The organism is Desulfitobacterium chlororespirans DSM 11544, from assembly GCF_900143285.1.
GTDB lineage: Bacteria > Bacillota > Desulfitobacteriia > Desulfitobacteriales > Desulfitobacteriaceae > Desulfitobacterium > Desulfitobacterium chlororespirans.
On record NZ_FRDN01000011.1, the window covers coordinates 115,343 to 173,013 of the forward strand.

Annotated in this window: 56 protein-coding genes and 1 pseudogene (2 of these 57 running past the window's edge); 54 read left to right on the plus strand and 3 right to left on the minus strand. The window is 49.5% G+C overall.

Annotated features, from left to right (window positions below; translation table 11 throughout):
- The 14 genes from BUA14_RS17720 to mobB form a co-directional block, all read left to right on the plus strand.
- Positions 1-173: the 3' end of a GTP-binding protein gene (locus tag BUA14_RS17720; protein WP_015945027.1), read on the plus strand. 1,624 nt of this gene lie to the left of the window's left edge; the window shows 173 of its 1,797 coding nt (coding positions 1,625-1,797); its start codon lies beyond the left edge, outside the window; it ends in the stop codon at positions 171-173.
- Positions 174-198: 25 nt separating this feature from the next.
- The gene (gene thiS / locus BUA14_RS17725) at positions 199-459 is read left to right on the plus strand and encodes a sulfur carrier protein ThiS (RefSeq protein WP_005816175.1); all 261 of its coding nucleotides are present in this window, start codon (positions 199-201) and stop codon (positions 457-459) included.
- Entirely contained in the window at positions 459-1,268 is an 810-nt protein-coding gene (gene moeB / locus BUA14_RS17730) for a molybdopterin-synthase adenylyltransferase MoeB (protein ID WP_015945025.1), read from the plus strand. Before thiS ends, moeB begins: the two co-directional genes overlap by 1 nt.
- Before the next feature lie 12 nt (positions 1,269-1,280).
- A complete protein-coding gene (locus BUA14_RS17735) occupies positions 1,281-1,697 on the plus strand; it encodes a M67 family metallopeptidase (protein ID WP_005816173.1) in 417 nt (138 codons plus the stop codon).
- Between the two features lie 3 nt (positions 1,698-1,700).
- Complete coding sequence (locus tag BUA14_RS17740) at positions 1,701-2,573, plus strand: 4Fe-4S binding protein (protein ID WP_005816172.1); 873 nt, start codon at positions 1,701-1,703, stop codon at positions 2,571-2,573.
- A complete protein-coding gene (locus BUA14_RS17745; protein WP_005816171.1) occupies positions 2,563-2,805 on the plus strand; it encodes a sulfurtransferase TusA family protein in 243 nt (80 codons plus the stop codon). The genes BUA14_RS17740 and BUA14_RS17745 overlap by 11 nt, the downstream gene beginning before the upstream one ends.
- Positions 2,806-3,060: 255 nt before the next feature.
- Positions 3,061-3,660, plus strand: coding sequence for an HD-GYP domain-containing protein (locus BUA14_RS17750; RefSeq protein ID WP_015945024.1), 600 nt, complete (start codon positions 3,061-3,063; stop codon positions 3,658-3,660).
- Positions 3,661-3,823: 163 nt separating this feature from the next.
- Positions 3,824-4,327, plus strand: a complete 504-nt coding sequence (locus BUA14_RS17755) for a hypothetical protein (RefSeq protein WP_015945023.1) — start codon at positions 3,824-3,826, stop codon at positions 4,325-4,327.
- Positions 4,324-5,427 (plus strand): DUF362 domain-containing protein, encoded by a 1,104-nt coding sequence (locus BUA14_RS17760; RefSeq protein WP_005816168.1) that lies wholly within the window; start codon positions 4,324-4,326, stop codon positions 5,425-5,427. The genes BUA14_RS17755 and BUA14_RS17760 overlap by 4 nt, the downstream gene beginning before the upstream one ends.
- 137 nt (positions 5,428-5,564) lie before the next feature.
- Positions 5,565-6,146: an adaptor protein MecA gene (locus tag BUA14_RS17765; protein ID WP_015945022.1), complete on the plus strand. Its 582-nt coding sequence runs from the start codon at positions 5,565-5,567 to the stop codon at positions 6,144-6,146.
- 577 nt (positions 6,147-6,723) lie between these two features.
- A complete protein-coding gene (locus tag BUA14_RS17775; protein WP_072773826.1) occupies positions 6,724-8,028 on the plus strand; it encodes an LCP family protein in 1,305 nt (434 codons plus the stop codon).
- A 36-nt stretch (positions 8,029-8,064) separates the two neighbouring features.
- Positions 8,065-9,861 carry a flagellar assembly protein A gene (locus BUA14_RS17780; RefSeq protein WP_072773827.1) on the plus strand — a complete coding sequence of 599 codons (1,797 nt, stop codon included), beginning with the start codon at positions 8,065-8,067 and terminating at the stop codon, positions 9,859-9,861.
- A gap of 37 nt (positions 9,862-9,898) precedes the next feature.
- Positions 9,899-11,113, plus strand: coding sequence for a molybdopterin molybdotransferase MoeA (locus tag BUA14_RS17785; RefSeq protein ID WP_005816163.1), 1,215 nt, complete (start codon positions 9,899-9,901; stop codon positions 11,111-11,113).
- Complete coding sequence (mobB, locus tag BUA14_RS17790; RefSeq protein ID WP_015945017.1) at positions 11,114-11,605, plus strand: molybdopterin-guanine dinucleotide biosynthesis protein B; 492 nt, start codon at positions 11,114-11,116, stop codon at positions 11,603-11,605.
- Between the two features lie 901 nt (positions 11,606-12,506).
- Here mobB and BUA14_RS17795 read toward each other — a convergent pair.
- The 3 genes from BUA14_RS17795 to BUA14_RS17810 all read right to left on the minus strand — a co-directional run bounded on the left by BUA14_RS17795 (position 12,507) and on the right by BUA14_RS17810 (position 16,245).
- Entirely contained in the window at positions 12,507-13,733 is a 1,227-nt protein-coding gene (locus BUA14_RS17795; protein WP_005816160.1) for an ATP-binding protein, read from the minus strand.
- A 316-nt stretch (positions 13,734-14,049) separates the two neighbouring features.
- Positions 14,050-14,460 carry a LytR/AlgR family response regulator transcription factor gene (locus tag BUA14_RS17800; RefSeq protein WP_072773828.1) on the minus strand — a complete coding sequence of 137 codons (411 nt, stop codon included), beginning with the start codon at positions 14,458-14,460 and terminating at the stop codon, positions 14,050-14,052.
- Between the two features lie 870 nt (positions 14,461-15,330).
- Positions 15,331-16,245 (minus strand): Na/Pi cotransporter family protein, encoded by a 915-nt coding sequence (locus tag BUA14_RS17810; protein WP_015945015.1) that lies wholly within the window; start codon positions 16,243-16,245, stop codon positions 15,331-15,333.
- A 160-nt stretch (positions 16,246-16,405) separates the two neighbouring features.
- On the opposite strand from BUA14_RS17810, the gene BUA14_RS17815 reads away from it, so the two are divergent.
- The 40 genes and pseudogenes from BUA14_RS17815 to sigG form a co-directional block, all read left to right on the plus strand.
- The gene (locus BUA14_RS17815; protein WP_005809777.1) at positions 16,406-16,879 is read left to right on the plus strand and encodes a GNAT family N-acetyltransferase; all 474 of its coding nucleotides are present in this window, start codon (positions 16,406-16,408) and stop codon (positions 16,877-16,879) included.
- A gap of 290 nt (positions 16,880-17,169) precedes the next feature.
- Positions 17,170-17,352, plus strand: coding sequence for a type II toxin-antitoxin system HicA family toxin (locus BUA14_RS17820; protein ID WP_005809779.1), 183 nt, complete (start codon positions 17,170-17,172; stop codon positions 17,350-17,352).
- A 43-nt stretch (positions 17,353-17,395) separates the two neighbouring features.
- Complete coding sequence (locus BUA14_RS17825; protein WP_072773829.1) at positions 17,396-17,794, plus strand: type II toxin-antitoxin system HicB family antitoxin; 399 nt, start codon at positions 17,396-17,398, stop codon at positions 17,792-17,794.
- Positions 17,795-17,835: 41 nt separating this feature from the next.
- Positions 17,836-18,042, plus strand: a pseudogene (locus tag BUA14_RS17830) (IS4 family transposase); the annotation flags it as partial.
- 397 nt (positions 18,043-18,439) lie between these two features.
- Complete coding sequence (locus tag BUA14_RS17835; RefSeq protein ID WP_072773830.1) at positions 18,440-19,936, plus strand: TldD/PmbA family protein; 1,497 nt, start codon at positions 18,440-18,442, stop codon at positions 19,934-19,936.
- Positions 19,933-21,258, plus strand: coding sequence for a metallopeptidase TldD-related protein (locus BUA14_RS17840; RefSeq protein ID WP_072773831.1), 1,326 nt, complete (start codon positions 19,933-19,935; stop codon positions 21,256-21,258). Before BUA14_RS17835 ends, BUA14_RS17840 begins: the two co-directional genes overlap by 4 nt.
- A gap of 15 nt (positions 21,259-21,273) precedes the next feature.
- Positions 21,274-22,032: a histidinol-phosphatase HisJ family protein gene (locus BUA14_RS17845; protein ID WP_072773832.1), complete on the plus strand. Its 759-nt coding sequence runs from the start codon at positions 21,274-21,276 to the stop codon at positions 22,030-22,032.
- 78 nt (positions 22,033-22,110) lie between these two features.
- Positions 22,111-22,782, plus strand: a complete 672-nt coding sequence (locus BUA14_RS17850; protein WP_072773833.1) for an HD-GYP domain-containing protein — start codon at positions 22,111-22,113, stop codon at positions 22,780-22,782.
- 79 nt (positions 22,783-22,861) lie between these two features.
- The gene (locus tag BUA14_RS17855; protein ID WP_058491084.1) at positions 22,862-23,587 is read left to right on the plus strand and encodes a hypothetical protein; all 726 of its coding nucleotides are present in this window, start codon (positions 22,862-22,864) and stop codon (positions 23,585-23,587) included.
- Positions 23,588-23,706: 119 nt separating this feature from the next.
- Complete coding sequence (locus tag BUA14_RS17860; RefSeq protein WP_015945006.1) at positions 23,707-24,081, plus strand: YlbF/YmcA family competence regulator; 375 nt, start codon at positions 23,707-23,709, stop codon at positions 24,079-24,081.
- Between the two features lie 169 nt (positions 24,082-24,250).
- Entirely contained in the window at positions 24,251-25,135 is an 885-nt protein-coding gene (locus tag BUA14_RS17865; RefSeq protein ID WP_058491082.1) for an AAA family ATPase, read from the plus strand.
- Between the two features lie 14 nt (positions 25,136-25,149).
- Positions 25,150-26,484 carry a vWA domain-containing protein gene (locus tag BUA14_RS17870; RefSeq protein ID WP_072773834.1) on the plus strand — a complete coding sequence of 445 codons (1,335 nt, stop codon included), beginning with the start codon at positions 25,150-25,152 and terminating at the stop codon, positions 26,482-26,484.
- A 74-nt stretch (positions 26,485-26,558) separates the two neighbouring features.
- Positions 26,559-26,714 (plus strand): hypothetical protein, encoded by a 156-nt coding sequence (locus BUA14_RS28030; RefSeq protein ID WP_005809802.1) that lies wholly within the window; start codon positions 26,559-26,561, stop codon positions 26,712-26,714.
- 136 nt (positions 26,715-26,850) lie between these two features.
- Positions 26,851-27,021 (plus strand): DUF362 domain-containing protein, encoded by a 171-nt coding sequence (locus tag BUA14_RS17875; protein WP_005809805.1) that lies wholly within the window; start codon positions 26,851-26,853, stop codon positions 27,019-27,021.
- A gap of 188 nt (positions 27,022-27,209) precedes the next feature.
- Positions 27,210-27,644: a Fur family transcriptional regulator gene (locus tag BUA14_RS17885; protein WP_011460706.1), complete on the plus strand. Its 435-nt coding sequence runs from the start codon at positions 27,210-27,212 to the stop codon at positions 27,642-27,644.
- Between the two features lie 141 nt (positions 27,645-27,785).
- Positions 27,786-29,909 (plus strand): glycoside hydrolase family 2 protein, encoded by a 2,124-nt coding sequence (locus BUA14_RS17890; protein ID WP_072773835.1) that lies wholly within the window; start codon positions 27,786-27,788, stop codon positions 29,907-29,909.
- 343 nt (positions 29,910-30,252) lie between these two features.
- A complete protein-coding gene (locus tag BUA14_RS17895; RefSeq protein WP_005809809.1) occupies positions 30,253-30,450 on the plus strand; it encodes a DUF1858 domain-containing protein in 198 nt (65 codons plus the stop codon).
- 217 nt (positions 30,451-30,667) lie between these two features.
- Complete coding sequence (locus tag BUA14_RS17900) at positions 30,668-31,957, plus strand: methyl-accepting chemotaxis protein (RefSeq protein WP_072773836.1); 1,290 nt, start codon at positions 30,668-30,670, stop codon at positions 31,955-31,957.
- A 13-nt stretch (positions 31,958-31,970) separates the two neighbouring features.
- Entirely contained in the window at positions 31,971-33,356 is a 1,386-nt protein-coding gene (lpdA, locus tag BUA14_RS17905; RefSeq protein ID WP_072773837.1) for a dihydrolipoyl dehydrogenase, read from the plus strand.
- Positions 33,357-33,603: 247 nt separating this feature from the next.
- The gene (locus BUA14_RS17910; RefSeq protein ID WP_207649555.1) at positions 33,604-35,016 is read left to right on the plus strand and encodes an NCS2 family permease; all 1,413 of its coding nucleotides are present in this window, start codon (positions 33,604-33,606) and stop codon (positions 35,014-35,016) included.
- A 455-nt stretch (positions 35,017-35,471) separates the two neighbouring features.
- Positions 35,472-35,903, plus strand: coding sequence for a division/cell wall cluster transcriptional repressor MraZ (mraZ, locus tag BUA14_RS17915; RefSeq protein WP_172625480.1), 432 nt, complete (start codon positions 35,472-35,474; stop codon positions 35,901-35,903).
- Positions 35,904-35,920: 17 nt separating this feature from the next.
- Positions 35,921-36,853 (plus strand): 16S rRNA (cytosine(1402)-N(4))-methyltransferase RsmH, encoded by a 933-nt coding sequence (gene rsmH / locus BUA14_RS17920; RefSeq protein ID WP_072773839.1) that lies wholly within the window; start codon positions 35,921-35,923, stop codon positions 36,851-36,853.
- Between the two features lie 41 nt (positions 36,854-36,894).
- Complete coding sequence (locus tag BUA14_RS17925) at positions 36,895-37,374, plus strand: septum formation initiator family protein (protein ID WP_072773840.1); 480 nt, start codon at positions 36,895-36,897, stop codon at positions 37,372-37,374.
- A 53-nt stretch (positions 37,375-37,427) separates the two neighbouring features.
- Positions 37,428-39,476 (plus strand): stage V sporulation protein D, encoded by a 2,049-nt coding sequence (locus BUA14_RS17930; RefSeq protein WP_072773841.1) that lies wholly within the window; start codon positions 37,428-37,430, stop codon positions 39,474-39,476.
- Between the two features lie 44 nt (positions 39,477-39,520).
- Positions 39,521-41,008 (plus strand): UDP-N-acetylmuramoyl-L-alanyl-D-glutamate--2,6-diaminopimelate ligase, encoded by a 1,488-nt coding sequence (locus BUA14_RS17935; RefSeq protein ID WP_072773842.1) that lies wholly within the window; start codon positions 39,521-39,523, stop codon positions 41,006-41,008.
- Positions 40,998-42,461: a UDP-N-acetylmuramoyl-tripeptide--D-alanyl-D-alanine ligase gene (locus BUA14_RS17940; protein ID WP_072773843.1), complete on the plus strand. Its 1,464-nt coding sequence runs from the start codon at positions 40,998-41,000 to the stop codon at positions 42,459-42,461. Before BUA14_RS17935 ends, BUA14_RS17940 begins: the two co-directional genes overlap by 11 nt.
- A 38-nt stretch (positions 42,462-42,499) precedes the next feature.
- Complete coding sequence (gene mraY / locus BUA14_RS17945) at positions 42,500-43,507, plus strand: phospho-N-acetylmuramoyl-pentapeptide-transferase (protein WP_072773844.1); 1,008 nt, start codon at positions 42,500-42,502, stop codon at positions 43,505-43,507.
- Positions 43,508-43,534: 27 nt separating this feature from the next.
- Positions 43,535-44,899 (plus strand): UDP-N-acetylmuramoyl-L-alanine--D-glutamate ligase, encoded by a 1,365-nt coding sequence (gene murD, locus BUA14_RS17950; protein ID WP_072773845.1) that lies wholly within the window; start codon positions 43,535-43,537, stop codon positions 44,897-44,899.
- 22 nt (positions 44,900-44,921) lie between these two features.
- The gene (gene spoVE, locus BUA14_RS17955; protein WP_072773846.1) at positions 44,922-46,016 is read left to right on the plus strand and encodes a stage V sporulation protein E; all 1,095 of its coding nucleotides are present in this window, start codon (positions 44,922-44,924) and stop codon (positions 46,014-46,016) included.
- Between the two features lie 691 nt (positions 46,017-46,707).
- Positions 46,708-47,817 (plus strand): undecaprenyldiphospho-muramoylpentapeptide beta-N-acetylglucosaminyltransferase, encoded by a 1,110-nt coding sequence (murG, locus tag BUA14_RS17965; RefSeq protein ID WP_072773848.1) that lies wholly within the window; start codon positions 46,708-46,710, stop codon positions 47,815-47,817.
- Positions 47,818-47,888: 71 nt separating this feature from the next.
- Positions 47,889-48,713 carry a hypothetical protein gene (locus BUA14_RS17970; protein WP_072773849.1) on the plus strand — a complete coding sequence of 275 codons (825 nt, stop codon included), beginning with the start codon at positions 47,889-47,891 and terminating at the stop codon, positions 48,711-48,713.
- On the plus strand, positions 48,643-49,509 hold the full coding sequence (murB, locus tag BUA14_RS17975) for a UDP-N-acetylmuramate dehydrogenase (RefSeq protein ID WP_072773908.1): 867 nt from the start codon (positions 48,643-48,645) through the stop codon (positions 49,507-49,509). The genes BUA14_RS17970 and murB overlap by 71 nt, the downstream gene beginning before the upstream one ends.
- A gap of 16 nt (positions 49,510-49,525) precedes the next feature.
- Positions 49,526-50,785, plus strand: a complete 1,260-nt coding sequence (murA, locus tag BUA14_RS17980; protein ID WP_072773850.1) for a UDP-N-acetylglucosamine 1-carboxyvinyltransferase — start codon at positions 49,526-49,528, stop codon at positions 50,783-50,785.
- A 107-nt stretch (positions 50,786-50,892) separates the two neighbouring features.
- Entirely contained in the window at positions 50,893-51,618 is a 726-nt protein-coding gene (locus BUA14_RS17985; protein WP_072773851.1) for a cell division protein FtsQ/DivIB, read from the plus strand.
- A gap of 18 nt (positions 51,619-51,636) precedes the next feature.
- A complete protein-coding gene (locus BUA14_RS17990; RefSeq protein ID WP_005811377.1) occupies positions 51,637-51,966 on the plus strand; it encodes a small basic family protein in 330 nt (109 codons plus the stop codon).
- A 234-nt stretch (positions 51,967-52,200) separates the two neighbouring features.
- Positions 52,201-53,268: a cell division protein FtsZ gene (gene ftsZ / locus BUA14_RS17995; RefSeq protein ID WP_072773852.1), complete on the plus strand. Its 1,068-nt coding sequence runs from the start codon at positions 52,201-52,203 to the stop codon at positions 53,266-53,268.
- Between the two features lie 875 nt (positions 53,269-54,143).
- Entirely contained in the window at positions 54,144-54,917 is a 774-nt protein-coding gene (locus BUA14_RS18000; protein WP_072773853.1) for a type II toxin-antitoxin system Phd/YefM family antitoxin, read from the plus strand.
- A gap of 275 nt (positions 54,918-55,192) precedes the next feature.
- A complete protein-coding gene (locus tag BUA14_RS18005) occupies positions 55,193-56,098 on the plus strand; it encodes a sigma-E processing peptidase SpoIIGA (RefSeq protein WP_072773854.1) in 906 nt (301 codons plus the stop codon).
- Entirely contained in the window at positions 56,098-56,847 is a 750-nt protein-coding gene (sigE, locus tag BUA14_RS18010; RefSeq protein WP_072773855.1) for an RNA polymerase sporulation sigma factor SigE, read from the plus strand. The genes BUA14_RS18005 and sigE overlap by 1 nt, the downstream gene beginning before the upstream one ends.
- 58 nt (positions 56,848-56,905) lie before the next feature.
- Positions 56,906-57,671 carry the 5' portion of an RNA polymerase sporulation sigma factor SigG gene (gene sigG, locus BUA14_RS18015; protein WP_072773856.1) on the plus strand. It continues 8 nt past the right edge of the window, so 766 of the gene's 774 nt are visible here — the first part of the coding sequence; its start codon is at positions 56,906-56,908; the stop codon falls past the right edge of the window.

Genomic DNA, 57,671 nt, shown 5'->3' on the forward strand with positions numbered 1-57,671 from the left:
AAGCGGAAAACTTAAAACTGCTTAACCAGCCCAGTGAGATACTGGTCATCACTATTGGGGAATCGCCATTCTATTCTTTTCAGCCGGATGCCAGCCTTGAGGTTGAGGGGGCTGTGGCGGCTGTGGGCGGCCTTTTGCAGAAGCAGGAGATTATTTTGGATTATTATTTGTAGGGTTTTCATAAATAGAGGAGGTTTCATGATGAAAATTACGGTAAATGGGCAGGATGTGCTTCTGGAGAAAGAGCTGACGGTGCAGGAGCTTCTGGTCGCCCAAAGGGCGGAGATGCCGGAATATGTAACCGTGGGAATCAATGAGGAGCTGATCGAGCGGGAGGATTTTGCCGACCGGAAGGTCAGGGCGGGAGATAGTGTGGAGTTCCTTTATTTTATGGGAGGGGGAAGCTTTGGGAAAGTTAAGGCCGCCAAGGCAGCAACCGGGAAAGAGGGTGCCGCCTGATGGGTTTCAGTGACGAACAGCTGGAGCGGTATTCCCGGCATATCATCCTTAAAGAGGTTGGGGTTAAAGGTCAGAAAAAATTGCTCCAGTCCAGGGTCCTGATTATCGGTACGGGCGGGCTGGGAGCGCCGGCAGCTATGTTCTTGGCGGCCGCGGGTGTCGGTACCATCGGGCTGGTGGACTTTGACGGAGTGGAGCTTTCCAACCTGCAGCGGCAGATCATTCACCTGACCAAGGATGTGGGCAAGCCTAAAGTGATATCGGGCCGGGAGACCATTGGGGAAATGAACCCGGATGTGGAAGTGGTGCCTTATCAGGAATGGGTCAGCTCCGGCAATATCCAGGATATTATCTGGGACCGGGATTATGATTTTATCATCGACGGCACGGATAATTTTCCGGCTAAGTTTCTGATCAACGACGCCTGTGTTCTCAGCGGGAAGCCTTTTTCCCATGCCGGGATCATCCGCTTCCAGGGACAGACCATGACTTATGTGCCCGGGCAGGGGCCATGCTACCGCTGCATTTTCAAGAATCCCCCGCCGACCGACAGCGTACCAACCTGCAAACAGGCAGGGGTGCTGGGGGTTATGGGAGGGATCATCGGCACCATTCAGGCCACGGAAGCCATCAAATATATTCTGGGCCTCGGGGACTTGCTGACCGGCGCCCTGCTGACCTATGACGCCCTTAAAATGGAGTTTCGGAGAGTTAAGCTGCCTCATAATAAAAAATGCCAGGTATGCGGGGAAGAACCCTCGATCACAGAACTGATCGATTACGAGCAGGCTGCCTGCGATCTGAATTGAGGAGGTCCGGCTATGATCACCCTGACTAAAAAGCAAATGGAAGAGATGCTGGCGCATGCCCGCCAAGCTCTGCCCAATGAGGCCTGCGGACTGCTGGGAGGCCGTAGGGATGGAGATGATCGGTGGGTAGAGCGGGTTTACCCCCTGAACAATCTGGATCAGAGTCCGGAGCATTTCAGCATGGACCCCCGGGAACAATTAACGGCGGTCAAAGATATGCGGAAAAACGGCTGGGTAATGCTGGGCAATTTCCACAGTCATCCGGCAACCCCAGCGCGGCCCTCGGCGGAAGATAAAAGGCTGGCCTTCGATCCATCCCTGAGTTACCTGATCATTTCCCTGGCCGAGCCCCAAAAGCCAGTCTGCAAAAGTTTTTTGATCAAAAAGGATGGGGTAGACGAAGAAGAGATTATTCTGAAGGAGGAGTAAACTGTGGCAGAGGTTGATTACAAGGCTTTAAAAAAAGGCGGCTTTATGCAACAGGTGCAAAAGGATCATTTTGCCCTGCGGCTGCGCGTCGCCGGCGGCCAGATCCAAGCCGACCAGCTGCAGAAAGTAACGGAGCTGGCCCGGACCTATGGGCAGGGTTATATTCATATGACCTCAAGGCAGGGTATCGAAATTCCTTTTATCCGGCTGGAGGACGTGGAGGCCGTTTTAAACGAACTGAAAGAGGTCGGGCTGGAGCCCGGTGCCTGCGGCCCCCGGGTCAGAACGATTACAGCCTGCCAGGGGGCGGCGATCTGCCCCAGTGGCCTGATCGACACCACCCGCTTGGCTGGGGAACTGGATAAACGCTATTTTGCCAGGGAGCTTCCCCATAAATTTAAACTGGGCGTTACGGGCTGCGGCAATAATTGCCTGAAAGCGGAAGAAAACGATCTGGGTATCAAAGGGGGCGTCAGGCCCAGCTGGCAGCAGGACCAGTGCATTTATTGCGGTTTATGCCAGGCGGTTTGCCCGGCCAAAGCCATCGAGGTTCACAGACAAGAGGAAACCCTCAGCCTGGACAGTCAGCTGTGCACTTATTGCGGCAAATGCGTTAAATCCTGCCCGACTTCGGCCTGGGAAGGAGAAAGAGGGTTTTTGCTCTCCTTTGGGGGGCTGTTCGGCAACCGGATTGCCATCGGTAAGCGCATCCTGCCTCTGGTCATTACTGAGGCTCACCTTTATCAGGTGATCGATAAAACTTTGGAGTTTTTCCAGAATCACGGCAAACCAAGCGAACGGTTCAGGAACACCCTGGATAGAGTTGGCTGGGAAACCCTTGCTAAAGAATTGGAGGGATTAGATCTTGAACGCTAAAAAAGCGGATCGGGTGGTGGATATCACCAGTGTTGTCTGCCCCATCACCTTCGTGAAAGTTAAAGTTGCTCTGGAGGAACTGGAACCGGGGCAGTTGCTGGAGATTCTGATGAAGGATGGGGAACCCATTCAAAACGTTCCCCGAAGCTTGAAAGACGAAGGCCATAAGCTGGTTCAGGTAGAAAACAATGGGAACGGAACCTATACCGTTTTCGTAGAAAAAGGAAATTAAGATAAATACTGGCTTTGATCCAGAGCTGGCGTATTTTCCAAGGAAGATGCGCCCTTTTTGTGTCCCTTCGGTTACCCATTACCCATGGAGGTGCTGCCGGTTGAAGATAATAGTTCTAATTTCGAAATTAATTTTTTGGATTGTATAAGTCGTTTCTATCACATATAATAATAGTGAAAATAAGAATATTTAATACTTGCGTAGATAAAGATAAGCAAGTTTTTCCTTCAATATCTGTATAAAGGAGGAAAAGGGATGAAAGCAGAGTGGGTTGAATTGAATCAGGAATGGCAGTCTACCCAATGGGTTGTAAATCGATATCTGTCGAAAAACCACAGCCTAAAAAGACATTCGCAAAGGGTCTCCTCTTTGTGCCAAAGTATGGGTGAGGTTTTGGAATTAAGTGAAGAAGAAGCTGCACAATTGGAAAAGGCGGCTTTGCTTCATGATATTGGCAAAGCCTTTATTGATGACCGTATTATTAATAAACCGGACCGGCTTAATGAAGAGGAATGGGTAGAAATCAAAGGCCACCCAGGGAAAGGTTTTGACATACTTTGTGCTTTTGAGAATATGGGGATGACGGCGCGGCTCATTTTAGCACATCATGAGCGATGGGATGGGAAGGGTTATCCCCGGGGATTAAAAGGGGAAGAAATCCCTCGCCTAACCAGGATAATCTCCATCGCGGATACATATGATGCTATGACGAGTTCGCGCAGCTATCGGAAGCCCTTATCAAAACGTAAGGCTATTGAAGAATTGAGACGCAATGCCGGGACGCAATTTGATCCTGATTTGGTACATATCTTTGTTGATAAGGTTATCGTGGGTGAAATAGAGAGAGTTCAATAAGGTATGGGAAACAAGAAGTTTATAGATTTTGCTTAGTGAAAGACCGATCATATACTTTGATCGGTCTTTTGCATAACAACCGGATCACAAGTATTGTTTGACCTTAAATGAAAGAGAATTTATAATAGCTCTAATAGAAGAACTTTCTGCCACAGGGGGAACAATGGGAGAATATTATCAGTATTTATGGAAGACGACGTGGATTGAGGCTTTAGGGATTCTTTTACTGGGCTTATTTATCTTAATCCGCACTATTTGGAAAGTCTATACTAAGGCACAAAAACCCTTAAGGCGCAAGGATAAATTGCTGCTGGCTGGCAAAGGGTTGGTTTGGCTTTTAATCTACGGGACTTATCTGTTGATCTTTAATGCCAGCGAACCGGATTGGTTTGCTAAGCCTGTTCAGGTACAGGGTGAAATACAAGGCAAGAGTATGGCTTCCGACAGCCGTCAGCCTTATAGTGTTGAGATTGAATGGGATTCAGGAAGAGAGACACTCCATTTGGATCCTTATACATATCGCGAGCTTGAAACAGGGCAGAGAGTGAATGTGACTTTTCTCCCCTATCGTTTGCAGGTTATATCTTGTGAAATTCTGCCGCCAGATAAGGATAAGAAAGAAAAAAGCGTTACTGAGCTCAATCAAGAGAATGGAGGGGGATTATGATTCCGGAAGTCTATTTTACCAGTATGAAAATCAATCAGGGGCAAAGCCTGCTGACGAAACTGGAAAAGCTTATCAATCGGTCAGGAATCCTGAAAGGAATCGAGAAGAATGACATGGTTGCCCTTAAAATACACTTTGGGGAACGGGGCAATTTAGCTTATATCAGACCACAATTTGTGCGGAGAGTCGTGGATCAGGTCAAGAAAAGAGGCGGCCGCCCCTTTTTAACCGATGCCAATACCCTTTATGTGGGGTCTCGCTCCAATGCCATTGACCATTTGGAAACAGCCATCGAAAACGGTTTTGATTATTCTGTGGTGGGGGCCCCTCTGGTGATTGCCGATGGCCTAAATGGGAAAGACTATGTATCAGTGCCTGTAAATTTGAAGCATTTTCAAGAAGTTAAGATTGGCAGTGCGGCGGTCCATGCGGATGCCCTGATTGCTGTATCTCACTTTAAAGGCCATGAAGCAACCGGTTTTGGCGGGACATTGAAGAACCTTGGTATGGGGTTAGGCAGCCGGGCCGGCAAGCAGCAGCAACATTCGGATATCCTGCCCCAAGTCAATGAAGAGCGCTGCACGGCTTGCGGGAAGTGTAAAAACTGGTGCCCTGCCTCGGCCATCACGGTGGCAGGCTTTGCCCGGATTGATGAGAAGCTCTGTATCGGGTGCGGAGAATGTGCGGTAACCTGCACCTTCAAAGCCATTGCTGTCAATTGGAAGACCACACCGGACGTGATTCAGGAAAAGATTGTGGAATATACCGTAGGTGCTTTAAAGGGGAAGGAAGGCAAGAGCGGGTTCATTACCTTTGTTAATAATGTCTCACCTCTCTGTGATTGCGTGAGTTGGAATGATGTTCCCATCGTTCAGGACATTGGTATACTTATCTCCCAAGATCCTGTAGCCATCGATCAAGCGGCTGTGGATCTGGTGAATCAGGCCCATGGTAATCCTCATTCCGTTTTGGGCGAGCGTCATCATGAGTCAGACAAGTTCCGCGTGATTCACCCTGAAGTGGACTGGTCTGTTCAGCTGGAGTATGGGGAAAAGATCGGCTTAGGGTCACGCCAATACCAGCTCATTACTATGGATTAGCAGATGGCTGTAGGCAGTACTGCCCAGCATTTGTAAAAACCTACAAAATATTCTCGCGTTTTAGCAACACAGAAGTGTCGTAATATGATATCATAAGAAATAAACTAGTGATATGACTGGAAAGGAGAGGTGGGGTTATGCGCATTCAAAAAGTCAACGAAAATACGATCCGCATCTTCATCTCCTTCGCCGAACTTGCCGACAGAGATATTACCATGGCAGATTTATTTCAACGTTCGCAAAGAAGTGAGCAGGTGTTTTGGGAGTTAATCTCTCAGGCAAGGGAAGAAGTGGAGTTTAACCTAGATCAACCCTTTTGGATACAAGCCACAGCATCATCCAATGAGGAATTTGTGATTACTGTCATCAAGCAAGAAGACACAACAGAGGTCATAACTAAAGAAAAGGAAAGCAAACGGCCAAGCCGGTCCAAGGTTATGGAGTGGGTGTATGCTTTTGCCGATATTGAGGATGTCCTAGCCGTTGTCAAGCGTATACCCGATTTTTCCCGTGTGCGCTCCAGTCTTTTTGAATTTGATGGGGAATATTATCTTGTGGTCAGTCATTTAGGTACGGGTAAGAAAAAACAGGTGGCAGAGGCTTTGCTCGACGAATATGGTGAGCTGGTGGATGTAGCTAAGCTCTTCTTGGAAGAGCACGGAAGAGTTATATTGAAAGAGCGCGCCCTGCAAACTTTGAAAACCCATTTTAAGTTCTAACTTGGAAGTATAAAAGGAAGTCGCAGGACTTCCTTTTTCCGTCTTTCGTAACTTTTCTAAGCGGGAATTATGTGACATAATGAGAGGGGACAGAGAACAATTCAGGAATATGCTGCAAGCACTCGGAACAAACGGTTTTTCCCTTGAAGTTTTGTAAGAGAGAAGTTGTGTTACAAAAAATGCAGTGCTGGGCCTGTTTTTGACGCTTATAGGAGTCAAAGCAGAGGATTTCCCCTTGATTGGAACTGCTTTTTTGTTTCATGGTATTTTGAAGTGGCAAAAAATTGGAATGCATCGACATTCGTACCTCCTGTTTAACGATAGTGCTATAATATGCTATAACGGGTGTCGAAATCCTAAAAAGCCTGCGGGAGGATTATCAGAGATTCAGTCGGGAAATGGATAGTGTTTGTCATGAGGTATGGACAGGAAATAAGAGTACAAAGCCTGGTTAAAACACTTGTCCCATGATTTAGGAACTAAAGGATTCGAAAAAATCAGTCCAATAATGCCGAATAAAAGGTATAATAAGTTGTGAGACGAGATTTTTTTAATTAACTACTTGTGGAGTGATAGTGTGCGAAAAAAATCTGCTTTCAAAAGATTGGGTTTAACCTTACTGGTCATGGTACTTCTTGTGGGAGGAATCGTTCTCGGCTTCAGTGGACTCAGTATGTCCAAATCAAAACCCCTGCCGGGTGAGCAAAGTGGCCCTATGACTGAAGAGGAACTGAAGAACCGCATCAGTGTTCTTTTGATCGGTGCGGATCAGCGGCCTGGGGAACAATCATTCAATACGGATACCATCATCTTAGCGACCATTGATCCTAAAAGCGCCCGGGTCAGCTTATTGTCCATCCCCCGCGATACCCGTGTTTCTATACCCGGACATAAGGATATCAAGATTAATGGAGTAGCTCCTTTGACAGATTTGGATAACCTGGTGGATGTGGTTTCTGATCTGGTGGGCATACCTATCTCCGGCTATATTCAGACGAACTTTAATGGTTTCAAGCAAATCATCGACACGTTAGGCGGAATCACCGTGGATGTGGAGAAGGATATGTATTATGAGACCGGAGATGATGAAGACGGATTTATTAATCTAAAAAAAGGCCTTCAGAAACTGGATGGCTCCAAAGCATTGCAGTATGCGCGTTTTCGCAATGATGGCTTGGGAGATATTTCACGCACTGCCCGGCAGCAGATAGTTCTCAAGGCTGTAGCCGGGGAAATGCTCAAGCTGGGCACTCTGCCTAAGCTGCCTTGGCTGATTCCTCAGTTGAATGAAGCGGTCAATACGAACCTTCAGTTAGGTGATATGTTTAAGATTGCCAAGACCGCTGTTAAATTTAAAGATGTGGAGATTTATACCCAAACCTTGCCGGGAAGTTTCCATGATATGAATGGCCTCAGTTATTGGGATGTGGATCCTGAGCAAGTGAAAGAGGTGGTCAGCAACCTTCTGCGGGGAATCACCACGGATAAGGTTGTCGGGGACACGATTATCGATTTGCTTGAACCGGTAGAGCCCAATAACCCTCTGCCCCAAGTACCGGGAAGCCCCGGTGATCCTAATGGAACGGAATCTCCGGATTACCACATAACCGATCCTGACGATGAAGGCAACCCTGCTGAAGAGGAGAAGCCTGTGGACGACGGGACTGAGAATGAACCCGGTAAGAAGCCGGGCGATGAACCAGGAGATAAACCAGGAGATAAACCAGGAAATAAACCAGGAAAAGAACCGGGAGAAGGTACAGGAGAAGAACCAGGGATACCGGAGGAACCCAGTGCACCTGAGGAACCTAGTGCACCGGAGGAACCCAGTGTACCTGAGGGAGCAGGGGGTGGAGAAGCTGTCAATGATCCCAGTGAGTAAGCACAAAGAAGGTGGAGGGAAATTCCCTCTTAGAGGATGAGTGAGGTGAAGGATATGTCGGAAATGACAGATAATAATTCATCCAATGTCTGCCCGGTAATCTGGAAAGCAGAAGACAATAAATTTCTTATCAAAATGGGGGATTCTGTAAAGTTTGTTGTGCCTTTCCCCATGGCAGGTATACTTTCCTATAAAGGTCAAAGTCAGGAGACCGCCTTTAAAGTGGATGCCGGTGATATTCTTGAGTTTTATCCGGAGTTTTTTCCGGGAGAATTAACCTGGGAAATTGAAGTCCGGGATCAGGGACTAACTGCAGTGGCCAAGGTCAATCATCTGAAACCGGGATTCTATGTTCTTCCTGAAACCCTCGACGATAATATTACCATCCGCTTTCAGGATCTCCTGATTTGGCAGGATACCAAGCCTCAAGGCCCCTACTGGGATCAGAGGAAGTTCCTTGGGGATCTGCAAGCTCACGGGATTGTGTTTGGGGTTTTGCCGGGGGCATGGTATAACATTTCCATGGTACAGGGGAAGAGAGAAGTGGTCATTGCCCAAGGGAAACCGCCTACTTTACCCGTTGCCGCTCAGCTCGTTGATCTGCTGACCAAAAAGGAGACTGCACTCGAAGAAGATCAACGGATTGATCATTTTGCTTCAAAGTTAAAATTAGTCAATGCGGGGCAGGCTTTAGCCCGGAAGATTCCCGGTGTGCCGGGAACTCCCGGGAGAAATGTTAAAGGGCAGGAGATACCGTCACAAAAGCCCCGGGATTTCCAATTTAAACTGAAAAAGAATGTTCAATTATCTGAGGACGGTTTGGAAGTTATGGCCACAGTGGCTGGATTGCCACTGCGCATGGATGAATTGTCCTTTGGGGTGGAGCCCGCTTATATCCTGAATCAGGATTTGGATTTATCTATAGGCAGCATTGAATTTCCGGGAGATGTATTTATTTCCGGAGATGTTCATGATGGTTTACATATTTTCTCGGAGGGAAAGGTGGAGATTCGTGGCTCCTCTTCCCGGGCGGAGATTCGAGCGGAAAAGGGACTGACCATTTATCGTAATGTTTTGGCGGGCAAGCTGGTGGTTGGAGCACGCTATGTGGTCCGCTCCAAGCTTCTCCATGATTTGCAGGCCCTCCATGATGATTTGGTAGCCTGCTTAATGATTACGGAGGATTTCATTAATTCGCCTCATGGCAAGGATCTGAAGCCGGGTCAATGTCTTAAATTGATTATAGAACGAAGGTTTCCCGGCTTGCCCAAGCAGGCCAGCGATCTTGAGAAGTTCCTTCTGGCGACCAAGGACGAATTGATTCAGCAGGACTTAGTCATCTCTGTGCGCAGTGCCAAGCGTTTTTTAGGCGGATTAGGACCACTTGATCCGCAAGCTCTTCCTCTGCTTGGACGGGTAAGTCAGGCTTTTGAGCAAATCATTGGCAATATCACCCTGGATGTTCCGGAAAAGCTTGAATGTCAAGTGGACTATGTTCAAGGTGCTTTAATTGAATGTGCGGGGCATTTTTCCTGCCGGAAAGGGACCTATAATTCGATCATTCAAGCTGCCGGGGACGTTAGGATAGAAGGGGTATGCCGGGGTGGCAGGATTATTTCCGGAGGCAATGTTGTGATCAAGGAACTGGGAGGTTCCGGAATCACGGCGACCACCGTACAATTCCCGGGAACCAAGCGTTTGAAAGTGGGCTATTGTTATGCTAATGTAGTTATTGTTGTAGATAAGGAGATCATAACGATTGATGAGCCCTATAAATCTCTCGAGATTTATCGTGAACATGGCAAGGTGGAAGTTGAGCGATTAAAGGGTTAAAATGTCACGGATGAGATCTCGATAAGAGGTGAAAGCTATGGAAACTATGATTTCTCTTGAACGGGCTTTGGAGGTTATCCTCCATAGGATAGAGCCCCTTGGCGTTGAAGAAGTGGGCCTGGGACAGGCTTATAACCGAGTGCTGGCCAAAGATGTTCAGGCAGCAATTGATATGCCGCCCTTTGATCGTTCCCCATTGGATGGGTACGCTTATTGCGCCCAGCCAACGGATAAAGCTCCTCTGACCCTTGATATGGTCAGTGAGATTCCTGCAGGGACATGGTCTGAGCGGGAAATTCATCTTGGGGAATGTGCGCGGATTTTTACCGGGTCACCACTTCCTAAGGGAGCAAATTGCGTGGTAAGACAGGAAGACACGGAGCGTTCGGCTGGCCAGGTCACGATTAACCAGCCGGTTAAGCCTCAGGCCAATATAGTTTATCAAGGGGAAGAAACAAAATGCGGCGATATCGTCTTAAGAGCGGGAGAGTATCTTTCCCCTGCCGCTGTTGGGTTGTTGGCTTCCTTAGGAGTTGAGACGGTGGAAGTCTATCGCCGTCCCAAGGTGGGGATTTTATCTACAGGTTCTGAGCTTCAGGATGTAGGCAGTCCTTTGTTGCCCGGAAAGATCTATAACAGCAATACATATACCCTCAAAGGCCTCCTTCTGGAGGCAGGGTGTGAGGTGAAGGCCGCCCCCTTTGTGGGAGATGATCTGGAGGAAACCATCGAGGCTTTAAAGGCCTTGGAAGATACGGATCTTGTAGTTACTACCGGAGGAGCTTCGGTGGGTGACTATGATCTGATTCGCGACGCTTTGGTGGGTGCGGGGTGTGAGCTCCTTTTCTGGAAAGTGAATTTTAAACCCGGAACCCCGGTCGCTCTTGGCGTTAAGGGAGAGAGGCTGTATTTCTCCTTGTCGGGAAACCCTGCGGCGGCAGTGGTGAATTATGAACTCCTGGTCCGCCCTGCCTTGCGCAAGCTTAAGGGCAGAACAGCTCAGGAACGGATTTTTCCCGTCTATATGGATGGTGATTTTGGGAAATCCGGCAAGCAAAGAAGGTTCCTGCGGGCCCGGGCTGTCTTTCGTAACGGAGAGATCTGGGCGGATCCCAGCTTTGCCCAAGGCTCCGGTGTTATCCGCTCCATGAGAGGAAGCCATCTTCTGGTGGATGTTCCGGGCGGGCATGGACCGGTTCAGAAGGGCGAGCGCCTGCAAGGCCGCTGGATCAGTTCATGGGAGGAAGATTAAATGGTTCCTGTGGTATCGATCGTTGGACAGCGCTCCAACTCAGGTAAAACCACTTTGCTGGTTAAGCTGTTAGCAGAAGCCAAACGCCGGGGCTGGCGGGTTGCTGCGGTTAAGCATGATGTCCATGGATTTGAGATGGATAAACCGGGCAAAGATACTTGGCGGTTTGCCCAGGCCGGAGCGGATGTGGTCGTTATATCTTCTCCTGAGAAGATGGCTATGATTGAAAAAGTTCAGGAGGAGCGGACCTTAGAGCAAGTTCTGGAGCGCATAAGGGATGTGGATCTCATCTTTACCGAGGGATATAAGCACGGGAACCAACCCCGGATTGAGGTTTTTCGCTCAGAGGTCCATCAAGAGCTCCTATCCGATCCGGAGCAGCTGCTGGCCATTGCCAGCGATGTGCGATTTGAGTTGGGGATACCTTGCTTCGATCTGGATGATGCCCAGGGCATCTGCGATTTTCTGGCAAATCGATATGGATTAAAGTGAGACAGGGGGCATCCTGTCTCACTTTTTTAGGGAGGCCCCGGAGCCCTTTGCTAAGGAATTTCTGGGGGCATTTTCAGGGTCTTTCCTCAGAGCAGCTGGTCATGTAGCTTAAATGGCATCAGTGGAAAGGGAAAACGTGTTATCCGGGTTGTGTAGCTTTACGCCCAACGCCTACTCCATAGCTCCGGGGCTGGTTCACTCGCTTTCTTAACAGACGAGCCAAACCTCAGGGTAATACCTGATGTGAACGGGTGGCTCGTCTAAGTTAAGAAAGCCTCGTTCACCCGACCGCCCCTCCGCTAAATCCGTCTGCTTTTGTGCGTAAAGCTACACGTTGCGGGTCTTTTTCAGCACAGCTGACCTTGCCGCCCAAGCGGCGTCGGTAAAGACGGAAAAAGTGGCTCAAGTCAGGCGATTTGCCCCACATCTCCTACATCGCCCCGCCCGCTCATCCCCGCAAGCCGTCCCAAGGATTTTGATTTACAAAAGGGAGCGAATTTAAGCGAGCGGAAACAAAACTTCGCGAAAAGCACGCAGCAGAGAAAGGCTGGAAACAGGACGTTTCCAGCCGGCTATGAGAACAAGTGCGAAAGCAGTGCTTTCGAGGAGCCGATTTAGCCACGAAACCCGGACGAGGGTTTCGCCCAAGCCGCCACGTCACAGAGAATGACTTAGCGGCGCAGGTGCACCTTTCGGAGCGGAGGGTTTTTCGCGTTAGTTTTGTCCGCGCAGCTTATGGAGCGACCGGTGTAAAGCAAAATCCTGGAGACGTCCAGCAGATCCCCCTGCTTGCGAAGAGGCCGCCTCACCGTATCCGTTCCAAAATTCAGCACCCTGCTAGTCAAAGGCAAGCAGGGTGCTTTTCTAATGAATAGTTTCTTTCTGTTATGCTCCTCCTGGCTCATATCAGATTGCAGGGGATAAAGCAGTTTTGCTCATCGATCGGTACCACTTCCTCACATAAGCAGAGGATTCCTCCGTGGCCGCGCTTGATAGACGATTTATCCAAAATGGTGTACTTGTTGATCTCACGGCTGTTGGGACTTGCGGATTTTTTGATTTCCAATGGGTGAAGCTGGTTGTTTGCTTCGACAATGATGTCAATCTCCTTGGCGTTGGAGTCCCGGAAGTAAGTGATAACCGCCTTCGAGGCGGAATAGGCGTAGCTTTTCAGCATTTCCGCCACGACATGGTTTTCAAAGTAGTGTCCGCTGGCCGCGCCGTTCATCAATGTTTCAGGGGTCAGCCACATGGAGAGGTGAGCGCAAAGTCCGGTATCGCAGAAATATAGCTTAGGGGCTTTGGTGAGACGCTTGAATGCATTATTGGCGTAGGGTTGCAGGAGGTAGACGATACCCAGTCCTTCCAGCAGCCGCAGCCACTCCTTTGCTGTTGGCTGCGAAATGTCCGCCGCTTCGCTGAGGTTTTTGTAGTTCACCTGCTCTGAGGTGAGCGCGGCACAGGCAGTCAGGAATTTGGCAAACCGCAGTGAGTCGGTAATGCCGCCCAATTCGGCGACATCGCGCATCAGATAGGTATTGACATAGGCGTTATAATACTCCTGCCGCTGTTCGGCGTCGGCATGAAGCACCTGTGGCATGCCGCCCCGCCAGATGTGTTCAAAGACTTTGAGCACATCGTTTTTTTCAGCAATTCGCTGCCGTGCAAACAGGCATTCCGGAGAAAAATCCAGGGAATTTTCAAATTCTATACCATCTTTTTCATTTTTGGAAAGGCTGTACAGCGTCATTATGCCAATTCGGCCTGCCAGAGTTTCACGCACGTTTTTCATCATTTCAAATTGCTGTGATCCGGTGAGCCAAATAAGGCCCGGTTCCTCGCTGCTATCACATAGGATTTTTATCTGGCTGAAGAGCTCCGGCGCGTATTGCACCTCGTCGATGAGGACAGGTGGCTTGTAGGTTTGAAAAAACAGTACAGGATCGGTTTTAGCCAGGTTTCGCGCCATTAAGTTATCCAGTGTGACGTAGGTACGGTTTTGCCCTTCGGCCAAATGTTTAAGCATAGTGGTTTTGCCGACCTGCCTTGCGCCTGTTACAAGTACCGCCTTGAAAAATTTGCTCATATGCAGGAACTTGCGTTCAAGGCTCCTTTTTATATAATTCATGACACATCCTCCTACGCGGATTTAGGATAATATAAAGTTTGTTTTATATTATCCTAAATCCTTGCGAATGTCAACCGCCGCTGACCTTGCCGCCCAGCGGCGTCGGTAAAGACGGAAAAAACGACTTAGACAAGGCACCTTTCCCTATATTTCCCTCAACGCCTCGCCTTCATCATAATCAAATCCACCAGTTTTAGAAAGTATAATTTAATATAGTGGGTATTTTTCGATTTCCCCGCCTGTCAAATTCGACACTGGTGTCGAATTTGACAGGCGGTAATGAATCGTGAAGCTCCTGTACAAAAGGCGGAGCTCATCATCCACTATGACTGCAGCTTATTCTTTCTGCCGAGACCTTGTCCAGAATGTCCCAGATGGCTGCTGGCTGGGCCGGTTTATTCAAGACCCGGAGCGGCGACACGGTTGCAAAATCCTCTTGCTCCTCCGACGCCGTTATAAAAACGATGTGACAGGCTTTATTGCGCTGCCTTATGTAGGAGGCAGCCTCAAGACCGGTGATCTTTTTCATCCGGTGATCCAGAAAGAAAAGATCAAATAGATTAGGGTTTTCGTTGAATTTCGCCAGCAGTTCCTCTCCGCTGCTGAATTCATAAAGGTTAAACCTGACTCCGCATCTGCTTTCATAGTCCTGAATGATAAGTTTCACGTACGCTCGCTGAAGTGCACCGTCATCACACAGGCTGATATTCAACCCGGCGGTCAGCATGGCTTCCGCCGGGCCTTTCTCTTTGGCCCTTGGCCGGTTCCTGCTCTGCTATCCATAACTCTATTTCCCCCTTTTCCGCCCGGCACCGGACCGGACCCCAATCAAGGGTCCGTTTCCGGCGGCCCGGCGGTGATCAGGGGAAATTAAAAGACGCATGCAAGGGTTTATCCCTACACATGCGCCTGAATTCATACTGTCTCATGTTTACTGCTCTCAAGTCGCACACAATCAGCACTCCCCTGAGCGGCAGTCCGATTATACTCCCTGGCCGCCCGTACTGTTGTACTGGAGCGAAGGGCATTGTATAATGGATCTGTCGTCGCGGACAGCTTGCTGTTACGTGTAGGTGTGTGCACACCTTGCGCGTGCCTGGAAGTGCGCTAACACTTTCAGACCGCGGCGGCCTTTTAATTTCCACCTGTATCCATTATAGAGGTATTGGGAGGGAATTACAAGCTACGTGATGCTGAGGCAGGAATTTTCGTTCAAGCAGCGGCGTCAGTAAAGACGGCCCCGACAAGGCGGTCTATCCCGCGTTCTTGCAACGCCCAGCATGCACAGGCTTGAAAAGCAGCCCAAGGATTTTGCTTTATGGTAGGAAGCGGATTTAAGCGAGCGGAAACAAAACTTCGCGAAAAGCACGCAGCGGAGAAAGGTTGGAAACAGGACGTTTCCAACCCGCTATTGAGAACAAGTGCGAAAGCAGTGCTTTCGAGGAGCGATTTGGCGGGGCACCTTTCGGAGTGGCGGGCTTTTCGCGTTAGTTTTGTCCGCGCAGCTTATGGAGCGACCGATGTAAAGTAAAATCCTGGAGACTTACCTGCAGAGCCCTCCCCATGCTGTCTGAGATACCTGCAAAAAGAAGCCGGCTCAGCGTATCCGCTCCAAAAGCCGGGCCGCCAGAGGCAGAAAAGGCATGGCAATGAGAGAGGACAGCACATTGAAAAGGGTATGAGCATTGGCAACCTGAAGACTGACAGGCCCCCCGATCCATTGCAGGAAAAGAGCGAGTGGCGTTAGGAAGGGAAAGAAAATAAGTGCACCGAAGAGGTTTAAAAGGACGTGGAAGAGGGCTACCCGCTGGGCTGCCCGGTTAGTGGCCAATGAGGCTATGACGGCTGTAAAGCAGGTGCCGATATTGGCTCCGAAGATAAAGGCGATGGCTGTAGGCAGGGTAATACAACCGTCAGAAGCGAGAATCATGACGATTCCCGTGGTAGCGGCTGAGGAGTGGAGGACGGCAGAAAGCAGAGTGCCGGCGATGATCCCCTGGAAATGATGATCTCCCAGTTGATGGAGTAATTCCTGCACCCAATCTACCTCAACCAAAGGAGCCATACCGCTTTCCAAAAGGTTTAAGGCAAGAAAGAGAAAACTTAAACCCAGGCAGGAAAGGGCCAGATAGCGCCAGCGCTGGGGGAAAAAAAGATAGCCTAATCCACCTATTAAAAGGGCGTAGGGAATCATCGGTTCCAGGGGCAGGGCCAGCAGTTGGGTGGTCACGGTCGTACCTATATTGCTTCCTAAGATCAGCCCTAAAGCGTTGCGAAAGGAAATAAGGCCGGAATCGACAAAAGAGACGGCCATAACCGTCAGTGCCGTGCTGGATTGGAGTACAGCTGTCGCCAGGGTTCCGCTCCAGAAGCCCCGCCAGGGGGTGGCGGTCATTTGATAGAGAAGATTGCGGAAGGTGTCTCCGGCAAAGGCTTGAAGTCCATACCGCAGAATATGCATACCATAAAGGAGAAAGGCAAGCCCCAGGGTTAAGGCAAGGAGAATGGTCAAGATCGCGGCCTCTCCTTTCTTTTATAGAGTCTATAGAGTCTACATCTGTCCGCTTAAGGAATCTTTTCGAGGCATCCATAAAATATATGGGTAAATTTTCGTTAGCAGAACAGGAGCATCTCTTCCCGGAGGAGCGTAAATTATCCCAAGGGGTGATGGTATGCTCATTCGCCAGGGAACGGTAAAGGACTGGCCATTTATGTATGAACTAGCCAAGAGGGTTATTCCGGTGAATATTTCACCATGGCGTCAGCAGCCCATGGAAGAGACCATGAAGTATCGGATCAAGATGCTGAAAAACTTCTGGACATGGATCAATCAAAGCGGCTCCAAGGTGTTTATTGCTGAGATGGAGCAAGAAAAGCCGGCAGGCTTTTTAGTTCTTTATCCCAATGCTGTGGAAGAGCTGACGGGATTACCTCAAGGATGGGTTATGGATATTGCGGTTCTCGAAGACTATCGCAACCATGGCATCGGCAGGGTTCTGATGGAGGCCGCAGAAACCTATTGCCGGGAGCAAGGGATTGAATATCTTGGTTTAGCAGTTAGTTCTCATAACGTCCAGGCCGTAAAATTATATCAGAGCCTTGGTTTTGCGGAAGAGCGGAAGCTCATGGTCAAGGTGCTTAAGTGAAAACGTGAAAAAGAGGGTGTCGCAAAACGTTTATGAGAAACGTTGAGCTGCACCCTCTTTTACTTGTGGAAGGGAGTAGCCAAAAGGTATATATTTTCCTTTGAGTTCTCGACATCACTGCGCTCCTGGGAGATGAGAGCACTGACGATGTATTCGGCATCGACGGCTAATACAGCATTGTAGGCCGGTTTGAGCTAATTTAACTTAGAATAATACGTGTAAATACATATTTACCATTGACACACGTGTTGATACGTGTTAATCTATAATTAGAAAGAGGGGACCAGTAAATGAAGACAAGTGAACTGCTTAAGCTCTTAGCTCAAAATAATATAACCCTAAAACGCCATGGCAAAAAACACGACATTTACTACAGTCCAATCACAAACAAATCTTTCCCTGTGCCAAGGCATAAAACAGAGATTGCCAAAGGTACACTTGATAGTATTCTGAATGATGCGGGATTGAAATAAGATTCCGTATCTCTTTCACAAATCTTGAAAGGAGATTTTAATTATGGCTAAATATCTATTTCCCGCAATTTTTACGCCTGAAACCAATGGCATCTATTCAACCAATTTTCCTGATGTTGAGGGCTGCTATACCCAAGGGGATGATTTACAAGACGCTTATGACATGGCTGAAGATGTTTTATGCTTACGGCTCTACGAGCTGGAAGAATCCAATGAACCTATTCCGACGCCTTCCAATCCGGCAGATATTCCTTTTACGCACGGTTCTTTTATCGCTCTAATCGGCGTTGATACTCTTGAGTATAGGAAATTTTACGATAACAAGGCTGTAAAGAAAACCCTTACTATTCCTCAATGGCTTAATTCAATGGCAGAACGTGAAGGAATCAACTTTTCCCAAGTTCTCCAAAATGCTTTAAAGGATCAATTAGGAGTTCAATAGATCAATCCAAAAAATCCAGGGTGGTATAAGGAGATTTCAAAATGCAGGACAAGGATACTACACAATCCACATTTATGCAAACCTTCCAGCCGTTTTTTTCAGAAGATCTATGGGAAGATATTCATCGGGAAGTCCCAAGCCTCGACCTTCGGTCTCAAAAACTAACAACCAATCAACTTACTCTCCTCATCAGTCATGCTCAACTTCAAGAATACAGAGCTTTGCGAGAGATCAGCACGAGTGTTCAGAAAGAGCAAAGCCGGTGTAAAAATGTGGAATAGGGCTACCTCTTAGGTAAGCAGTCCTTTGGGTAAAAGAGGGAAAGAGCAGATGGGTGTGAGGGCTTCTGGCATCTACCAGTAGCCCTCTTTTGTTACTTTTCTGACTGTCTTACTGCGACAGCCCCTTTTTCATCCATGGCAAAAAAAAGCTTGCGACAATCAGCCGCAAGTGAAGTAAAAGAGAGGAGTGGGGATAAAAAATTGGAAAACGTGAGACTATCTTCATTGTGTCCCAGGAAATTTGCCAATATACATGTAGGGTAAAATTTTTTGGTGCGAAAAGTAGCTCAGAATTTCATAATGAAGATTATGTTCAGCAAGGACAGTGGTATAATAGAGAAAAGCTTGTTAATGGAGGAATAGTGTGGATCAGAAAGAAATATCAGACATAGTGCAAAGGATCCTGCAGGATGGCCCCCAAACCCAGGAAGGCGGTTATTGCCTTGTGCGTGCTCAAGCGAGACGCGAATGGTCCCTAAGGCTTAACAATGGGCGCTTTGAAAGAGTGTCTACCGCCAGAGAGAGGGGAATCGGCGTTCAGGCCTTTACTCCGGAAGGAGCCTCGGGATTTGCTTCTGTGGATGCTTTGACGGTGGAGGCGGGAAGGGAGGCTATGAAAAGGGCGATGTCCCTGGCCGAACATAACGCTAGATTGGGAGCAGAATTAAACCGTGCCATCTACGACGCTTCTCCTTTAAAGGCTGAAGGTCCCAATCCGGCCAAGCTGGAGTTTGCTCATTTTTCCTTAGCTGAATTGCAGGAACAGGTGATGTTTTTACATAAGCGTTTGCTGAATCGAAGTCCGGAACATGCCTGGCAGACCAGTTATCGTCAGGTGGAAGATAGTTGGTGTATCGGGCGGACCGATGGAACCTTAGTGTCCTATGTAGTCCCCCGGGCCGTGCTGATGCATCAGGTGACGGTCAGGGTGCAGGGACGGGCTAAGAATGCCCTTGTACAACGGAGCGGGGTGGATGCCGGGCTCCTGATTTTGGAAAAAGAGGATTCCGATCTGGAGCGAAGAGGGGTTGAGCGGGGAGAATTTGCCAAGCAGGTCTGTGTGGCTCCCCATTTGCCCAGCGGTCATTATCCGTTAATCATTGATTATGGATTGGCCAAGGGGCTGGCTCATGAGGCTTTTGGACATGCGGTGGAGTCGGATCATATGCAGGAGTCCGTGCTGGGGGAAGCAGGGAAGCTGAGAAAAGGCCTGCAAGTAGCCCGTCCCGGGGTACATATTATCGATGGTCCTTTAGAGGGGGATTGGGCCTATCAGCCTTTTTCCGCTAATGGTCTGGTACGGGAAACGGTGGAGATCGTGAAAGACGGCGTGCTGCAAGCAGGCTTAGGCGATATCTTTTCAGCACATAAGGCCGGTATGCCTGTCTCAGGGGCCGGAAGGGCGGAAAGTTATGGACATATTCCTCTGCCGCGGATGACCAATATTCGTTTGCTGGTGGATCATGTCCTTCCTTTAGCCCCTACCTCCGATTTGATGGCAGAGATCTCCCAGGTGCGCCAGACCTTGATGGCGGCGGGGGAGCTTCATGATGAAGGAAAACATCTCCTGCTTTTAGGGTATCGGGGAGGTCAGGTTAACCCGAAGACCGGTGATTTTGTCTTTCAATGTGATGGAATCGTCGATGTGGCTGATCCCAATTTAACCATCTACCAGCCCAGCATTTTTAGCGGTAAAATTCTTTCGGCGTTGCAGGCTATTCGGGCCGGATTGGGCGGGGGATGCTTTGACGCTATCGGAACTTGCGGTAAAGGCGGACAATCGGTTCCCTCCAGCGGCGGCAGTCACCGTTACCTCCTCCTTGATCAGGATGAATATGTGACATTGGGGGGAGAGCAATGATGAAACTTGTGAAACAGCTTGAGGGATTCCTCCAAAGAGCCAAAAAAGAACCCTTAAACGATGAATTAAGAATCCGGGACTGGAGATTGATGGTCCAGGAAGCCAGGCTTATCTCCCTGGGAATTAAAGAAAACTCCCCGGGCAGTGTCTACACTCCGCCCAGCAGCCGTCAAGGAGAGAGTGGAGAAGTCTATATTATTTGGGAGGATGGACGATTAACCCAGGCTCAGGTCCAAACCCCTCCTCCCCATGAGGGAAGCGCATATTGGCAGAGTCAGCTGGAGGAATGGCGCCAGGCTGCTTACGAAGATCCGGGGGGAGCGGATATCCCCGCTCCTGAGCCTTTGCCATTAGTAACCGTAGAGGATCAGGGAATAGAGAGGATTTTGGCCGGTGAGGATGGAATTCTCTTCGAGCAACTGGCCAAGCTGCTGGGTGACACTCCCTCAGGAATTCATCTCAATGCCGGTATTCAAGCAAGCTGGGGGTATCGGCACAATCGGAACTCCCATGGCTTAGCCGTCAGCCACCAGCAGTCCCAATATGCCCTTTCCTATTCCTTTGACAGCTTGGTAGGGGCAGGATTTGCCAAGCGCAGGCTGATTCGCCCTGAAGAATGGGAAATTCTTTGGCAGCGAACCCTGGGCTATTATGAGGCATTGCAGAAGGAGTCTTCCGAGATTAACGCCCAAACTGCAGTGGTGTTTTCACCCAGTGTTGTCGGTGAGCTTTTGGGGCAATTTATCTACCCAAATCTTGTCGGGCAAACCATCCTGGAAGGACAAAGCGCCTTTAAAGTCGAAGATTTTAAAAATCATCAGCTGGTTTTTCATGAAGATCTGAGTCTCTATGTGGATCCTCTCCGCCCTCTGGAATGGAGTTCTTATCTCTTGACGTCAGAAGGAGTGCCGGCTAAGCAAACGGTACTGATTCAACGGGGAAGCCTGCACAGTCCCATCCTGCGGATGAAGGACGCCAAAGCCTGGGGAGCACCTCCCACAGGTATCTCCTACGGAACCTCAGGACTCTATCTTAAGTCTGCTCAGGAGAAGCCCTGGGAAGAGGTGCTTGAGGGGATTGAGGATGGAATTCTGATTCTCTCTGTTTTAGGGATGCACACCCAGAACAGTGTTTCCGGGGATTATTCCCTCAGTGCCCCGCAAAGTTTGCGTATCCTGAAGGGTAAAATTGTTGGCAAACGGGATGTGAAGATCAACGGGAACTTCTTTAGAGATTTGGCTGGGGCTGAGACCCTCCTGGGGAAAGCTGAGATTGAGCTGAAACCGTATCTTGTGGTGAAGACCGGGGTGCAGAATAGTTGAACGGAGGACCAAGAGATGTTGGATATGCATGTACACCTTACCGGTCATGGGGATCGTTTGGCCACGGCGGAAACGATACGGGAGTTCCTGGATCAAGCCCGGAGGGTGGGTCTGAAACAGATCGGCTTCGCGGATCATGATGTTTATTATGACGAGCTGAATCTGCCGCTGATCCGGGAAGTGGCTGAAGAGTATCCTGATCTAAAGGTTGCTGTCGGCCTGGAAGTGGATTATCGACCGTCAGATGAGGGGAAAATCAAAACCCTCTTGGAGCAATTTCCTTTTGACTTTGTCATAGGCTCTGTTCATGAGCTGAATGGGTGGGCTTTCGATTATCCTGAGGAGGAGGCCGTTCATCGTCAGAAAGATCCGGATGGGATGTATGAGGAGTATTTTCGTTGGGTGGAGATGGCGGCTGCCAGCGATCTTTTTACCACCATGGGTCATTTCGATCTCATAAAGCTTTTTGGAGTCCGGCCCCGGACGGATATTCTCCGTTTAGCAGGCGGGGCATTGGCGCAGATTCAAAAAAAGGGGCTGGTCATCGAGCTTAACACCGCCGGACGGTACAAACCGGTAGGTGAATATTACCCTGAGGTGAAAATCATTCAAGAGATTAAGCGTCGCGGCATTCCCATGACCTTGAGCTCAGATGCCCATAGAGCGGAGCATGTAGGACGTGATGCCGGGAGGGCTGCCCAACTTCTGAAAGATTTGGGGATAAAAGATATTGTTGGATTTGACCATGGACAAAAAGAATATTACCCGCTGTGAAAGCTGAGCGGCGGCAGTGGGCGGAATGGGGCAGGAAACCTGCTCCCCTGTTCCGGAATGGCGGAAAGGAAATCATGTATGTACGGTAATGAAATACGACAGCTGCTCACGGACTTGGCGTGGGTGGATGATATAAGCTATTACCATAGCTTAAGGGTAGGCTACCTGATGAATCGTTTCGCAGAAACGGACATGGGAAAGCAGTTTGTCAAGCAGGCTTGGGTTACACGAAATGAATTTGTGGCGACAGGACTTTTGCATGATATCGCCAAACTCCGCTGGCCCCTGGAAATACTTCTTTCCGGTGAACGTTTAAAAGATCTCGAACGGGAGGCGCTGCTTAGACTATGGGGCTATATGGTCGAACATCCTCTCGTCTCCGAAGAGATTGTCATGGACTATTATAAAAGGACCGGCAATCGTTTCTGGGAGAGGATTGCCAAAGGCGTGGTATCCCATCACGAGAACTATTCCGGAGACGGCTATCCTTATCGCTTGAAGGGCACGGAAATTCCCTTACTGGCACGGGGGGTGCGGGTTTTCGATCATTATGTCAGGGATGTTGAGGTCCGCCGGCATAAAAATAAATCCCAGGACCCCGGTGCAGTCATTAAAGAGATGCGTTCCATATTGGGAATCCATTTTGATCCCTATTGGGGTGAAAAAATATTGGACTATTTGGAGACGACTCCCGTCTTTCCGGCTAACCTTGATCAATGGTTGGACGAGGAATTAAAGAAGAATTTTTAGCCTCGGTAAATTCTCGGGATAGAAATCCTGATCCGAAGCCAAACTATGGAAAACATAGGATCAGGATAGGAGAGAGTGTATGCCGTGGATGGAATTAGCTTTAAATCCCTTGGGAGATTGGGATGAAGAAGGTTTGACCGATTGGGCCGAAGCTTTGGGAGCGTTTTTAACGGAGCGGGGAAAGGAAATCAAGACCTCCTTACAGCTGCTCCCTGGATATCAGATTCTGCGCATGGGGGAAGAGCAGAGCGCGGGGGAGCTGCTGATTAGTTCCTCGGAACGATTGATCGTGATGATGGGGTTAACAGTCAAGAATGCTGGTGAACGTGAATTTGCGGAAATGGTCACCCGCTTTGCCCGGCAAATGGGAGCGATGGCTTTGCGAGCGCCGATAAACTATGTTGCTGAGAAGGAGTTTTGGCGGGGGCTTGGTGCTCAGGATGTTCTTGAACCCTCTCTTTTGCGGGAGGAGATTCAAAAGGAAAAGGTAGGGGTAGAGCCTTTATATAAACAAAGTTTGCTGGTGACTTACAAAGATAAACCGGCACTATGTCTGGAGCCGATTTTCTGTACGGCACGCCCCAATGGTCCGGTGAGTCTGGCAGCCCGGAGGTTGGAAAAGCTGCTCGGCGAAGGACGCCCCATCGGCTTTGCCAGCCGGGTATCGGCCTATTCACCCTGGGAATTCGAAAGAAGGAAATGGGATGATCTTCTGGCCTACAGCCGCCTTCAGGCTTATGAAGTGCTGGAGCAGCTCATTATCCAAAGCCTTCCCCTGGAATATTCTACGCCTTTTAACGGCTAGTACTCATCAGGCAATATGAGTTTTAAGTGTTACAAAGTATGAGGCGAAGGATTTTATGAGGTGGTTATTGAATAATAAGAGAGTAAGGTTAAAGCGGAAGAGGGAGAGGGGTTGGGAAGATGTCTATTTACGAGACAGCCCAGCAATTGGCTCAGCAAATCAAAGAATCTGATGAGTATCGCGACTTTATCGTCGCCAAAGAGTTGATGAAAGCTGATGAAGGCCAGTACAAAATGATTCGCGATTTCCAGATGAAGCAATTTGAAATCCAGCAAGCACAGCTTTTTCAGCTGGATATCTCACAAGGCAAGCAGCAGGAGCTTGAACGTCTATACAGTTTGTTAAGTCTTAATCCTGCGGCCCGGGAGTACTTGGAAGCAGAATTTCGTATATCGCGCATGATTAATGATGTACAGAAAATCATTGGGGAAGCCATCATTGATGTATTGCCCCTGGGCTTCGAAGATAATGACCAGCCACAAATATTGGCTTAGAAGAGCGCATAGCTGCACATATCTGCAAATTATAAAATCCGTAAATTCCTTGGGGGAGCTGCGGATTTTTTGCTAAAATAACTAAAAAGTAAAAGTTTCACGAGGAGATTTCTGAATTTTCATAATGTTGGTTTCGTGCTATGATGGATACTATGGAGGAGGAGAGCTCATGAAATTGGATATTTCGCTGGATCAATTTGAACAGGAATTGACAAAACAAGGCTATATAACGGAGAAAGAGGATCGAATCGCCCTCACAGCCTATCTAGCCGCCCAACTGGAAAAACCGATTCTGGTGGCCGGACCCCCTGGTGTGGGAAAGACGGAAATTGCCAAAGTGTTGAGTCAGGTATTTGCCGCGCCTCTCATTCGTCTCCAGTGTTATGAGGGACTTGATGAGAACAAAGCTCTCTATGAATGGAATTATCAGAGGCAGCTGATCAGAATTCAAATGAGAGAGGAGGGTCTTAAGGAAGAGGACTTATTTGGGCTGGATTACCTCTTGCCCCGCCCCCTTTTGCAGGGACTGATGAGTGATGAATACACCATATTGCTGATTGATGAGATCGATAAGACCGATGCGGAATTCGAGGCTTTTTTGCTGGAGGTCTTAGGTGAATTCCAGGTAACGATTCCCGAAATGGGAACGGTCAAAGCGAAAAGGCGTCCTTTTGTAATTTTAACCACCAATGGTGAACGGGAATTATCTGACGCCCTCAAACGGCGCTGTATCTTTCTCCATGTCAATCCCCCCACCGTGGAGAAGGAAGTGAGGATTCTCCGTACCAAATATCCTGAGTTACCTGATAAATTGGCCTTTCAGGTGGCTAAGGCCGTCGGTATTCTGCGGGAGCGCCTGGCTTTGCAAAAGCTTCCTTCCATTGCCGAGACCATGGATTGGGCCAAAGCTTTATTGGTCATGGGGAAAACGGAGCTTGACCCTGCCTGGGTAGAGGCTACTCTGAATCTGCTCCTCAAAAGCAAGGAAGATCTGGAGCTTTTCTATCGGGAGATGGGAGCAGAGCGGCTTATCTGGGAGACGAAAGGGATGTAAGGGGTGCGTCTTTAGTGCAACGAAGTGAACTGGATCGTCATCTGCTGGAATTTATTGGCCTTCTGCGTGAAGGGGGCATCTCGGTCAACCTCACTGAGTTTCAGGATGCGCTGCAGGGGTTAACCCTCATCGGCATGGAAGATAAGTCCCGGGTGGAAGGGATTTTGCAGAGTACTTTGGTAAAATCCGTGAATCAGCTTCCCTGGTTCCAAGAGGTCTTTCGTGTGTTCTTTGCCCCGCCTGAAGCTAAGTCCGCCTGGCAAAAGGAAGCTCAGGAGAAAGCGGAGAGCTGGAAAAAAGGAGTGGCCCAGAGCCGGGAGGAATTGCGTTTTCAGGGCGAAGAGCTGAAGTTCTCCGATGAACAGCTGGCAACGTACATGAACCTTCCGGAAGCGGAAAAAGAGCGGTTGAAGCAGTTTCTTGAACGGTCAGAAGAGGGGACGAGAAATGGGATGCAGCTGGATCACTCTTTCCAACCCATGGTGGAAAAAATGCTTCATGGCTCCCTGGAATACTGGAAGCGCAAGCTGGGAGAAGATTTTCCAATTACACCTCCGGGGCAGGAAGGGTTATTGAACGAAGCCCAGCGGGCTATGCGCCAAAAGGAAATGCATTATCTGACCAAGGATTTGAAAGATATACCCCCGGAGGAATGGCCTGAGGTCAGTAAATTAATCCGCCGCTTATCCCGCAGGCTTGCTTCTCAGGTCTCCCGCAGACTGGGTCAGGGAAAACGGGGAAGCCTGGATATGCGGCGCACCGTCCGGGAAAATCTGCGTTATGGAGGAGTCTTATTAAAGCAAACCTATCGTAAACGGCGCAAGGGTAAGCCCAAATTTGTGCTTGTCTGCGATATGTCGGGCTCCATGTTGAAATATACGGAGTTTATCCTGCAATTTATCTATGGTTTAACCAGCTTGGTTTCCGGAATCGAGACCTATGTCTTTGCCAGCCATTTGGTTAATATTACCTCTAAGCTGAGAGGCGCTCAAACTTTTCAGGGGATGCTCAACACTTCGATGACGGATTTAGTGGGGGAATTTGGCGGGGGTACCAATCTTGCCGTGTCTCTGGAGGAACTCCATGAGCATTATGGTAGTTCCCTCAGCCGCCGGACGGTGCTCTTCATCCTCAGTGATGCGCAAACTCTTGAAGGGGAAAAGGCCGCCGTCTATTTAAAGAAGACCCGCGGCAAAGTCAGGGAGATCATCTGGTTGAACACCTTACCTGAGAAACGCTGGAAAGATGTCAGAGCCATCGAGCTTTTTCAACCTTATTGCCAAATGTTTGAATGCAACACCTTAGGGCATTTGCAGGATATCCTGAAGAAATCAACCGGGTTTGTTTAAACCCTGGATTTGTGAGGCATACTATAGGTGTAAACACATCGTTCATAAGCTCACAAACTAGGAGGTTAGTCAGGGTGTTAGAAAAATGTCGTTCCTGCGGATTTGAACATGAAGATTTGGACAGAGTGCTTTTTCGGAGAAATCATGTCAGCAATCGGATGCTGCCCTATTGCGCCCAGTGCATGAGGAGACTGTATCAGGTTCCTTACCGGCCGGATCGGGATCTTTAAGGTTCTGATTGTTTGGGAAATTAAGAAAAGAATAAGTTCTATTAGTGCTGGACAAAATATTGGATTACATATTGCCTAACTTTCTTTCTTTATGTTATAGTGACAATTGAGAATGGGGAGAAAGGGGTTGTATACAATGGCATATGTAATTAATTCTGAGTGCATCAGCTGCGGAGCTTGTGAAGCAGAATGTCCAGTAGGTGCGATCAGCGCCGGAGATGATCTTTACGTCATTGATGCCGACACTTGCACTGATTGTGGTTCTTGTGCTGGAGTTTGCCCGACTGGCGCTCCAAATCCAGCTTAATTCATGTTCTTAAAAAGGGAGTCTTTTGACTCCCTTTTTAATTTATTCAGCCGAGCTGATGATAAAAAGTGGTTCACTAGGACTAAAGTCCTAATTTTAAAGAAATATTGTTTTTTTATCTTGACAATTTATATATTTTTCATTAAACTAAAAATAATAATTATTTTAAAATGCAAGGAGATGAGTTCATGACTGCCATCGAAATTCTTAAGCAGCTTAAGGACAAAGGGGTACGATTTACTCCCCAGCGTCAGGCTATTTTAGAGTTTCTTTTAGGTACGGATACTCATCCGACAGCTGAGGAAATCTATCATCATGTCAAGGCGAAGTTTCCCGGTGTGAGCTTGGGAACGATATACAATACCTTAAACATGTTGAAAGAACATGGACATATCTTGGAGCTTTCCTATGGAGATATGTCAAGCCGTTTTGATGGGAATCCTAGCAATCACTACCATGTGGCATGCACTGAATGTGGGAAAATCGTCGACTTCCATCGTCCTCTGCTGGAATTGGAGAGAGAAGTGGGTTCCCATACAGGCTTCCAAGTCCATGGACATCGTCTTGAGTTCTATGGGGTCTGTCCCCAATGTGCAGCACGGGATATAAAAAAGATGAATTAAACGATAGTCGATTGATTAAAGTCTGGTCATGGATCGGGCTTTTTTTATTGTGTGGATTATTCTCATCGAAGGATTCCTTGAAGGAATTTAACGGATCGTCTAGAAATTAAGAACGAACAAAAAGAAAGGTTCACACCGATTATGTTTAATAAACGTCTTTACTTATTGGTTTTGACTTTTGCTATAGCTCTGGGACTGTTGATTTGGAATTGGAATTCTACACCCGGAGTGTTCCTGAAAACCTCCTCTTTTTTAGCCAGTGTTGACCGCTGGGAAATGGACCTGGGAGGGCAGTGGAAAATTTACCCTTCTTTGCGTCAAGCCTGGATTACGGAAACGGAACAGGAAGGAAAAGGGATTGACTCGCCGATCACAGGCGGGGAGTATGGCTATCTTCCTTCAAGCAAGGAATTTCAAGTGGCGCTGAAAACCTTTAAAATTCCGGCTGAATGGAATGCCCGCAGCATTATGCTCCAGATCAATGGAGTTTATGGCCATTGTGATCTTTATCTTAACGGGATGGAAAGTGCCCATCGCATTGGCAGTATAGTCGGCGAGGGGGGGAGCGAGCGTATCCAGATTCCTGTCACAGCCTTAAACCATGGTCAGGATAATTTGCTGCTGCTGGAGCTTTCCGCACCGTCTGCTCAGAAAGCCACCTTTCTAGGCTCGGGCTATCCGGATAAAGGCAGGATTACCGGGCGCATAGCTTTACAAGCAGTTATGGAGACCAGTCTTGAAAACCCGCGCACTCAGGTGACATGGGAAGATGCTATGGCCCGGGTTCAAGTTGATTTTCAGCTGAGTCATCATGGGTTTTCCGAATATGGACCATGGACTGTTCAGGGGATAATTTCTGATGGCTCGGCAGAGATTGCTCAAGCTGTAACTCAAGTTCATTCCGATGAAAGCCCTGTGCAGAATGTGAGCTTGGCTTTTCAGATTCCTGATGGACATCTTTGGAGTCCGGAAGATCCTTATCTCTATCAAGTGTATTTGACTGTAAGCAACTCGCGGGGTGATCGTGACGATATTGCCTTTGCGCTGGGGCTTACATCTTTGGCATATCAGGATGGGCTGTTTCTTTTGAATGGGAAGGAATTGCCCATTAAAGGGCTGGCCCTGTCACCGGAAAAAGAGGCTGAACTGAGAAATCAAGGCGATATTGAAGCTTGGCTTAAGGAGTGCAAGGAGCAAGGTTATAATCTTATCTACTTTCTCGGCCAGCAGCCGGATGAGTATTGGCTGCTGGAAGCAGATCGAGCGGGGATAGGGCTGTGGATAGAGCTGCCAGGCAGTGCCATGGTTCCGGCGCAACGTCTTCCCGAGCCCAGGGCGTGGGGGGAATGGGCGAAAACAGCCAGTCTTCACCCCTCGGTATGGGCTTATACTTCCGGAATCGGTTTGGAGTACAACTCCCAGCCCCTGGTAAAAGCCTATGAGCAGGAAGTCAGCTCTGTAACGGCGCCAATCCCCACTTTCAACTTAAATCTGACCGATGAAGAATCAAGGGTCGGATCTTGGGGAGAAATTCAGCAACCTCAAGAGACTCAGGGAAGCCGAGGGGGATTATGGCCTGCAGAAAAGTGGGTCAGTGTGATCTGGGCGGTTCTCTTGGTCATCGTAGCCTGGTCAAACCTGGCGGCAGTGAACTGGCGCTACAAAGAGCTCCAGAATAAGAAGCCTAAACGTGCCTTGCGCATGGCGTGGTTCTGGCAGGGCTTGGCTATGATTACCCGGCAAATGACCCTGGCCGGTATACTGACGGCCCTTCTTTTTAACACCGAGGTTCCCTGGGCGCAGTGGGTTCCCAATCAATGGCCGTTATGGGAAGGAATAAGGATGCAATCCCCCTGGTTGATATGGGTGATTTTGGGCAGTTTGTTTTCTTTATTGCGTTTGCTGCAAGTGGGCGTGGTGGCACCGCACCTGCCTGGGGCTCCTGATACCATAGGTCTGGCGGCTTGGCTGGAAAGAAGGTACTTCTGGAATTGGACGGTCGGTGTGTTATGGGCCCTGCAAGCCTGGGGGATACCCCGCTCAGTACCTTTCTTGGTCTATATGGGCTTTAACTTTCTTTTCCTCCCTCTCAAGGTTCGGGATGTCCATCGTATTGGCGGTGGTTATGCCGCTTTTCTGTGGGTGCCGGGTATCATTCTCCTGATAGGGGCGGTGGTGGCTGCTTTCCGATGGGAAGACATCTTTTATGCCGTCCATATGGTTCAGCAGTCCAATTGGCTGAGGCTGATCCTGTTTGATGGCTGAAACGAGCTGAAAGCTGAGTCTCCAGGATTTTGATTTACAGCGGTCGGGTCAATGAGGCTTTCTTAACTTAGCGGAGCCACCGGTTCGCATGCAGAAAGCAGCGGGGTTTGGCGCAGCTGTTAAGAAAGCGAGTTGACCAGCTCCGGAGCTATGGAGTGACCGTTGTGCGCAAAGCTACGCAACCCGAGCAAACGCTTTTTCCTCCGTTGACGCCTCGCAGCACGAATGAAGACACGAATAAAGGCACTAAGACACCAAAAAGTTGAACAAGTAAGCAAAATAAGTTATAATAAATCCGACCATTTTAGTGAGAATTGTAAGAGGGAGTTAGGAGGTTTTGGCTTTGATCACTAAGGACATGACAGTAGGTCAGGTTTTACGCAGCTATCCTCAGACGGTGCAGACTTTTCTGGAATTAGGCATGCATTGTTTAGGATGCCCTTCATCCACGATGGAAAGCATTGAAGGAGCAGCACTTACCCATGGCAAGAAACCGGATGAGTTGGTAGAGAAGCTGAACAAGGTGATTGCAGCGAATTAAATAGATATGTGTAGGTGGAAAAGGAGAACCTATTTTGTGTTGTGCAGAATAGGTTCTTTTTGTAGGGAAGAAGGTAGATATGCTGGAGGGAGGGCTTTGAGATTATTCGGAAGTTTTAGTTAATTTAGAGGAATAAGCAAATTCAACGAGAATCATTTAGACAAAAGAATGAGTAAAGTCTGGGATAAAATCACCAGATTATGAGGGGGTATCTCAAATGAGCCTTGTGATGAATGGCTCCGAGGATTTAAAACAGGTTAGCCTTTTCAAGTATATCGGGCAGACCCTGAAGGTGGTCATTCCTGCGGTTGTCGTGATAGCGGCGGTGATTCAATTTATTCTGAAATTACCTCAGTTTGAAATGTTGGTGGTTTGCGGGGGGTATCTGATAGCGGGTTTGGGGATTGCTGTAGCGGCCTCTTTTCGGAATTATAATCGTTTTTTAAAGCCTATTCAGCAGATGGAAATTGGGATATTGCAGGTGGCGAAGGGTGAGCTGAATACGCAAATTCAGGTTACCAGTGCGGAAATGGCAGCAGTGACCCAGGCCTTTAATGCGATGACGAAAAGTTTTCGGGAGATTATTCATAAGATCAGAATCATGGCCAATGAATGGGTTGAGTCCATTGATGAGCTTTCTGCAAACTCGGAGGAGATAGCGGCTAAGAATGAAGAAGTCAGCCAACATATAGCGGGAATGTCCAATGGGATGGCCCAGCAAACGACGGTTATCTCCCGGGCCATGGATTCCTTCAGGGCTCTGCAGGATACTATTCAGATTATTGCGGAGCGAGCCCATTCGGTGGCCCAGGAAGCAGGCATTTCTCAAGGAAATGCCGAAAAGGGATTGGATGGTCTGTCGGGAATTGTCCAGGCTATGCAGGATACCAATACCACGGTGGATGAGGCCTCCGAGCGTATCAAGAATTTAGATGAGCAATCTCAGCAAATTGTTTCGATTACGGCGACCATAGCTTCCATTGCGCGTCAGACCAATCTTTTGGCTCTTAACGCTGCCATCGAAGCAGCCAGGGCCGGCGAGCATGGCCGGGGTTTTGCGGTAGTAGCTGATGAGATTCGCAAGTTAGCGGAAGGGGTATCGATCTCTACCGATGAGGTGGCCGAGATCACCAATGGTATTCAGGAAACCATCACAGCCACGGTGGACGCCATGAAAGTGGCCGATTCGAAAGTGGAGAATTCTTTACAACAGACTTTGGCGGCCCGGCAGGCTTTGGAGATTATTGTGAAGTCCACCAAACAAGTGTCCAGTGATATTTCGGAAATTGCCGCTTCCGGCGAGCAAATCTTAACTCATATGGAAGGGGTCACCAATCAATCCCGGCAAGTAGAATATATCGCAGCGGAAGCCGAAGTGTCCACAAGGGAGATCGAGCAGGCTTCGGCTGAGGTTGCGGCAAGTATGCAGAATATTGCCGGGGCTGCGCAAAGTTTGGTAAGTATGGCTATCGAACTTAGAGAGCAGGTCGCGGGTTTTAAGGTATAGGGAGGAAGAACTAATGGAACAGTATCAGGTTGGCATCTTAGGCGGAGGTCCCGGGGGCTATATCTGCGCCTTACGCGCTGCCCAGCTTGGCTTATCCGTCGTTTTGGTTGAGAAAGAGCGTTTGGGGGGGACCTGTCTGAACAAAGGATGCATCCCCACCAAGACCTTGGTCAAAAGTGCGGAGTTATGGCGGGAAATAAAGCATGCCGAAGAATTCGGCATTCAGCTTGGGGGCGCGTTGCTCCATTACCCTCAAATTGCGGCAAGGAAGAAGGAAGTGGTCAATACCTTAGTGAGCGGCATTGAGCAGCTTATGAAGGCGAAAAAGATTACTGTGCTGAAAGGGTGGGGAGAGGTAAAAGAGGCCAATCGCATTGAAGTCACGACCGAAACGGGCAAGGTTGAGCTTCATGTAGAGAATTTGGTTTTGGCCACGGGATCGGTCCCGACCAAGATTCCCGTACCCGGTGTGGACCTCCCGGGAGTGGTGACCAGCGAAGAGCTTCTCGAACAGGAAACCCTTCCCGATAGCCTGGTGGTCATCGGCGGTGGCGTGATCGGTTTGGAGTTTGCGTCCATTTACCACGAATTTGGCGTCAAGGTCAGCGTGGTGGAAATGCTTCCGTCTCTTCTTCCCAATATCGATGAAGAGATACCCAAACGCTTAGCTCCTTTACTGAAAAGAAGCGGGCTGGAGATTCTGACGAAGGCTTCGGTAAGAGAAATCAAGCCTAAGGAAGAGGGTTTGGTGGTTATCGTTGAGGATGGGAAGGGATTAAAGGAGTTACCGGCCCAACAGGTGCTTTTGGCTACGGGCAGAAGACCGAGTCTCAGTGGCATCCATGGGGATGTTTTAGGACTTGAGCTGGACCGGGGAGCTATCAAAGTCAACTCCCAGATGCAAACCTCAGTCCCTAAGGTGTATGCGCTTGGGGATGTAGTGGGTGGGGCGATGCTTGCCCATGTGGCCTCCATGCAGGGGATGGTGGCGGCTGAGCATATGGCGGGGCAGCAGGTTAGTATGGAGGGAAGGGCGATACCCAGTGCCATCTTTACCTACCCGGAGATTGCCGCTGTCGGTGAGACTGAGCAGGCTTTAAAGGCCTCAGGTAAAAACTATAAGGTCAGTAAGTTCCCTTTCAGCGCCAATGGCAAAGCCTTAGCCTTAGGGGAAATCATGGGATTAGTGAAGCTGTTGGCTGATGAAGAGGGAGTTGTAATAGGCGCCAGTATCATGGGACCTCAGGCCAGCAGCCTGATTCAGGAATGTGTGCTGGCCGTGGAGAAAAAGATAAAGGCTGAGGAGCTGGCTAAGATCATTCACGCTCATCCTACTTTGCCGGAGGCCATTATGGAGGCTGCTCATGGGATCTTGGCAAAGCCTCTGCATCTGGCCTAGGGTAGTAGCGAGCGAGGAGCATAGGGTGTGGGATTTTGCCCCGCACATAACTATGCTCCTTTTAATTTTTTATTTTAGGCAATTTAATCTTCAGGTAGGTTAAGTCGTCATAAGAAAATATCCGAACGAAAGAAAAAAACTGTAGACTAATGTTCGGAAGTAAAGTATAATACATTCATTAAATGCCATTGCAAGTCTGTTTATGACGAATAATGGCAAAGATAACAATAAAACAGGAGGAATCAGAGTGGAAAATTTCTTCAAACTTAAGGAAAACGGCTCCAATGTCCGCACTGAGCTCGTTGCCGGACTCACTACATTTTTCGCAATGGCCTACATCATCATGGTCAATCCGGCTATGCTTTCTCAAGCGGGTATGCCTTGGGGTGCAGTATTCCTGGCTACGATTATCGCAGCGGTTATTGGAACATTAGTCATGGGTCTAGTCGCTAATGTACCTTATGCCCAAGCACCAGGTATGGGACTTAATGCCTTTTTTGTTTTTACAGTTGTTTTTGGTCTTGGTTTTACCTGGCAAGAAGCATTAGCCATGGTTTTCTTATGTGGTCTTATTAATATTTTAATCACAGTGACAAGCATTCGGAAAAAAATTATTACATCCATTCCTGTAAGCCTGCAAAACGCTATTGGCGGCGGTATTGGTATTTTTATTGCTTATATCGGTATTAAGAATGCCGGCTTGCTTTCCTTTACCTCCGACCCCGGAACCTATGTTCAACTGGGTGACGGCGGAACGGTTATCGCAAGCTCCAGTGCCGTTCCGGCCCTTGTTACTTTAAATTCTCCTTCCGTACTTCTGGCTATTTTAGGCCTCGTTCTTACCGTTATTTTGCTTATCCGCAATGTTAAAGGCGCTATTTTGATTGGTATTATTGTGACAACTCTGGTCGGTATTCCTTTAGGCCTTACTCATATGGGTTCCTCCATCAGCTTTAGCGATGCTCTTGCTGAACTGCCGCAAACGTTTATGGCAGCCTTCGGAAATCCCGGACTCGTTTCCCTCTTCAGTGATCCGGCTAAGATTCCTCTCGTTCTGGTCACTATTTTTGCTTTCAGTTTATCCGATGTTTTTGACACTATTGGTACCTTTATCGGTACCGGCCGCAGTTCAGGAATTTTCTCCGAAGCCGATCTGAAAGCCATGGAAACCAGCAAAGGCTTCAGTTCCAAAATGGACAAGGCCCTCTTTGCCGATGCTATCGCTACCTCGGTAGGTTCCATCTTCGGAACATCCAACACAACCACTTATGTGGAAAGCGCAGCCGGTATCGGAGCTGGTGGACGGACTGGATTAACCAGCATTGTGGTCGCTGTTCTTTTCGCGGCCAGTGCTTTCTTAGCCCCGGTGGTCAGTGCGGTTCCCGGTGTAGCTACTGCTCCTGCTTTAATCATCGTCGGTATCATGATGCTTTCTTCCTTCAAGGAGATTAAGTGGGGAGATTTAAGCGAAGCCATCCCTGTTTTCTTTGCCGGTATCTTCATGGCTTTTTGCTACAGCATCTCTTACGGTATCGCCGCCGGCTTTATTTTCTTTTGCATCGTCAAGGTCTTCAAGGGTGAGACCAAAGAAATCAGCCCGGTATTGTGGATCGCCACTCTGCTCTTTGTTCTTAACTTTATTCTTTTAGCCAGAATCTAATTTGAATCAAGGGGACAGGTCCTGTTATTCACTCGCCCGGAGTATTCCTCCTAAGCTGTGAAGAAGGGGACCTGTCTTTTGCTGTTTTTTTCGGTCAAGTTCCCAAGCGCTTGGGAATTTGACCGGGAATTTTCTCAAAAGTGGAGACATCAGGGCTTGAGGCCGGAAACTCATGCCCTGGTTTTTTGCATTTTTGCATAGGGTAAGGGAAAATTACTGGGGGATTCAGGCTGAATAACGGGATCTGTCCCCTTGATTCATGCTCTCAGTCAAATTACCAACCGGTTGGTAATTTGACTGAGAGCTTTCTTTATTTCAATAGGACTTTCTTCCCATTTTTCGGTTTTCGCAAAAAAAGCTCTTACGGCAAGAAGGAAAATCTTCATTAATGGAGAATAAGTGGGGTAAAGTGGGTTGAAGTGGGGCAAAGTGACGCCGCTGTGGGGTGACGAAGTATGTTCATGGGGGAATACCTCCATACGATCGATGGAAAAGGCCGGCTGATTGTACCGGCAAGATTCCGAGAAGCCTTAGGGGAGCGGTTCATCGCCACCAAAGGCTTAGATCACTGTCTCTTTGTCTACCCATTGGACGAATGGAAAGTGCTCGAAGAGAAATTGCGGGCCTTACCTTTTACTCAACCTGAAGCACGAGCTTTTGTCCGTTTCTTTTTTTCCGGGGCTACTGAATGCGAGTTGGATAAGCAAGGGAGAATTCTTTTGCCGGCTAACCTGCGGGAATATGCTCAGCTTGATAAGGATACGGTCTTGGTGGGCGTCTCCTCCCGTGTGGAGATTTGGAGTCAGGCCCTTTGGGCAGACTATTCCCGTCAGGCTGAAGATGCTTATGCCAGTGCTGCAGAATCTTTGGTGAACCTGGGAATATAGAGAAGAGGTCGAATGGTTTGGAATTTCATCATGTCACAGTTTTGCTCAAAGAAACGGTGGACGGGGTTGTCAGGGATCCTTCGGGCACCTATGTGGACTGCACCTTGGGGGGAGCGGGGCATAGTGGTTATTTATTATCGAAGCTGAGTGAAACAGGAAAGCTGGTGGGCTTCGATCAGGATCCCTTAGCCATCAATAACGCTCAGGAGAAATTTGCAGGGGACCCCCGGGTTTTTCTGGTCAACCGCAATTTCGAAGGGTTGGAGGAGTCTCTTCAATCTCTGGAACTTCTTCCCGTTCAAGGTGTCCTTTTTGACCTGGGGGTATCTTCCCCCCAACTGGATGAGGCTGAACGAGGGTTCAGCTATATGCAGGATGCGGAATTGGACATGCGGATGAATCCGCAGAATCCACTGTCTGCGAAGACTTTGGTCAATGAAGGGAAAGCTGAAGAACTGGCTGAGATCCTCTGGAAGTATGGAGAGGAAAAATGGTCCAAACGCATTGTGGAGTTTATTGTGGAAGCCCGTAAACAGAAATCCATCACAACTACGGGTGAATTAGTGGATATTATCAAAAGAGCGATTCCGGCAGGGGCTCGCCGGGAAGGGCCTCATCCTGCGAAGAGGACATTTCAGGCCCTGCGCATAGCCGTCAACGATGAACTGGGGGTCTTGGAGAGAGCTCTGGACCAAGTGATACGCTGTCTGGCTCCGGGAGGAAGGGTAGGAGTCATCACCTTTCACTCTCTGGAAGATCGGATCGTGAAAGAAACCTTCAACTCCTGGTTAGGCCGCTGCACTTGTCCGCCGGTTTTTCCGGTTTGTCAATGCGGCGCCAAGGCAGTAGCCCGTTTAGTTCATCGCAAACCGATTCTGCCCAGTCTCCAGGAGATTGAAGCCAATCCCCGGGCCCGCAGTGCTAAGCTAAGAATTGCTGAAAAGCTTTGATTTGAATTTTGAATTCTAAAGAGAACGGAGGAGGAATACCTTTGGTATTAGCGCAGGAAAAAATTGAATGGGAACAGCCCATAGAGAAGCAACCCCGCAAAGCAAAAAAACCTGTCCATAGGGAGAAGCCCCGTTCTCACTGGAAAAGTGTACTTATCTTGAGTTTAGTGGTGGCCGTAGCGACAGTTTTTGCCGCGGAAACTATTAATCTGACGGTGGTTAAGGGAGCACAAATCCGGGCGACCCAGAAGGAGATTGCCGACTTGAAGGCCAATAATGATCTTCTGCAGGCCCAAGTGGATAAACTGCGATCGGTAAGCCGGATTGAAAGTGCTGCACTTGCCATGGGCATGGAAAAACCTGCGGGAACGGTCTATGTGGCTGGAACCTTGCCTGTCGCCAAGACTGAAATGGGCGTCCAGTCAACACCGGCCAAAGCGGAAGAGGTCGTTAAGGAGCCTTCCGCTTTGGAACAGATTTCGCAGAAATTTACAAGCTTTTTTGCTTCCACACAACGATAAACGATCAAAGGCGGTAGAGTTTGCTGTGACGCCCTAGAATAGGGGGTGGGACGATGAGTCCTTATGTCGTCATGCGCAAACGTATCGCCTTTCTTTTTTTCTGTGTCAGTGCTTTTTTGGTGGTGCTGATTGTCCGTCTGGCCTTTGTGCAATTGGCTCAGGGGGCGATTTTAAGCGATAAGGCTGATGAAAGCCATTATCGGGGGGTTCCTGTGGCAGCCAAAAGGGGAAACATTGAGGATCGCAACGGGGAGGTGCTGGCCATGAGTGTCAGTACCGAGACTGTCTATGCGGTGCCTGCCCAAGTTCGCTCCTCCGGCAGAGCGGAGGAGATCGCCCATGCTTTGTCCGGCCTCCTGGAGATGGGACCTGAGCAGGTTATGGAAAGAATAACCAAGCGATCGGCTTTGGAATATGTCAAGAAAAGGGTTACGGCGGAGGTGGCGGCTCAAGTCCGGGCCTTAGAGCTGCCTGGGATTGGGATTACTGAGGATAGTGTGCGTTATTACCCCAACAGCACCTTAGCCGCACATATTATTGGCTTTGCGGGGATTGACAACCAGGGGTTGGAAGGAATAGAGTTGACTAGGGATTCTGAGTTGAACGGAGTCCCGGGTGCTGTATTGACAGAGTTTGCTGCTAATGGTATTCCTTTGCCCTTTGCCAATCAAATGTATGTTTCCCCTAAGAATGGCAATACGGTGCGTCTGACTATCGATAAAAATATTCAGGCTTTTGCGGAGCGGGAACTGCAGAAGCTGATGTCCGGCCAAGGGGATAATATGAATGGGCAGGTCCCCAAGAGCGGCACCATCCTGGTTATGGATCCCAATACCGGGCAGGTCTTGGCTCTTGCTTCGGCGCCTACCTATGATCCTAATTATTACAACAACTATGATCAGAGTACCCGGCGCAATATAGCGATTCAAAACGGCTATGAACCAGGTTCCACTTTTAAGATTATCACGTTGGCGGCTGCCCTTGAGGAAAAGAAGATCAGTCCTCAGGAAGGTTTTTTTGATCCGGGAGGAGTGACCATCCTGGGTAAAACCGTTCATTGCTGGAAGCGTGGAGGCCATGGCAGCCAGACCTTCACTCAGGTCGTTGAAAACTCCTGCAACCCAGGGTTTGTCGCCATGGGCCAGCGCCTGGGTATGGATAAATTCTATAAATACCTCCATGACTTCGGTTTTGGTCAGAAAACGGGAATCGAAATGTCCGGTGAAGCTGTAGGAATTTTAGCCGGGAAAAAGAGAGCTACGGCCTTGGATCTTGCCACCATGTCGATCGGGCAAACCAATAATGTGACGGCCATTCAGCTGCTTACGGCAGTTTCCGCAGTAGCTAACGGCGGGAACCTGATGAAGCCCCAATTGGTTAAAGAGATCGTGGGACCTTCGGGGAACGTGGTGGAATCCTTTGAACCTCAGGACGTGCGGCGTGTGATCAGCGAGGGTACTTCGAAAACTGCCCGGCAGATGCTGGAGTCTGTGGTCACCAACGGCACGGGGTACCGAGCCTTTCTGCCCGGATACCGGGTGGCGGGCAAGACCGGGACCGCCCAAAAAGTTGCCAATGGGGCGTACATACAAGGGGAATACATTGCTTCCTTTATTGCCTTTGCTCCGGCCGATAATCCCCAGCTGGCCATCCTTTGTGTGATCGATGGTGTGCCCTTTTACGGGGGATCTGTGGCGGCTCCGCCGGTGAGAGGAGTTCTGCAGGATTCTTTGAAATACTTAGGTGTGGAAATGGATCTGAAAGCCCCTCTGACGCTGGGCAAACCCCGCTTGGATATGCAGATACCTCCAGTGAAAAAAGCGGCAACGGTCCCCTCTGTTCTCGGGCTGACTCTGGCTGAGGCTGAGAAGTCTCTGAAGCAAGCCGGCTTTACCGTTCTGACGGAAGGCAGTGGGACAGTTGTTCAGGACCAAATTCCTCATGGGGATTCTAAAGTGGAAGAGGGATCCTCGGTACTGCTCTATCTTGGTTCTGAGGCGGGAGCTCCCACTTCAGGAAACTGGTGGGCCGTGGAAGAGGAAGTGGATATCGACATAGAAACCATGCTGCAAATGCCCTGGCGGCAGCCCTTAGGCCAATGATTGCAATAGATTTTTACTGTCTATAATAGAATTGAAAGGTAGTGATGAGGGTGAAGTCTGTTCGCAAAAAACTCTCAGAGATTGCATCCGGAATTGAAATTGTGAATCATGTTGGAGATCAAGATACTCTGATCCAGGGGATGGTTATGGATTCCCGCCAGGTTCAGCCCGGAGACCTTTATGCCTGTGTGCCCGGAATGAATGTGGACGGCCATGACTTTGCAGCCCAAGCCATTGCCCAAGGAGCAGCGGCCTTACTGGTGGAACGGATTCTCCCTCTTGATATTCCTCAACTCCAAGTGAAAAAGGTGCGGGAGGTTATGGGAAATCTCGCAGCCAACCTCTATGATCATCCTGCCGCTCAATTGGAAGTGGTGGGGGTAACAGGAACCAATGGGAAAACCACCATTACCTACCTTGTGGAGAGTATTGCCGCAGGGGAAGGTAAGAAGGTGGGCTTAATCGGCACTTTAGGAGCCCGCATCGCGGGCAGGGAACTGCCGGGAAACCGGACCACCCCGGAGGCGATTGATCTCCAGAAGCTGCTCAAGGAAATGGTGGATGAAGGGGTGCAATTGGCTGTCATGGAAGTCTCTTCCCATGCCTTGGTTTTCGGGCGGGTGACAGGGTGCGAATTTGACGCAGGTATTTTCAGCAATTTGACACAAGATCATTTGGATTATCATAAAACAATGGAGGAGTATCTCCAGGCGAAAGCCCAACTTTTCAGCGGCCTTACCGGGGTTAAAGAACCTAAGGTGGGGGTTGTCAACGGGGATGATCCGGCTGCTGAGACCTTAATCCGGCTTTCCGCCGCTCCTGTGGTGACCTATGGAGTTAACGCCGATCTTCTGGATTATCGGGCGGAGGATATCCTGCTGACTGCCGAGGGAGTTAAATTCACGGTTCGTTTTAAGGACGGAGGGTCGCAGGTGGAATACTCAACCCCGGGCATGTTCAGCGTGTACAACGCTCTGGCTGCTTTTGCCTGGGGGGTGGAGAGCGGAAGAAGCCCCCGGCAGGTTTGCGAAGCCCTGGCAGCGGTCCAAGGGGTTCCGGGACGCTTTGAAAGTGTGCGGATGGGGCAGCCCTTCCAGGTCATCGTCGACTATGCCCATACTCCAGATGGTTTGGAGAATGTCTGCAAAACGGCTCAGGAGTTTACCCAAGGCCGCCTGATTACGGTATTTGGCTGCGGCGGGGATCGGGATAAAGGAAAAAGGCCCCAGATGGGAGCCATCGCCGAGGAACTCAGCGATCATGTGATTGTCACTTCAGATAATCCCCGTACCGAGGATCCCCGGCAGATTATCCGGGATATTCTGGAGGGGATCGAGGGAATCGATTATACCGCTAATGTGAACCGCCGGGAGGCCATTGAATGCGCCTGCCTGCTGGCCAAGGAAGGGGATACGGTGCTGATTGCCGGAAAAGGTCATGAGGATTATCAGATCATCGGCAAGGATGTGTTCCCCTTTGATGATCGGGAAGTAGCCCGGGAAGCCTTAAGGAGGCTCGGTTATGTGGGATAGCCAAAGGATTGCTGATTTGGTCCGGGGGGAATTGACAGGTGATTCCCATGTCAGGGCTTCCGGCTGTTGTATCGACAGCCGGGGGGTCAAAGAAGGGGAGATCTTTTTTGCCTTAGTGGGTGAAAAGGCAGACGGACACGATTATATGGAAGGAGCCTGGCAGAAAGGCGCTTCGGTGGTGATCGGCGAGAAGGAACGTCTGGAACTTCGCCGGGAAGTCCGGGTCCCCGAGGGCAAAGCTCTGATCCGGGTGGAGTCCGGCCTTGCCGCTATGCAGGCTTTGGCTCAAGCCTGGCACAAGGAGCTGGGGGCCAAAGTGGTGGCCATCACAGGCAGCAATGGAAAAACCACCACCAAAGATATGGTGGCGGCGGTCTTAAGTGAAAAATACCGTGTGCATAAGAATTTGGAGAACCAAAACAATGAATTGGGCCTTCCTATAACTATTTTGAATGCTCCAGAAAATACGGAAGTGCTTATTTTAGAGATGGGCATGCGCGGATTGGGGCAAATCGCTTTTTTATGTGCTATAGCCCGCCCGGATATCGGTGTTATAACCAATATTGGCACGACCCATATGGAGCTCTTAGGCTCACAGCAAGCTATTGCCCGGGCTAAGTGGGAGCTGATCGAGGCCCTTCCCGAGACAGGGGTAGCGGTCCTCAATGGGGAGGATGAGTGGAGTGTGAAGCTGGCCGGACAAGACCCGCATCAGACCTTTTTCTACGGCCTGGAAGGGAGATTCCACGAACCCGATCTGCGGGGAATGAATCTGACACCCTTCGGTACTCTGGGAACCAGTTTTCAAGTGGGACACGGGGACAGGTCCGCTGTCCCGTTTGCCGAAGTGGTGGTAGCCGAAGTGGGACAGAAGACCTGTCCCCATGTCCCGGTTCACCTGCCTCTGCCGGGAGAGCATAATGTGCTGGATGCTCTGGCTGCCCTCAGTGTCGGGGTTCTTTTGAATGTATCCCTGGAAGAGGGGTGCCAGGGTCTGGCTGCTATGGAACTATCCAGGATGCGCCTGGAGCTTCAACCGGGACCGGGGGGCAGCACCTTAATCAGTGATGTCTATAATGCCAACCCGACTTCGATGAAGGCCTCCCTGCAGGTCTTAAAGGAAAGAGGGGGGGAGTCCACTCTGGCCATACTGGGAGAGATGTATGAACTGGGGGAAGCCAGCCGGGCGGGGCATTATGAAGTGGGGCAGACGGTAGCCGACCTGGGAATCTCTGAACTAATCACCGTTGGTCCGCTGGCAGAGGAAATTGCCCGCGGAGCTTTGGAAAAGGGGTTATCACCCCAAAGGATTCATTCTTTTCCTGAGCGCGAGGGGGCGATCAAGAAAGCCCAGGAGTTGCTGGCAGATTTAAATCAAGGCACTTGGGTCTTAATCAAAGCTTCTCGCGGTATGAAAATGGAAGAAGTCACAAGGGCACTTCGCAAAGATTAGTGTGTCGCTATGCTAAGAGTAAAGGAAGGAATTAATCCATGTGGGAACGCATATTTTTGGCTGCTGCTTTAGCGCTGATGATCACTTTAATACTTGGGCCGTTGATGATTCCCGTTTTACGGGTGATGAAATTTGGCCAGACTATTCGTGAGGAAGGCCCCAAGCGGCATTTAGCTAAGGCTGGAACGCCCACCATGGGTGGCATTATCTTTTTAGTGGGGATTGTCGTAAGTGCTCTGGTCATGGCGGAGAAACCCACGTCCCTGGAAATGGTCATGGTGATCAGTGCCATGCTGGGATATGGCCTGATTGGTTTTATTGATGATTTCATCAAAGTGGTGCTGCACCGCTCCTTAGGTTTGAGGGCATATCAAAAATTAATTGGTCAAATCGCTTTGGCATTCCTCCTGACCTGGGCAGCTAATCGCTATCTGGGGCGGGGGACGGATCTTGTGATTCCCTTTACTTCCATCCATTTGGAATTAGGCTTATTTTACTATCCCTTCGTTGTCTTTATTATCGTAGGGATTGTCAATGCTGTTAATCTGACGGATGGGCTGGACGGCTTGGCGGCAGGTACCACTCTGTTCAGTATGCTGAGCTATATTGGTATTGCCTGGCTGGCTGCCTCCCAAGGAGGCAGGGTGGCTATCCTGGCCTATGAATCCGATCTGGCGGTCTTTGCGGCCGCTGCTGTCGGAGGGTGTTTCGGCTTTCTTCGCTTTAATAAAAACCCGGCCCGGGTCTTTATGGGGGATACGGGTTCCTTAGCCTTGGGGGGAGCGTTGGTCGGATTAGCTGTGCTGACTAAAACGGAGCTCATTCTCCTGGTTATTGGCGGGGTCTATGTGGTTGAGGCAATTTCGGTTATTTTACAAGTCTTTTCCTATCAGACTACGGGTAAGCGGATCTTCCGCATGAGCCCATTGCATCACCATTTTGAACTGGGCGGTTGGAATGAATGGAAGGTCGTCATGGTTTTTTGGCTGGCTTCTCTTCTGTGCGGTGTGCTTGGGGTAATCGCTTACATGGCTGGAATGTTCTGAGCTTGATTTTTTCAAGAGGGTGAAAGAATGAATTTAAAGAAAAAAAAGGTACTGGTCGTCGGTGCTGGAAGAAGTGGCTTGGCGGCAGTTAAAAGACTGAAAGCCCTGGGCGCCCGCGTCATCTTAACGGATCAAAAGGAGCCGGATCAACTCAGTGGTATCTTAGAATTGGGCTTGCCGGATGGACAACTTGTGTTGGGCCATATCCCGCAATGGCATGAGGTAGAGGCTGAAGTGATTGTTCTTTCTCCCGGAGTGTCCCCCAAACTCCCCTTTATTCAAGAGGGAATTGCCCAGGGGGCTTTGATTTGGAGTGAGGTTGAGCTTGCCTTGAGAGATCATCCGGCCTTCAAGATTGGTGTGACAGGTACCAATGGGAAAACCACTACCACCACATTGATTGGGGAACTGGCCAAGCGGACCGGAAAATCCACTCTGGTCGCCGGCAATATCGGCGTGGCCTTAAGCGATCAGGTGGAGAACCTGGATGAGGAAGGAATTATCGTCGCCGAGCTTTCCAGTTTTCAGTTGGAATTGGTGGACAGTCTCTGTATGAATGTGGGGATTCTCCTCAATGTGACTCCTGACCATTTGGATCGTCATGGGACCCTGGAGAATTATCTGGCGGCCAAGGCCCGGATCTTTGAGAAGCAAAGGCCGTCGGATTGTGCTATTTTAAACTGGGATGATGCCAGGGTTCGTGAATTGGCTCCTCATCTCAAGGCCCGGGTGGTCTTCTTTAGCCCTACTTCTCTACTGGCAGAGGGATACGGAGTGCAAGGGGATGAGATTGTTCTCGCCAGGGACGGGAAGATCACTCCCATCATCAAGCGCAGGGAACTTCAGCTCAGGGGTAATCATAATTTGGAAAACATGATGGCTGCCATCGCGGCGGTGAGGGAGCTGGGACTTTCCTGGGAGGAGATCGCTCAAGGCCTCCGGGAATTTAAAGGGGTTGAGCACCGTCAGGAAGTGGTAGGGACCTATGAGGGGATCCTTTTTATTAACGATTCCAAAGGGACTAATCCTGATGCGGCAGAAAAAGCCTTATATGCCTTTGAGGAGCCCATCGTGCTTATTGCCGGGGGGAAAAACAAAGGCTTGGATTTCCATGATTTCATGAAAACGGTTAAGGAACAGGTGAAAAGCCTTGTCCTGGTCGGCTCGGCGGCGGCTGAGATGGAGCAGGCGGCCAAAGATGCAGGAATCCGGCATTACCTGCGGGCTGAGACTTTTGCAGAGGCTGTGGAGCTGGCCATTGCCGAAGCAGAGCCCGGGGATGTGGTTTTGCTCTCACCGGCTTGTACAAGTTGGGATATGTTTAAGAGTTATGAAGAAAGAGGGGAATTCTTTAAGGAGTTAGTGCGTAGGCATTATAGGGAACCCATTTAAATTTTCAAAGGGGGAACTAAACATGCCAAGACGTCGTCGCCCTGATCTGGTCTTACTTGGAGCAATCCTGGCGCTCCTTACGATAGGAATCGTAATGGTGTACAGTTCCAGCGCTGTGAAAGGATATGTGATGTATGACGATCCCTATCACTTTCTGAAAATGGAGGTGATGTGGGTTGTCGCTGGCTTAGTGGCGATGATTGTGGCCATGACCCTGGATTTGGACCTTATGCGCCGTTGGGCAAAGCCGGCTCTTATTATCGCTATTGTCCTCCTGATCATGGTTAAGATTCCCGGGATCGGGCGCAGGGTTAATGGTGCTGACCGCTGGATCGGTCTGGGTCCTTTATCCATTCAACCTTCTGAAGTGATCAAGTTGGCCATGGTTTTGGTCATGGCCAACATCTTATCCATTGATCCTCATAAGATTAGGTCCTTTCGGCATGGTCTGCTTCCCGTATTGGGGCTTTTGGGTCTTGTTGCGGGCCTGATTATGCTCCAGCCTGATTTGGGAACAACCCTTGTCATCGCCGGAGTGACTTTCTTTATGCTGATTGCCGCAGGTGCCAGAGCCAGCCATATTATCGGCTTAGGAGGCGCCGGTGTGGGTTTGGTGGTGGCCGCCATTATAGCGGAACCCTATCGCATGAACCGGATTTTTGCCTTCCTGGATCCCTGGGTGGATCCTTCAGGAAAGGGATATCAAACGATTCAGGCGTTGCTTGCTCTGGGGCCGGGCGGGCTTTTTGGCTTAGGCCTGGGGCAAAGCAAACAGAAGTTTCTTTATCTCCCGGAGAATCATACGGATTTTATCTTCGCTATGATCGGGGAGGAACTGGGCTTTGTAGGCGCTACCCTCGTCATCCTGCTCTTCTTCCTGTTTGCCTGGCGGGGGTTCCGGGTGGCTATGGGAGCACCGGATGCTTTTACCGGCTTTCTGGCTGTGGGGCTGACAGGGATGGTGTGCATACAGGCGATGATCAATATGGGTGTGGTCAGCGGAGTGCTTCCCGTGACGGGAATCACCCTGCCGTTCCTAAGCTATGGCGGGACGTCCCTGGTGTTTACCATGCTGGGGGTAGGAGTGCTTTTGAATATTTCGCGGGAGTCGCGCTAGCGACGCTTGGGGCTGGCTTGCAGAATTTGTGCAAGAGGGACTTGGCAGGAAGGTGTACAAGGGAGCTTACGATTACAGACGCTCGGAAATTACGGTCGCAGGGCAAACTAAGGGCTAAACTGCCTTTTGCAAGCGGCGGGGTCCCCGCCTAAATCGCTCCTGCTCTATAGGCGGCGTGTCACATCCGTGTGACCCGCCCCGCAGTCTGAGGTGCAGTTTAGCCCAAGTTTGCTTAGCTGCTCCCGTAAAGGCCTCGCATACTGTAATCGCAAGCTCGCTTGCGGGATCGGCTGGAGAGTCTCAAGAAGCACACCCGTACATATACTTATAAGTGGGACCCAAGGATTTTGCTATACAGCGGGAAACGTCTTCAAAGCGAGCGGAAACCAATCTTCGCGAAAAGTACGCAGCGGAGTCGGGTTGGAAACAGGACGTTTCCAACCGACCATTGAGAACAAGTGCGAAAGCAGTGCTTTCGAGGAGCGATTTGGGCGGGCCGAAAGCCGGATGAGGCTTTCGCCCAAGCCGCCACGCCACAGAGAATGACTTGGCGGCGCAGGTCCCGGCGGAGCGGAGTGCTTGAGCGATTAGATTGGTCCGCGCAGCTTTATAGAGTGACCGCGGATAGCAAAATCCTGGAGATTACCTCAAAGAATATCCAAAAGACCAAACACGAAGGGAGCAGAATTCCATGCGCGTGATTGTAACAGGTGGAGGAACAGGGGGCCATATCTATCCGGCTCTGGCCATCGCCAAAGGGATTCTCGTCCACCAGCCGGATGCTGAAATTCTTTACATAGGCACTCGGGAAGGGATGGAAGCGCGCCTGGTTCCTGAGGCCGGGATTGAATTTGCAGGAGTTTCCGGGCAGGGGCTGCCCCGCAAACTCAGCCTGGAAACTCTCAAAGTCGGGGGCAAGAGCTTTAAAGCCCTGTGGGAGACCAAACAGATTCTCAAAAAATTTAAACCGGATCTTGTCGTGGGAACGGGAGGATATGTAGCGGGGCCGGTCGTATTGACTGCGGCCTTATTTGGGTTTCCGACCTTGCTCCATGAGCAAAATGCTCTGCCGGGGATTACCAATAAGATTCTCACCCGTTTTGTGCGCAAGGTCATGGTGACCTTCCCGGAGAGCATTGCTCACTTCGGTGTGAGGCGGAAGTTGGTTTTGACAGGTTTGCCTGTACGCCCTGAGATAGGGAATATATCCCGGGAGAAAGGGGCGGGGTGTTTAGGACTGCGCCCTGATTGTCTGACCCTCCTTGTGACAGGGGGAAGCCGGGGTGCCCGCAGTATCAATCAAGCCATGCCCACCGTGCTTAAGCATCTGGCAGGCAGAAAAGATATTCAAGTCATTTGGGCTACCGGTAAAGCGACCTATCAGGAAACTCTGGAGAGTTTAAAGGCACAGGGGATTCAGTGGCAGAGGGAAAACTGGCGGGTCCTTGAATATCTCAAGGATATGCCTGAGGCTATGGCCTGTGCTGATTTATTCGTGGGGCGAGCCGGAGCAACGACCTTAGCCGAGATTATGGTGGCTGGCAAACCGGGGATTCTTATCCCTTATCCTTTGGCAGCTGAAAACCATCAGGAATTCAACGCCAGGGCTCTGGAGAAAGATGGTGCCGCCTGTGTTATTCTGGATAAAGATCTAACCGGTGAAAATCTCTGGGCCTTGGTGCAAGGGCTTATGGAAAAGCCTGAAAAACTGCGCAAGATGGCTCAAGCCGCCCAGGGTCTGGGTCAGCCCGATGCCCTTAATAAGATCGTCAAAGTCTGCCTGGATACGGCCTGGAAATAATCTCCGCCCTTTCACACCTTCTGACTGCGCTGCATAACATATGACAGTCAGAAGGAAGGGAGTGGGTTGCTTTGTGGCCTAAGCGGAAAATATTACTTCTCGTTCCCCAAGATAGGGATGAGTGGCAAGGAATTCTTTCTCTGTTGAATGCCCTACATAGAGATGTTATAGTCAGAGAAGCATCCTCTGAAGCTAGCGTCGATTGGGCAGATGGAACAATCCCGGGTCTGGAAGAGGAGCTGTATGATGCATCCGATGCAGGACCCACAGAAATTCTCTATTGGCCCGGAACCCCTCAGGAGGATCCTCACCGGCAATGGGGCCTCTCCCGAGGGCTTATGCAAACAGAACTGACAGAGTTCCTACATAGGTATTGGGAAGAAGAGATCATCCTCCCGGTAAATTCCGGGTTAGGAGATGATGAACCTTTTTTGTGGAAAATATTGGATTGTGCCGGATTTGAGCCGTCATTATTGTGGCAGACAGAGGAAGGTCAATGGGAGGTTCGCATCAATAACGGCCTGCATTGGATCATCCCTGAAAGCTGGCTTACAGGGTGTTGGGGTCATGAGAGCTTTGGACGCCGGCCCCAGCTGGTTCTCACTGAAAGCTGTTGGGTTTGTCAGGGAGAGCAGATGGAATTCTATGGGGATAAAGACCGCTTCGAGTATCTGGGGGATGTTGCCCCTTGTGGAAACAAAGCCCTGGATGATGCAGTATATACAGTAGTGCTGCAGGCACTCCAGCTGGGGGTTCCCTGGCGGAGTATCCGGCGTGCCTATGATATGATGAACATAAGGTGGTATACCAATGATATGGCAAGGGATGAGGGGACGGATCGAGCACCGGTACCCTCTGCAGAAATTGAATACCTGGCGTATAGGGGGGCTGGCTGAAACTGTCTGTTGGCCGGAAAGTGAGGAAGAGCTCCGGGAAATTTGGCTTAAGTGTCAGGAGCAGGGCATACCGTTTCGCTTATTTGGCCGGGGCTCCAATGTGCTGTTTCCGGATGAAGGATTACCCGGGGTAACGGTGATCAGCACGGGCTTAGCTCAGTCTGTATGGGATTCTGAATGGGTCACTGTGGGAGCGGGATATTCTTTGGCCCGGCTGTCTCAAGAGGCAGCCGATCGCGGCTTGACGGGATTGGAGTTTGCCCGGGGGATTCCGGGCACAGTGGGTGGAGCGATCGTTATGAATGCGGGAGCCCATGGAGGGAGCATCCAGGATATTCTGGAAGAGGTTAAAATCCTGGCTCCAGAGGGAGAAGTGCAGCGGCTTGCTAAAGAAGACATACAGTTTGGTTATAGGGAGTGTTCCTTACGGGATCAGGCCATTGTCCTGGAGGGAGTTTTTCACCTGAAACCCGGAGATCCGGATGTGATCCAGGCCACCATGAGTGAGAACCTGGCCAGGCGCAAAGCAGCCCAGCCTTTGGAGCTGCCTAATGCAGGAAGTGTGTTCCGCAATCCTCCCGGAGGTTCGGCGGGAGGTTTAATCGAGGAAGCCGGTTGGAAGGGAAAGAGATTAGGCGGAGCTCAAGTATCCTCAAAGCATGCCAATTTTATAGTAAACCAAGGAAATGCCACGGCCCGCGATGTATTAGCCTTGATTAGGGAAATACAAAAGGATGTTCATCATCAGTTCGGTGTTGAGTTAAAGACTGAGGTGCGGTACATCCCACCCAGCTAAGAGGGAGGAATCTTTCATGGCGATGGATCGCTATGTCATTACCGGAAAACAACAGTTGGAAGGTAGACTGCGTAATAGTGGAGCCAAAAACTCATCCCTACCTTTATTGGCAGCTTCTTTGCTGGTTTCAGGAAAAACCACCCTATTGGATATTCCCCATTTAGCCGATATCAGCAATATGATTGAAGTGCTGGAATATCTCGGTGCTCGTGTGGAAGATCAAAAAGAAGCCTTGCTTGTGGATGCTTCAGACCTGGCCCGCTGGGAAGTGGATGAAGGACTGATGCGTCAAATGCGAGCCTCTAATCTTATCCTTGGTCCCATACTGGCTCGCAACGGGCGGGTGCGCATCTCCAAACCGGGCGGGTGTGCGATTGGTTCGCGGCCCATGGATCAACATATCAAGGGTCTCCAGGAGCTGGGGGTCAAGGTTAAAGAGAAACATGGTTATATCGAGGCTTGGGCGGATCAGCTCCAAGGGGCTAAGATTTATTTGGATCTCCCCAGTGTAGGGGCTACGGAAAACCTTATGATGGCGGCTGTTCTGGCTAAAGGAACCACCACTATCTACAATGCGGCCAGGGAGCCGGAGATTATCGATCTGCAAAATTTCCTGAACAAGATGGGGGCTAAAGTCCGCGGTGCCGGCATGGATGTCCTGCGCATTGAAGGAGTGAGCAAGCTCTACCCTGTGGAGCATACGGTGATACCGGATCGGATCGAGGCGGGGACCCATATGGTGGCCGCTGTTATGACCCAGGGGGATATTGAAATCAGCAATGTGATTCCTGAGCATTTGGAGCCGGTGACGGCCAAACTGCTGCAAGCGGGGGCGGAGATCATCCTCGGGGATGACACGATTCGGGTCAAGGGCAAGAAAAAGATCAAGGGGGTGGATTGCAAAACCATGCCTCATCCCGGTTTTCCAACGGATATGCAGCCTCAATTCATGGCCCTGCTGTCTATGGCTGAGGGGACCAGCATCATTACTGAAACCATCTTCGAAAACCGTTTTCAGCATGTCGATGAACTTCGCCGCATGGGAGCTCAAATTACTGTGGAAGGGCGGACAGCCATTATCCGCGGTGTGAAAAGTCTGGAGGGCGCCTTTGTAGAGGCTACGGATCTGCGGGCGGGAGCCGCACTTTTCCTGGCGGCTTTAGCTGCCGAAGAGGCCACTGTGCTGGAAAAGGTGGGACATATCGATCGCGGCTATGATAATCTGGAGGAAAAATACCGCAGTGTGGGTGCCAGGCTCAAACGGGTCAAATCTTAGTAATCTGTAACATACAGAGTACTAGAGTGCTGAAATTAAAGGATTCCTAAAGAAAGACATGACAGAGAGGATTGTATTCGATATACTGAGAGCTGGGGGGAGTGACCGTGGAGCCTAGGAAATCGACTACATCCTTTCTCTATATTTCCATACTTGTTATACTCTCTGTAGTGGGGATAAGCTTCTTTCTGCAGTCCAGCTATTTTAACATTGAAGCAGTCAGCATTGAGGGCCTGCAAGAAATTCCTCTCAATGAAATCGAACGTTTAACTACGGATGTAACAGGACAAAATCTAATTATGTTGGATCAAAGGCAGCTTGAGCAAAAGGTGCTGCTTCACCCTCTGGTGGAGTCGGTGGCATTCAAGAAGAAGTTCCCCAATCGTTTGGTCCTGGAGGTTCAGGAGCGTACTCCTGTAGCTCTGGTGATTGTCACTTCAGGAATAGTTGAGGTGGACGGTAAAGGGATTTATCTCCGTCGTCGGGAGGGCTGGCCTGAGCAAAGCTATCCGGTGATCAATGGGGTGACTCTTCCTGATACAGCAGGTCCTGGGCAGGAATTGGATCTTCCCGGTCTGAAGGCCGCCCTTAATTTGCTAGGACAAGCCCCTGAGGAGTTAAAGCCTTTGATAGGGGAAATCTATGTAAATCCTATCCAGCAGATTATCCTTTTTTTGACGGATGGCATAGAGGTCCGTTTAGGCAAAGCTGATGCCTGGGCAGAAAAACTTAAGTCCCTTTATACGCTGATCAATGATGAGGGGTATAAGTCGTTTAAGAATGGGGTAAGGTATATCGATTTCACGGCTGCTAAGCCTGTTATCGGTCGTTAATGAGGAGGAATTTCTTACATGTGGTTACCATTTTTAGGTCTGATCCTGGGACTGGCTATCGGCTGGTTCAGCCCGTTTTCTGTGCCTGTTGAATATTCGAAGTATCTCTCAGTGGCTATTTTGGCTGCTTTGGACTCCGTATTGGGAGGTATTCGTGCTGCTCAGGAAGACCATTTTGACTCTGTCGTTTTTCTTTCGGGTTTCTTTACCAACATTCTGCTGGCTGGAATCCTTGCTTATGTGGGAGACCGGATTGGGGTGGACCTGTTCCTGGCAGCTGTGGTGGCGTTTGGAGTCCGATTGTTCAATAACTTAGCGATTATTCGCCGACATTTGATTAGGAGATAGAGATAGGGAAGAATAAAAGGATATTTTTGACGATAATCCGTGAACATTAGGTTTTGTGGATAATATTTCATGTTAAAAAATTGAAGTGAAAAGAAGGATAATATGCCTGTCCATAGAATTTATCTCTGGTATGGGAATACTTTGAATTTGCTTCGAACCGGGATTAACTCTACTGGGAAATCGCATTATGGATAAAAGGTTTTCTTTAATATAAGCGAGGGGGTCGTCAGCTAAATGCTTGAATTTGATATGGACTTTAATCAGTTCGCCCAGATTAAGGTGATTGGGGTCGGGGGCGGTGGCAACAATGCGGTTAACCGCATGATTACGGCGGGTTTAAAAGGTGTGGATTTTGTAGCGGTGAATACCGATGCCCAGGCAATTAACCTCTCGCGGGCCGGTCAGAAAGTCCAGATAGGCAATAAATTAACCAAAGGCCTTGGCGCAGGAGCCAATCCTGAAATCGGGTCAAAAGCGGCTGAAGAAAGCCGGGAAGAATTGATTAATGTTCTGAAGGGCGCAGATATGGTCTTTGTTACCGCCGGAATGGGCGGAGGCACAGGAACCGGAGCGGCCCCTATAGTTGCTGAAATCGCTAAGGAGCTGGGTGCTCTGACGGTTGGGGTCGTGACACGTCCCTTTTCCTTTGAGGGCAGAAAGCGGGCTATGCAGGCTGAAAAAGGGATCGCCGAGCTTAAGAGCAAAGTGGATACTCTGATCACCATCCCCAATGATCGTTTGCTGCAAGTGGTAGACAAGCATACCGCTCTTCATGAAGCCTTCCGGATCGCCGATGATGTCTTGCGTCAAGGGGTCCAGGGGATTTCCGATTTGATAGCGGTTCCCGGACTGATTAATTTGGACTTTGCCGATGTGAAGACCATTATGCGCAACACCGGTTCGGCCTTGATGGGAATCGGTTCGGCAACAGGTGAGAACAGAGCGGCGGATGCGGCACGGAAAGCGATTTCCAGTCCTTTGCTGGAGACCTCCATTGAAGGAGCCCAAGGGGTTCTGCTGAATATCACCGGCGGTCAAAACCTGACCTTATTTGAAGTCAATGAGGCCTCTGAGATCATTGCTGAAGCGGCAGATCCTGAAGCTAATATTATCTTTGGCGCAGTCATCGATGAAGGCCTGAAGGATGAGATTCGGGTTACGGTCATTGCTACCGGCTTTGATCAACAAAAATCCGCTGCCGGTAATGGTAATTTAAGGGGAAACGCCAATGAAGCGATTCGCCCGGTGGCAGCAACATCTGAGGATTTGGATATTCCCGAGTTTTTGCGGCGCAGACGGTAATTAATTTCTTGAATCGGTTTGATGAAGTACATAGGAGCCAGGCTTTGGGTGCTCAGTGAGCAGGCAAAGCCTGGTTTTTCTTATTGGCTCCTCGGGAGCTTTTTAGGGCGGGGGTGGCCTTGGTGTTGTTGCATTGCACAGTTGCAATAGCACAAGAAAGGGTTTGCTCGGGTCGCGTAGCTTTACGCACAACGCGAACTCCATAGCTCCGGGGCTGGTCTACTCGCTTTCTTAACAGCTCCGCCAAACCCCGCTGCTTTCTGCATGTAAACCAGTGGCTCCGCTTCGTTAAGAAAGCCTTGCAGACCTTACCACCCCTCCGCTAAATCCGTTTCGCTTTTGTGCGTAAAGCTACGTCTTGTGGGTCTCTTTTAGCTTTTCTTTGGGGGCTGAGGCCTCTTGCACAGCTCTCTTACAACGCCATACCCGCTCAAATACGAAAAGGAGCCCAAGGATTTTGCTTTACATGAGTGAGCGGATTTAAGCGAGCGGAAACAAAACTTCGCGAAAAGCATGCAGCGGAGAAAAGTTGGAAACAGGACGTTTCCAACCGGCTATGAGAACAAGTGCGAAAGCAGTGCTTTCGAGGAGCCGATTTAGCCACGAAAACCGGGCGAGGGTTTCGCCCAAGCCGCCATGCCACCGAGAATGACTTAGCGGCGCAGGTGGACTTTTCGGAGCGGCGGGCTTTTCGCGTTAGTTTTGTCCGCGCAGCTTATGGAGCGAACGGTGTAAACAAAATCCTGGAGAAGTAGACTTTGGCATTTTTTGAATCTCTTTCGGATCAGGTCGCTTTGTAAGTAGTTGGTTTATCGTACAAATAGTTGATATAATCCGTGCGGTGCTATATAATTATCGTACGAGGTGATAATAAAATGGACGATAAAAAAGAAACTAATGCGATGAAACCGAACGACATAATCACAGCCACGGAGCTGAAAAACAACCTGGGCCTATACCTGGACCACGTCATGAACGAAAACGAAGAAGTGGTGATTACCAAAAACGGCAAGAAGGCTGTGCGGCTCACTCCTTACATCACCGATGCCGACCGCTATTTTCTCATGAAGGAGAAGGCTCTGGACTACCAGTACGGCGGCAAAAAAGTCTCCTATGAGGAATTTATGGAGATCTATGAGAAAAGCGATCTGCGCATGGAGTTCATCAATGGGGAAATCGTGCTGTTGGGTTCCCCAAGCCTCACTCACCAGGAAATTTCGGGAGACCTGTATGTCAAATTCAAGGAATATCTTAAAGGCAAGCCCTGTAAGGTGTTCTACGCTCCTTTTGATGTGCATTTCCGCAAAGAGGGGTTCAAAGATCCTGACGTAATGCAGCCGGATCTGTTCATTGCCTGTGATGTGGCGGAGACCACCAATGAGAAAGGACGCTATATGGGCACGCCGGTCCTGGTGGTGGAAATCCTCTCTCCCAGCACCCGCTCCAGGGATATGGTGGATAAGCTGAACACCTTTATGATTTCCGGGGTCAAGGAGTTTTGGATTGTCGATCCTGTGCAGGAGATTATTCTGGTTTATGGGTTTAAAGACCTGGATATTGAACATTTTATGACCTACCGGAAAGAGGACACGGTCCGGTCCTTCTGGTTCCCTGATCTGGACATTGCGGGGGCTGAGATTTTCTCTTAAAGGGTTAAGGCCAAATAAGGCTTAGGCTCAAACCGATTTTGTAGGAGTTGTCCGAAATTGGTACGCGCGTACCTATTTCGGACAACTCCTTTGCTTTACTGTTGTTCCAGTTGCGGGAAAAGGTTTGAAAATCTTTCCTGTCCAATTTAGCTTAACCGCGATTATACGTCACCAGTCGCAATAGTTTTCCTAAATATTCCCACCTATTGCGACAGCTTTTATTCGCTACCTTCGGTATAATTTGGGAGAGACGGTAGAAAGGGCTGCAATGAGTCATGGAGAGGTATTTGGATCTTGACCTTTTAGTGAATGGAAGTATGGATGCCTTGCTCTTAATCCTCGCCGCCCGACTAGCGAATCTACCCTTTCGAGGCAAGAGAATTGCGGCAGGTGTAATCGCTGGAGAAATTCCGGTTATTCTCTCTGCCTATGCTCCAGCCTCGTTGATTTTTGATTTGAGTAAATACCTCATTCCTTGGCTCATGGTTTGGTTGGCCTATCCCTACCGAGGACTCAGGCTTTATTTTAAGTCTATCCTAATATTTTGGGTTTTGTCAGCCGGGCTGGGGGGGCTTGTTTATGCCTTATGGGGCTGGATCAGCTTCGATGGCGGAATAGGGGGTTCTTTGCGGCTTGGCCTGAAGAATCTGTGGATTCTGCCCCTGGTGGCCGGACTGTGGTGGTTTACTCAAAAAGCCTGGCATCGGATCTTAGGTTCCACTGCCCAACACCAGGCTTCAATCTATGACCTGGAGATTGACATGGGCGGCCAGGGGAATCCCTTCAGGGTGAAAGCGTTGCTGGATACGGGGAATCAATTGCGGGATCCGTTGACCGGATATCCGGTGATTTTAATTGAAGAAGAGGCAGCTGCCGCCGGGGTGCCGGAAGAGCTGCTCCCGGTTTTGCAAGGAGCTTGGCGGGATTTGGATGATCCCTGGCCCTGGCTGTGGCAGTCCGATTCTTTATGGATTAAACAATGTGCCTTTATCCCCTATCAGGGAGTGGGACATAAAAGTTGGCTTCTGGGTATCCGACCCCAAAAGGTGATTTGCACATCCTTGCCGGAGCCCAGGGAAATGAAAGCAACCCTTGCTTTTGTGCGGCAGGTGCTTAGCCCGGATAGAGCCTATCAGGCCTTGCTGCATCCGGAGCATGTTCAAGGAGCGGAGGAAAGCTGATGAGAAGGATAGTAGAGCATATCAAACTGATAGTGGAACATATCAAGTTATGGGCCGTAAAAATCAAGTCAAAACTGATAAGCAGGTTTACCGACTGGCGGGAAATTTATTATGTAGGGAGCAGTGAAGCTCTCCCTCCTCCCCTGAGCACGGATGAGGAAGGAGAGCTGTTGGAACGCCTGGAGCGGGGGGATGTGAGTGTCCGGGATGTTCTGATTGAACGAAATTTGCGGCTGGTGGTCTATATTGCCCGCAAGTTCGAAAATACGGGAGTCGGTATCGAGGATCTTGTCTCCATTGGCACGATTGGGCTGATCAAGGCTGTCAATACCTTTGATCCTCAGAAAAAGATCAAACTGGCAACCTATGCTTCACGCTGCATTGAAAATGAAATCCTGATGCATTTGCGCCGCAACAATAAAACGAGAACCGAGGTATCCTTCGACGAGCCTTTAAATATTGATTGGGATGGCAATGAGCTCCTGCTTTCCGATGTCCTGGGCACGGAAAACGATATTATTTCCCGTCCTTTGGAGGAAAAGGTGGATCGCCAGCTTTTGCATTTAGCGATGGCCAGGCTGACGGATCGGGAAAAATTGATTATGGAATTGCGCTTTGGTTTGGATAATGGAGAAGAAAAAACCCAGAAGGAAGTTGCCGATCGGCTGGGTATATCCCAATCCTATATTTCACGGCTGGAAAAGCGGATTATCCGCCGTTTGCGGAAAGAATTTATCCGTTTGGAATAAGTTTCAATTCCAGCGGGCATACTCTTCCAAGATGAAAAATGGCTTGGAGGGTGCTCAAATGGCCTTAAACAAAGTAGAAATCTGTGGAGTGAACACCTCAAAATTGCCTGTTCTCAGTAGCGCAAAAATGAAGGAGTTATTTATTGCCTATCAAAGCGGGGAAAAAGAAGCTCGGGAGAAGTTGATTTATGGCAACCTTCGCTTGGTGCTCAGTGTGATTCAGAGATTCACCAATCGTGGCGAGTATGTGGATGACCTCTTTCAGGTAGGTTGTATTGGCCTGATGAAGGCTATCGATAATTTTGATCTGAGCCAGAATGTAAAGTTCTCGACCTACGCTGTCCCGATGATTATCGGAGAGATTCGCAGGTATTTGCGGGATAATAATCCGATTCGGGTCAGCCGGTCTCTGCGGGACATCGCCTACAAAGCGCTGCAAGTCCGGGATCAGCTGGTCAATGAATGCTCCCGGGAACCAACGGTGTCGGAGATTGCGGCTAAGCTGACTCTGCCCCGGGAAGAAGTGATTTTTGCTCTGGATGCTATTCAGGAACCCATCTCTCTTTTCGAGCCCATCTATCATGATGGGGGAGATCCCATTTTCGTTATGGATCAGATCGGGGATGAAAAGCATTCCGATAACAGCTGGCTGGAGGGAATTGCCGTACGGGAAGCCTTGCGGCGGCTGAGTGAACGGGAGAAGCTCATTTTGTCCCTGCGCTTTTTCCACGGCAAGACTCAGATGGAAGTAGCCGATGAGATCGGGATATCCCAAGCCCAGGTTTCCCGTTTGGAGAAGGCAGCCTTGGGGCATATGCGCAAGT

What these genes read in the sequence shown, in the direction of transcription:
- thiS (WP_005816175.1), top strand. Translation starts at nt 199, where the DNA reads ATGATGAAAATTACGGTAAATGGGCAGGATGTGCTTCTGGAGAAAGAG.
- moeB (WP_015945025.1), top strand. Translation starts at nt 459, where the DNA reads ATGGGTTTCAGTGACGAACAGCTGGAGCGGTATTCCCGGCATATCATC.
- BUA14_RS17735 (WP_005816173.1), top strand. Translation starts at nt 1,281, where the DNA reads ATGATCACCCTGACTAAAAAGCAAATGGAAGAGATGCTGGCGCATGCC.
- BUA14_RS17750 (WP_015945024.1), top strand. Translation starts at nt 3,061, where the DNA reads ATGAAAGCAGAGTGGGTTGAATTGAATCAGGAATGGCAGTCTACCCAA.
- BUA14_RS17755 (WP_015945023.1), top strand. Translation starts at nt 3,824, where the DNA reads ATGGGAGAATATTATCAGTATTTATGGAAGACGACGTGGATTGAGGCT.
- BUA14_RS17760 (WP_005816168.1), top strand. Translation starts at nt 4,324, where the DNA reads ATGATTCCGGAAGTCTATTTTACCAGTATGAAAATCAATCAGGGGCAA.
- BUA14_RS17765 (WP_015945022.1), top strand. Translation starts at nt 5,565, where the DNA reads ATGCGCATTCAAAAAGTCAACGAAAATACGATCCGCATCTTCATCTCC.
- BUA14_RS17780 (WP_072773827.1), top strand. Translation starts at nt 8,065, where the DNA reads ATGAGTGAGGTGAAGGATATGTCGGAAATGACAGATAATAATTCATCC.
- BUA14_RS17785 (WP_005816163.1), top strand. Translation starts at nt 9,899, where the DNA reads ATGGAAACTATGATTTCTCTTGAACGGGCTTTGGAGGTTATCCTCCAT.
- mobB (WP_015945017.1), top strand. Translation starts at nt 11,114, where the DNA reads ATGGTTCCTGTGGTATCGATCGTTGGACAGCGCTCCAACTCAGGTAAA.
- BUA14_RS17795 (WP_005816160.1), bottom strand. Translation starts at nt 13,733, where the DNA reads ATGAATTATATAAAAAGGAGCCTTGAACGCAAGTTCCTGCATATGAGC.
- BUA14_RS17800 (WP_072773828.1), bottom strand. Translation starts at nt 14,460, where the DNA reads ATGCTGACCGCCGGGTTGAATATCAGCCTGTGTGATGACGGTGCACTT.
- BUA14_RS17815 (WP_005809777.1), top strand. Translation starts at nt 16,406, where the DNA reads ATGCTCATTCGCCAGGGAACGGTAAAGGACTGGCCATTTATGTATGAA.
- BUA14_RS17820 (WP_005809779.1), top strand. Translation starts at nt 17,170, where the DNA reads ATGAAGACAAGTGAACTGCTTAAGCTCTTAGCTCAAAATAATATAACC.
- BUA14_RS17825 (WP_072773829.1), top strand. Translation starts at nt 17,396, where the DNA reads ATGGCTAAATATCTATTTCCCGCAATTTTTACGCCTGAAACCAATGGC.
- BUA14_RS17840 (WP_072773831.1), top strand. Translation starts at nt 19,933, where the DNA reads ATGATGAAACTTGTGAAACAGCTTGAGGGATTCCTCCAAAGAGCCAAA.
- BUA14_RS17845 (WP_072773832.1), top strand. Translation starts at nt 21,274, where the DNA reads ATGTTGGATATGCATGTACACCTTACCGGTCATGGGGATCGTTTGGCC.
- BUA14_RS17850 (WP_072773833.1), top strand. Translation starts at nt 22,111, where the DNA reads ATGTACGGTAATGAAATACGACAGCTGCTCACGGACTTGGCGTGGGTG.
- BUA14_RS17855 (WP_058491084.1), top strand. Translation starts at nt 22,862, where the DNA reads ATGCCGTGGATGGAATTAGCTTTAAATCCCTTGGGAGATTGGGATGAA.
- BUA14_RS17860 (WP_015945006.1), top strand. Translation starts at nt 23,707, where the DNA reads ATGTCTATTTACGAGACAGCCCAGCAATTGGCTCAGCAAATCAAAGAA.
- BUA14_RS17865 (WP_058491082.1), top strand. Translation starts at nt 24,251, where the DNA reads ATGAAATTGGATATTTCGCTGGATCAATTTGAACAGGAATTGACAAAA.
- BUA14_RS17875 (WP_005809805.1), top strand. Translation starts at nt 26,851, where the DNA reads ATGGCATATGTAATTAATTCTGAGTGCATCAGCTGCGGAGCTTGTGAA.
- BUA14_RS17885 (WP_011460706.1), top strand. Translation starts at nt 27,210, where the DNA reads ATGACTGCCATCGAAATTCTTAAGCAGCTTAAGGACAAAGGGGTACGA.
- BUA14_RS17890 (WP_072773835.1), top strand. Translation starts at nt 27,786, where the DNA reads ATGTTTAATAAACGTCTTTACTTATTGGTTTTGACTTTTGCTATAGCT.
- BUA14_RS17900 (WP_072773836.1), top strand. Translation starts at nt 30,668, where the DNA reads ATGAGCCTTGTGATGAATGGCTCCGAGGATTTAAAACAGGTTAGCCTT.
- lpdA (WP_072773837.1), top strand. Translation starts at nt 31,971, where the DNA reads ATGGAACAGTATCAGGTTGGCATCTTAGGCGGAGGTCCCGGGGGCTAT.
- mraZ (WP_172625480.1), top strand. Translation starts at nt 35,472, where the DNA reads ATGTTCATGGGGGAATACCTCCATACGATCGATGGAAAAGGCCGGCTG.
- BUA14_RS17930 (WP_072773841.1), top strand. Translation starts at nt 37,428, where the DNA reads ATGAGTCCTTATGTCGTCATGCGCAAACGTATCGCCTTTCTTTTTTTC.
- BUA14_RS17935 (WP_072773842.1), top strand. Translation starts at nt 39,521, where the DNA reads ATGAGGGTGAAGTCTGTTCGCAAAAAACTCTCAGAGATTGCATCCGGA.
- BUA14_RS17940 (WP_072773843.1), top strand. Translation starts at nt 40,998, where the DNA reads ATGTGGGATAGCCAAAGGATTGCTGATTTGGTCCGGGGGGAATTGACA.
- mraY (WP_072773844.1), top strand. Translation starts at nt 42,500, where the DNA reads ATGTGGGAACGCATATTTTTGGCTGCTGCTTTAGCGCTGATGATCACT.
- murD (WP_072773845.1), top strand. Translation starts at nt 43,535, where the DNA reads ATGAATTTAAAGAAAAAAAAGGTACTGGTCGTCGGTGCTGGAAGAAGT.
- spoVE (WP_072773846.1), top strand. Translation starts at nt 44,922, where the DNA reads ATGCCAAGACGTCGTCGCCCTGATCTGGTCTTACTTGGAGCAATCCTG.
- murG (WP_072773848.1), top strand. Translation starts at nt 46,708, where the DNA reads ATGCGCGTGATTGTAACAGGTGGAGGAACAGGGGGCCATATCTATCCG.
- murB (WP_072773908.1), top strand. Translation starts at nt 48,643, where the DNA reads ATGAGGGGACGGATCGAGCACCGGTACCCTCTGCAGAAATTGAATACC.
- murA (WP_072773850.1), top strand. Translation starts at nt 49,526, where the DNA reads ATGGCGATGGATCGCTATGTCATTACCGGAAAACAACAGTTGGAAGGT.
- BUA14_RS17990 (WP_005811377.1), top strand. Translation starts at nt 51,637, where the DNA reads ATGTGGTTACCATTTTTAGGTCTGATCCTGGGACTGGCTATCGGCTGG.
- ftsZ (WP_072773852.1), top strand. Translation starts at nt 52,201, where the DNA reads ATGCTTGAATTTGATATGGACTTTAATCAGTTCGCCCAGATTAAGGTG.
- BUA14_RS18000 (WP_072773853.1), top strand. Translation starts at nt 54,144, where the DNA reads ATGGACGATAAAAAAGAAACTAATGCGATGAAACCGAACGACATAATC.
- BUA14_RS18005 (WP_072773854.1), top strand. Translation starts at nt 55,193, where the DNA reads ATGGAGAGGTATTTGGATCTTGACCTTTTAGTGAATGGAAGTATGGAT.
- sigE (WP_072773855.1), top strand. Translation starts at nt 56,098, where the DNA reads ATGAGAAGGATAGTAGAGCATATCAAACTGATAGTGGAACATATCAAG.